General features: G+C 71.2%; 50 protein-coding genes (1 of these 50 only partly in view). 18 read left to right on the top strand and 32 right to left on the bottom strand.

Annotated elements, in window-relative coordinates:
- Nucleotides 1-46 carry the end of a DUF1876 domain-containing protein gene (locus ACTOWY_RS07570; RefSeq protein ID WP_441308891.1) on the top strand. Its footprint begins 218 nt before the window's first position, so 46 of the gene's 264 nt are visible here — the last part of the coding sequence; its start codon lies beyond the left edge, outside the window; its stop codon occupies nucleotides 44-46.
- A 7-nt stretch (nucleotides 47-53) separates the two neighbouring features.
- On the opposite strand, the gene ACTOWY_RS07565 is transcribed toward ACTOWY_RS07570, so the two are convergent.
- Complete coding sequence (locus ACTOWY_RS07565) at nucleotides 54-599, bottom strand: GNAT family N-acetyltransferase (RefSeq protein WP_441308890.1); 546 nt, start codon at nucleotides 597-599, stop codon at nucleotides 54-56.
- Nucleotides 600-644: 45 nt separating this feature from the next.
- Between ACTOWY_RS07565 and ACTOWY_RS07560 the strand changes: the two genes are divergently transcribed.
- Complete coding sequence (locus ACTOWY_RS07560) at nucleotides 645-1274, top strand: TetR/AcrR family transcriptional regulator (protein ID WP_441308889.1); 630 nt, start codon at nucleotides 645-647, stop codon at nucleotides 1272-1274.
- Here the strand turns inward: ACTOWY_RS07560 and ACTOWY_RS07555 are convergent.
- Genes ACTOWY_RS07555 through ACTOWY_RS07540 form a run of 4 tightly spaced genes read right to left on the bottom strand, consistent with a single transcriptional unit; the run spans nucleotide 1222 to nucleotide 2849 of the window.
- Nucleotides 1222-1458 carry a hypothetical protein gene (locus ACTOWY_RS07555; protein WP_441308888.1) on the bottom strand — a complete coding sequence of 79 codons (237 nt, stop codon included), beginning with the start codon at nucleotides 1456-1458 and terminating at the stop codon, nucleotides 1222-1224. The two genes, ACTOWY_RS07560 and ACTOWY_RS07555, sit on opposite strands and share 53 nt — an antisense overlap.
- Before the next feature lie 31 nt (nucleotides 1459-1489).
- Nucleotides 1490-1627, bottom strand: a complete 138-nt coding sequence (locus tag ACTOWY_RS07550) for a sigma factor-like helix-turn-helix DNA-binding protein (RefSeq protein ID WP_441309123.1) — start codon at nucleotides 1625-1627, stop codon at nucleotides 1490-1492.
- Nucleotides 1628-1639: 12 nt separating this feature from the next.
- On the bottom strand, nucleotides 1640-1861 hold the full coding sequence (locus tag ACTOWY_RS07545) for a hypothetical protein (protein WP_441308887.1): 222 nt from the start codon (nucleotides 1859-1861) through the stop codon (nucleotides 1640-1642).
- 46 nt (nucleotides 1862-1907) lie between these two features.
- Nucleotides 1908-2849, bottom strand: coding sequence for a helix-turn-helix transcriptional regulator (locus tag ACTOWY_RS07540; RefSeq protein ID WP_441308886.1), 942 nt, complete (start codon nucleotides 2847-2849; stop codon nucleotides 1908-1910).
- An 81-nt stretch (nucleotides 2850-2930) separates the two neighbouring features.
- Here ACTOWY_RS07540 and ACTOWY_RS07535 point away from each other — a divergent pair, with 81 nt between their 5' ends.
- Together ACTOWY_RS07535 and ACTOWY_RS07530 are read left to right on the top strand one after the other, a co-directional pair.
- Nucleotides 2931-3515 (top strand): dienelactone hydrolase family protein, encoded by a 585-nt coding sequence (locus ACTOWY_RS07535; protein WP_441308885.1) that lies wholly within the window; start codon nucleotides 2931-2933, stop codon nucleotides 3513-3515.
- 59 nt (nucleotides 3516-3574) lie between these two features.
- Nucleotides 3575-3991, top strand: coding sequence for a hypothetical protein (locus ACTOWY_RS07530; RefSeq protein ID WP_441308884.1), 417 nt, complete (start codon nucleotides 3575-3577; stop codon nucleotides 3989-3991).
- On the opposite strand, the gene ACTOWY_RS07525 is transcribed toward ACTOWY_RS07530, so the two are convergent.
- The 3 genes from ACTOWY_RS07525 to ACTOWY_RS07515 all read right to left on the bottom strand — a co-directional run bounded on the left by ACTOWY_RS07525 (nucleotide 3988) and on the right by ACTOWY_RS07515 (nucleotide 7550).
- Nucleotides 3988-5559 (bottom strand): alpha-amylase family glycosyl hydrolase, encoded by a 1572-nt coding sequence (locus tag ACTOWY_RS07525; protein ID WP_441308883.1) that lies wholly within the window; start codon nucleotides 5557-5559, stop codon nucleotides 3988-3990. The genes ACTOWY_RS07530 and ACTOWY_RS07525 overlap by 4 nt on opposite strands.
- Nucleotides 5556-6323, bottom strand: coding sequence for an SDR family NAD(P)-dependent oxidoreductase (locus ACTOWY_RS07520; RefSeq protein WP_441308882.1), 768 nt, complete (start codon nucleotides 6321-6323; stop codon nucleotides 5556-5558). Before ACTOWY_RS07520 ends, ACTOWY_RS07525 begins: the two co-directional genes overlap by 4 nt.
- Nucleotides 6324-6413: 90 nt before the next feature.
- Entirely contained in the window at nucleotides 6414-7550 is a 1137-nt protein-coding gene (locus tag ACTOWY_RS07515; protein WP_441308881.1) for a mandelate racemase/muconate lactonizing enzyme family protein, read from the bottom strand.
- Between the two features lie 59 nt (nucleotides 7551-7609).
- On the opposite strand from ACTOWY_RS07515, the gene ACTOWY_RS07510 reads away from it, so the two are divergent.
- Complete coding sequence (locus ACTOWY_RS07510) at nucleotides 7610-8257, top strand: GntR family transcriptional regulator (protein ID WP_441308880.1); 648 nt, start codon at nucleotides 7610-7612, stop codon at nucleotides 8255-8257.
- Here ACTOWY_RS07510 and ACTOWY_RS07505 read toward each other — a convergent pair.
- Entirely contained in the window at nucleotides 8254-8553 is a 300-nt protein-coding gene (locus ACTOWY_RS07505) for a putative quinol monooxygenase (protein ID WP_441308879.1), read from the bottom strand. The two genes, ACTOWY_RS07510 and ACTOWY_RS07505, sit on opposite strands and share 4 nt — an antisense overlap.
- Nucleotides 8554-8609: 56 nt before the next feature.
- Here ACTOWY_RS07505 and ACTOWY_RS07500 point away from each other — a divergent pair, with 56 nt between their 5' ends.
- Entirely contained in the window at nucleotides 8610-9230 is a 621-nt protein-coding gene (locus ACTOWY_RS07500; protein WP_441308878.1) for a class I SAM-dependent methyltransferase, read from the top strand.
- Nucleotides 9231-9362: 132 nt separating this feature from the next.
- Here the strand turns inward: ACTOWY_RS07500 and ACTOWY_RS07495 are convergent, their stop codons facing one another.
- The 9 genes from ACTOWY_RS07495 to ACTOWY_RS07455 form a co-directional block, all read right to left on the bottom strand.
- Nucleotides 9363-11123 carry a right-handed parallel beta-helix repeat-containing protein gene (locus ACTOWY_RS07495; RefSeq protein WP_441308877.1) on the bottom strand — a complete coding sequence of 587 codons (1761 nt, stop codon included), beginning with the start codon at nucleotides 11121-11123 and terminating at the stop codon, nucleotides 9363-9365.
- A 161-nt stretch (nucleotides 11124-11284) separates the two neighbouring features.
- The gene (locus ACTOWY_RS07490; RefSeq protein WP_441308876.1) at nucleotides 11285-12940 is read right to left on the bottom strand and encodes a methyltransferase; all 1656 of its coding nucleotides are present in this window, start codon (nucleotides 12938-12940) and stop codon (nucleotides 11285-11287) included.
- Nucleotides 12941-12956: 16 nt separating this feature from the next.
- Nucleotides 12957-14111 carry a 4-hydroxybenzoate 3-monooxygenase gene (locus ACTOWY_RS07485; protein ID WP_441309122.1) on the bottom strand — a complete coding sequence of 385 codons (1155 nt, stop codon included), beginning with the start codon at nucleotides 14109-14111 and terminating at the stop codon, nucleotides 12957-12959.
- Between the two features lie 185 nt (nucleotides 14112-14296).
- Nucleotides 14297-14767: a YbaK/EbsC family protein gene (locus tag ACTOWY_RS07480; RefSeq protein ID WP_247765444.1), complete on the bottom strand. Its 471-nt coding sequence runs from the start codon at nucleotides 14765-14767 to the stop codon at nucleotides 14297-14299.
- Nucleotides 14768-14883: 116 nt separating this feature from the next.
- Nucleotides 14884-18573 (bottom strand): S8 family serine peptidase, encoded by a 3690-nt coding sequence (locus tag ACTOWY_RS07475; protein ID WP_441308875.1) that lies wholly within the window; start codon nucleotides 18571-18573, stop codon nucleotides 14884-14886.
- Between the two features lie 245 nt (nucleotides 18574-18818).
- Nucleotides 18819-19355, bottom strand: a complete 537-nt coding sequence (locus tag ACTOWY_RS07470; protein WP_441308874.1) for a hypothetical protein — start codon at nucleotides 19353-19355, stop codon at nucleotides 18819-18821.
- A gap of 134 nt (nucleotides 19356-19489) precedes the next feature.
- Complete coding sequence (locus ACTOWY_RS07465; RefSeq protein ID WP_441308873.1) at nucleotides 19490-20308, bottom strand: class I SAM-dependent methyltransferase; 819 nt, start codon at nucleotides 20306-20308, stop codon at nucleotides 19490-19492.
- A gap of 11 nt (nucleotides 20309-20319) precedes the next feature.
- A complete protein-coding gene (locus ACTOWY_RS07460) occupies nucleotides 20320-20595 on the bottom strand; it encodes a 2Fe-2S iron-sulfur cluster-binding protein (RefSeq protein ID WP_441308872.1) in 276 nt (91 codons plus the stop codon).
- Nucleotides 20592-21896 carry a hypothetical protein gene (locus ACTOWY_RS07455; protein WP_441308871.1) on the bottom strand — a complete coding sequence of 435 codons (1305 nt, stop codon included), beginning with the start codon at nucleotides 21894-21896 and terminating at the stop codon, nucleotides 20592-20594. Before ACTOWY_RS07455 ends, ACTOWY_RS07460 begins: the two co-directional genes overlap by 4 nt.
- A gap of 218 nt (nucleotides 21897-22114) precedes the next feature.
- Between ACTOWY_RS07455 and ACTOWY_RS07450 the strand changes: the two genes are divergently transcribed.
- Together ACTOWY_RS07450 and ACTOWY_RS07445 are read left to right on the top strand one after the other, a co-directional pair.
- Nucleotides 22115-23524, top strand: a complete 1410-nt coding sequence (locus tag ACTOWY_RS07450; RefSeq protein ID WP_441308870.1) for a PepSY-associated TM helix domain-containing protein — start codon at nucleotides 22115-22117, stop codon at nucleotides 23522-23524.
- Nucleotides 23525-23574: 50 nt separating this feature from the next.
- Nucleotides 23575-23952, top strand: coding sequence for a helix-turn-helix domain-containing protein (locus ACTOWY_RS07445; protein WP_441308869.1), 378 nt, complete (start codon nucleotides 23575-23577; stop codon nucleotides 23950-23952).
- Here the strand turns inward: ACTOWY_RS07445 and murJ are convergent.
- Together murJ and ACTOWY_RS07435 are read right to left on the bottom strand one after the other, a co-directional pair.
- Nucleotides 23921-25570 (bottom strand): murein biosynthesis integral membrane protein MurJ, encoded by a 1650-nt coding sequence (murJ, locus tag ACTOWY_RS07440; protein ID WP_441308868.1) that lies wholly within the window; start codon nucleotides 25568-25570, stop codon nucleotides 23921-23923. The two genes, ACTOWY_RS07445 and murJ, sit on opposite strands and share 32 nt — an antisense overlap.
- Nucleotides 25571-25638: 68 nt before the next feature.
- Nucleotides 25639-29289: a CHAT domain-containing protein gene (locus ACTOWY_RS07435; RefSeq protein WP_441308867.1), complete on the bottom strand. Its 3651-nt coding sequence runs from the start codon at nucleotides 29287-29289 to the stop codon at nucleotides 25639-25641.
- A 187-nt stretch (nucleotides 29290-29476) separates the two neighbouring features.
- Between ACTOWY_RS07435 and ACTOWY_RS07430 the strand changes: the two genes are divergently transcribed.
- A complete protein-coding gene (locus ACTOWY_RS07430; protein ID WP_441308866.1) occupies nucleotides 29477-30316 on the top strand; it encodes an SGNH/GDSL hydrolase family protein in 840 nt (279 codons plus the stop codon).
- 7 nt (nucleotides 30317-30323) lie between these two features.
- Here the strand turns inward: ACTOWY_RS07430 and ACTOWY_RS07425 are convergent, their stop codons facing one another.
- Nucleotides 30324-31565, bottom strand: a complete 1242-nt coding sequence (locus ACTOWY_RS07425) for a PucR family transcriptional regulator (protein WP_441308865.1) — start codon at nucleotides 31563-31565, stop codon at nucleotides 30324-30326.
- A gap of 97 nt (nucleotides 31566-31662) precedes the next feature.
- Here ACTOWY_RS07425 and ACTOWY_RS07420 point away from each other — a divergent pair, with 97 nt between their 5' ends.
- Nucleotides 31663-33402, top strand: a complete 1740-nt coding sequence (locus ACTOWY_RS07420; protein WP_441308864.1) for an AMP-dependent synthetase/ligase — start codon at nucleotides 31663-31665, stop codon at nucleotides 33400-33402.
- On the opposite strand, the gene ACTOWY_RS07415 is transcribed toward ACTOWY_RS07420, so the two are convergent.
- Both ACTOWY_RS07415 and ACTOWY_RS07410 read right to left on the bottom strand, forming a co-directional pair.
- Nucleotides 33391-35598: an ABC transporter ATP-binding protein gene (locus ACTOWY_RS07415; protein WP_441308863.1), complete on the bottom strand. Its 2208-nt coding sequence runs from the start codon at nucleotides 35596-35598 to the stop codon at nucleotides 33391-33393. The two genes, ACTOWY_RS07420 and ACTOWY_RS07415, sit on opposite strands and share 12 nt — an antisense overlap.
- Before the next feature lie 123 nt (nucleotides 35599-35721).
- Nucleotides 35722-35991 carry a DUF5132 domain-containing protein gene (locus ACTOWY_RS07410; protein ID WP_441308862.1) on the bottom strand — a complete coding sequence of 90 codons (270 nt, stop codon included), beginning with the start codon at nucleotides 35989-35991 and terminating at the stop codon, nucleotides 35722-35724.
- Between the two features lie 299 nt (nucleotides 35992-36290).
- Between ACTOWY_RS07410 and ACTOWY_RS07405 the strand changes: the two genes are divergently transcribed.
- Genes ACTOWY_RS07405 through ACTOWY_RS07395 form a run of 3 tightly spaced genes read left to right on the top strand, consistent with a single transcriptional unit; the run spans nucleotide 36291 to nucleotide 39667 of the window.
- On the top strand, nucleotides 36291-37616 hold the full coding sequence (locus ACTOWY_RS07405; RefSeq protein WP_441308861.1) for an aspartate aminotransferase family protein: 1326 nt from the start codon (nucleotides 36291-36293) through the stop codon (nucleotides 37614-37616).
- Entirely contained in the window at nucleotides 37613-39022 is a 1410-nt protein-coding gene (locus ACTOWY_RS07400) for a class I adenylate-forming enzyme family protein (protein WP_441308860.1), read from the top strand. The genes ACTOWY_RS07405 and ACTOWY_RS07400 overlap by 4 nt, the downstream gene beginning before the upstream one ends.
- A 3-nt stretch (nucleotides 39023-39025) precedes the next feature.
- A complete protein-coding gene (locus ACTOWY_RS07395) occupies nucleotides 39026-39667 on the top strand; it encodes an alpha/beta fold hydrolase (protein ID WP_441308859.1) in 642 nt (213 codons plus the stop codon).
- Here ACTOWY_RS07395 and ACTOWY_RS07390 read toward each other — a convergent pair whose 3' ends face one another.
- The 7 genes from ACTOWY_RS07390 to ACTOWY_RS07360 are packed head-to-tail and all read right to left on the bottom strand — an operon-like array spanning nucleotide 39668 to nucleotide 48950.
- Nucleotides 39668-40594: a Gfo/Idh/MocA family protein gene (locus ACTOWY_RS07390; protein WP_441308858.1), complete on the bottom strand. Its 927-nt coding sequence runs from the start codon at nucleotides 40592-40594 to the stop codon at nucleotides 39668-39670.
- Nucleotides 40591-42324, bottom strand: a complete 1734-nt coding sequence (locus tag ACTOWY_RS07385) for a B12-binding domain-containing radical SAM protein (RefSeq protein WP_441308857.1) — start codon at nucleotides 42322-42324, stop codon at nucleotides 40591-40593. Before ACTOWY_RS07385 ends, ACTOWY_RS07390 begins: the two co-directional genes overlap by 4 nt.
- 27 nt (nucleotides 42325-42351) lie before the next feature.
- On the bottom strand, nucleotides 42352-44076 hold the full coding sequence (locus tag ACTOWY_RS07380) for a B12-binding domain-containing radical SAM protein (protein WP_441308856.1): 1725 nt from the start codon (nucleotides 44074-44076) through the stop codon (nucleotides 42352-42354).
- 18 nt (nucleotides 44077-44094) lie between these two features.
- Nucleotides 44095-45840 carry a beta-ketoacyl synthase N-terminal-like domain-containing protein gene (locus tag ACTOWY_RS07375; RefSeq protein WP_441308855.1) on the bottom strand — a complete coding sequence of 582 codons (1746 nt, stop codon included), beginning with the start codon at nucleotides 45838-45840 and terminating at the stop codon, nucleotides 44095-44097.
- Nucleotides 45837-46709 carry a glycosyltransferase family 2 protein gene (locus tag ACTOWY_RS07370; RefSeq protein WP_441308854.1) on the bottom strand — a complete coding sequence of 291 codons (873 nt, stop codon included), beginning with the start codon at nucleotides 46707-46709 and terminating at the stop codon, nucleotides 45837-45839. Before ACTOWY_RS07370 ends, ACTOWY_RS07375 begins: the two co-directional genes overlap by 4 nt.
- The gene (locus tag ACTOWY_RS07365; protein ID WP_247764803.1) at nucleotides 46706-46996 is read right to left on the bottom strand and encodes an acyl carrier protein; all 291 of its coding nucleotides are present in this window, start codon (nucleotides 46994-46996) and stop codon (nucleotides 46706-46708) included. The genes ACTOWY_RS07370 and ACTOWY_RS07365 overlap by 4 nt, the downstream gene beginning before the upstream one ends.
- A 25-nt stretch (nucleotides 46997-47021) precedes the next feature.
- Nucleotides 47022-48950, bottom strand: coding sequence for a KedN5 family methylcobalamin-dependent radical SAM C-methyltransferase (locus tag ACTOWY_RS07360; protein WP_441308853.1), 1929 nt, complete (start codon nucleotides 48948-48950; stop codon nucleotides 47022-47024).
- A gap of 139 nt (nucleotides 48951-49089) precedes the next feature.
- Here ACTOWY_RS07360 and ACTOWY_RS07355 point away from each other — a divergent pair, with 139 nt between their 5' ends.
- Genes ACTOWY_RS07355 through ACTOWY_RS07345 form a run of 3 tightly spaced genes read left to right on the top strand, consistent with a single transcriptional unit; the run spans nucleotide 49090 to nucleotide 51221 of the window.
- Nucleotides 49090-50049: a PIG-L deacetylase family protein gene (locus ACTOWY_RS07355; protein ID WP_441308852.1), complete on the top strand. Its 960-nt coding sequence runs from the start codon at nucleotides 49090-49092 to the stop codon at nucleotides 50047-50049.
- 16 nt (nucleotides 50050-50065) lie between these two features.
- Entirely contained in the window at nucleotides 50066-50692 is a 627-nt protein-coding gene (locus ACTOWY_RS07350; protein WP_441308851.1) for a winged helix-turn-helix domain-containing protein, read from the top strand.
- A 4-nt stretch (nucleotides 50693-50696) separates the two neighbouring features.
- On the top strand, nucleotides 50697-51221 hold the full coding sequence (locus ACTOWY_RS07345; RefSeq protein WP_441308850.1) for a hypothetical protein: 525 nt from the start codon (nucleotides 50697-50699) through the stop codon (nucleotides 51219-51221).
- Nucleotides 51222-51227: 6 nt separating this feature from the next.
- On the opposite strand, the gene ACTOWY_RS07340 is transcribed toward ACTOWY_RS07345, so the two are convergent.
- Together ACTOWY_RS07340 and ACTOWY_RS07335 are read right to left on the bottom strand one after the other, a co-directional pair.
- Nucleotides 51228-52292: a methyltransferase gene (locus tag ACTOWY_RS07340; protein WP_441308849.1), complete on the bottom strand. Its 1065-nt coding sequence runs from the start codon at nucleotides 52290-52292 to the stop codon at nucleotides 51228-51230.
- Nucleotides 52292-53422: a radical SAM protein gene (locus tag ACTOWY_RS07335; RefSeq protein ID WP_441308848.1), complete on the bottom strand. Its 1131-nt coding sequence runs from the start codon at nucleotides 53420-53422 to the stop codon at nucleotides 52292-52294. The genes ACTOWY_RS07340 and ACTOWY_RS07335 overlap by 1 nt, the downstream gene beginning before the upstream one ends.
- A 206-nt stretch (nucleotides 53423-53628) precedes the next feature.
- Here ACTOWY_RS07335 and ACTOWY_RS07330 point away from each other — a divergent pair, with 206 nt between their 5' ends.
- Nucleotides 53629-55332, top strand: coding sequence for a carbamoyltransferase family protein (locus tag ACTOWY_RS07330; RefSeq protein ID WP_441308847.1), 1704 nt, complete (start codon nucleotides 53629-53631; stop codon nucleotides 55330-55332).
- Nucleotides 55329-56477: a DegT/DnrJ/EryC1/StrS family aminotransferase gene (locus tag ACTOWY_RS07325; protein ID WP_441308846.1), complete on the top strand. Its 1149-nt coding sequence runs from the start codon at nucleotides 55329-55331 to the stop codon at nucleotides 56475-56477. The genes ACTOWY_RS07330 and ACTOWY_RS07325 overlap by 4 nt, the downstream gene beginning before the upstream one ends.
- The last annotated feature ends 169 nt before the right edge of the window (nucleotides 56478-56646 follow it).

Raw genomic sequence — 56646 nt, 5'->3', positions numbered from 1 at the left:
GCGGATCGAGGAACGCACCCACAGTCCCGCCCGGCTGAACGTGTAGGCGCGGGTCACGACTGCCGCCATTCGCTCGCCAGCAGCGACCACACCTCCACGTCGTGCCGGATTCCCTGGTGTGGGAATGCCTGGCGCAGCACGCCTTCCCTGGTGAATCCCAGGCGCTGGGCGGTGGCGATGCTGCGCGTGTTGTCCGGCACCGTCCGCCACTCCACCCTGGACATCCCGCGCACCCCGATCGCCCAGTCCAGCATGGCGCCGACCGCCTTGGTCACCAGCCCGTGCCCGACCGCATCCGGCGCCAGCCAGACGCCGACCTCACACATCCCGGTCCGGCTGTCCCACACCCGGAACAGGGTGCCGCCGACGAGTTTTCCGTCCAGCCAGATGCCCAGGATCCGGCCGTTGCCCTTGGCCTGTTCGTCGGCGTAGCGCTGCAGGAACATGGCGGCGGTCTCGGTGTCCACCACGGTCAGTGCCCAGGGCAGCCAGGGGGAGAGGTGGGCGCGGGCGTTGTGCACGTGGGTGGCGAACTCGTTGGCGTGCCAGGGTTCCAGGGCGGCGAGTTCGGCGTTGTCGGTCAGGGTGCGGGTCAGCATGGGTCCCCGTTTCGGTACAGAACGTTTGTTGTGTACCGTAGCAGCATGCCGGCCAGAGGTGACCACGAGGCGAGACGCGCGGAGGTGTCCGAGGCGGTGTGGCGGGTGCTGGCCGCGCAGGGTTTTGGTGGGCTGACCATGCGGGCGGTGGCGGCTGAGCTGGGCGCGTCCACCGGGTTGCTCACGCACTACTTCCGCAGCAAACGGGAACTGGTGCGGTACGCCCACGAGGTCGCGGAGCAGCGCACTTCCGCGCGGGCCCGGCAGGCTCCGGCGGCTCCCGGACTGGCCGCGTTGCGGGCGGCGCTGTGTGATGTGCTGCCGCTGACTCCGGAGATGGTGGCGATGAGCCGGGTGTGGATCAGTTTCTGGGATGCCGCACTGGGAGATGCGGAGCTTGGCGAGAGTCAGCGGGCCCGGTACCAGCGGTGGCGGGACCGGTTGTGCGGGCAGGTGCTGGCTGCGCGGGGGCTGGGTGAGATCCCCGGGGCCGCGGACCCCGAGGACATCGCCGCCACGGCCGCGAGTTTCACCCACGGATTGGTGGTGCAGGCGTTGTTCGACCCGGACCGGTTCCCGCCGGAGCGGCAATTGGCTCTGCTGGACGGGTTTCTGGACTCGATCAGGCCGGGGAGAGCAGGCAGCCCGGCAGTTGGCCGCGCACCAGGAGGGTGAGGGTCCAGGTGGGTTCGGTGCCGCCGCCGTGGAACGGCTTGCTCACGCCGATCCGGCCCAGCTCCTTGTTGAGCGCGTCGATCGCGCTGAACTCCTTGATGGTGATGGTGACCTTGCCGTCGTTGTCCTTGCTCACCGCGAAGGCGGGCGTGCCCTCACCCAGCACCGACACCCCGGTGATCACCAGACCAGCAGTCGTTCCTCGAACGTGCCCATCAGCCCGCACCCCTTGATGTCTTGGCGAGTCCGCGCAACCTGGCGCGGGCCCGGAGCAACCTGATCCGCAACGCGCCGGACGACACCTTCAGCGCCACCGCCGCCTCCTTGGGACTCAGGCCTGCGATGTCCACCAGCTCGATCGCTTCTCAGTCCACAGTGGACAGAGCAGCCAGGCCGTCGAGCAGGACCCGGCCCGCGCGTTCGGCGTCGATGCCCAGCAACCAGCCGCGGGCGGTGCCCCTGGCCGGGTCGAAGGTGCGGAAGGAGGTGATCGCCCGGTAGATCGTCTCGAACGCACTCGCCGGACCGGCCGCGACGGCCTGCCGCGTCTCCGGCGGCGGTTGTGGTTCGACCATGGTTTCGCTCACGTCCACTAGTTGCCGCCCAGCCGGAATCCCGTTACGCGGCCACGCCTCAGATCGCCGCGGACAGCCGCTCGGCGAGGTCGCGCACGGCCGCGCGCAGCTCGGGGCCGCCCTCGACCCGGAAGGCGAACGGCATGGCGGAGAGCCACTCGCCCGCCACCATCGCCGGATTGCTCGTGCTGCCCACGAGCAGGCAGTGGTCGCCGTCGAGTGGCTCCAGGCGTCCCATCGGCGGCGTGACGAATCGGGCCACCTCCGCATACGGCGCGGCGAAGACCACCTTGGTCTCGAACTCCCGGCCCGTGCCCAGCTGCGCTTCCAGCAGCGGCACGGGGTCGAGTTCGGGCGGCGGCTCGAACGTCTCCGCGCACTCCCGCACGGCGACGACCCGGTCGATCCGGTAGGTGCGCACGGCGTTGACCCGGTGGGAGTGGCACAGCAAGTACCAGAGGCCGTGGCGTACGACGACGGCCCACGGGTCCACCTCCTCCGCCCACTCCGCGCCGGCCCGGCTGCGGTAGCCCAGGCACACCCGACGCTGCCGCGCCACGGCGGTGACCAGCGCGATCGTCCGCTCCGGATCGGGACGGGGCAGGCTGGTGGGCACGGCGGAGGCGTGCTGCCGGATGGTCGCCGCCGGACGGCCGACGTGCTCCGGCAGCGCCCGGATCAGCTTGCCCAGCGCGGCCCCGACCGGACCGTCGTCCACCGGGTGGCTGCCGTCGAGCACGGCCATGACCAGGCCGAGCGCCTCGGTGGCGGTGAAGACCAGCGGCGGCAGGCGGATGCCGCGCCCGAGCCGGTAGCCGCCGTAGAGCCCGCGCGCCGACTCCACCGGGACCTCGGCGTCGCGCAGGATCGCGACGTAGCGCCGGGCGGCCCGTGGCGTCACCCCGAGCTGGTCGGCGAGCCGGTCGGCGGTGATTCCAGGGTGATCCTGGATCAGGGTCAACACCCGGAGCGCACGGGAGGCGGGACTGACTGCGGCCATGGACCCCAACCTAATGCGGAACGGATTCGTCCTGAACCATCGCTACGGTGCTGGGCAGTTGTCCGAGAAGTCAGGAGAGACGTGATTGCCGAGATCGTCCTGTTCCACCACACCCGGGGACTCACCGAGGGGATCCGCTGGTTCGCCGAGGGCTTCCGGGCCGCGGGGCACACCGTGCACACCCCAGACCTGTTCGACGGGATCCTCCCCGAGAGCATCGAGGCCGGTCTCGCGCTGATCCGGGAACTCGGCGACGAGCTGGACCGGCGGGCCGACCGAGCGGTCGGCGACCTGCCTGGCGCACTGGTCTACGGGGGCTTCTCCGCGGGGGAGTCGGTTGCCCAGCGCCTGGCGCAGACGCGGCCGGGTGCGCTGGGCGCCCTGCTCTACGAGTCCTGCATCCCGGTCACCGGCGAGTGGGCCTTCGGGTCCTGGCCCGAGGGCCTGCCGGTGCAGATCCATGGCGCCGAGGGAGACGAGTTTTTCGGCGAGGACCTGCCCGCTGCCCGTGAACTCGTCGAGATCGCCGGGCCGGAACTGGCCGAACTCTTCCTCTACCCCGGAAGTGCTCACCTGTTCACCGACAGCTCACTGCCCGGCTACGACGCCGAGGCCGCGACTCTTGTGCTGGAGCGCTCAACGGCATTTCTCGCCCGACTTGGCTGAACGACTCCCCGGCTCGGCTCCCCGTGGCAGGATGACGGCCATGACGATCCGAAAGGGCCATGCCGCGTAGGCGCCCGGTAACACTCCGCGCCCGCCTGCCACTGCACCCGCAGCCCGGCCGGAAGATCCCCCAGGTCTCCGGGGTTTCCGTGCGCACCATGAGTGCGATCCGCGAACTCGAACGTGATCACCTGCGGCCGGGTGCGATTGCCGAAGCACTCGCCGGCTGGTCCCGATTTGTGCACGGCACCAGGCAGACCCTGGCCACCTACGCGCCGGAGGACTGTCCCTGTCCTGGCTGCCAGTGGGACGATCCGGTCGAGCGCCGCAAGGCGCTGCGGCTGGCGTTGCGGGTGTTGCCGGTCAAGGCTGCACGCGAGTTGCGGGCGCTGGTCCGGCCGCTTGACCAGTGGTACCTGGACCGGTCGTACCCGGAGCCGGACACCAACCACATCCGATACTTGCTGGACGACTAGCGCCTGGTCAGAGCCACGATCAAGCCTGCGTGGGCGGGTACCTGGAACTCGGACCGGGTGCCGTCGGGTGCGGTGCCGGAGGTCGACAGCAGTGCGTTTCCGGGGCGGGGCAGGGTGATCGTGGCCGGGTCTGGGCCGAGGTTGAGGAGCACGGCCAGGGTGTGTGCCGGGGTGCCGCGCAGGTAGGCGAGGCAGTGCTCCGGCAGGCCGGCCAGGGCCTGGTAGTCGCCGCGGTGCAGGGCGGGGTTGGCGCGGCGCAGGGCGAGCAGGCGGCAGTAGAGGGTGAGGGTGGAGTGCGGGTCGGCGAGTTGGGACTCGACTGTGTTGGCCAGGTAGTGGGCGTTGGCGGGTAGCCAGGTGGTGTGCTCGGTGCTGGTCCAGGGCATGGGGCCGCGGACCTGGTCGCGGCCGAGCGGGTCCTGCCAGCGCTCGCGCGGAATGGGGAGGTCGGACAGGCCGAGTTCCTCGCCGTAGTACAGGGTCGGGGTGCCGCGCAGGGTGAGCAGGAGCAGGGCGGCGACGCGGGTGTGCTCCGGGCCGAGGCGGGTGGGCAGGCGGGGGCGGTCGTGGTTGGACAGGACGTAGTTGGGCCAGGCGTCCGGGGGCAGCGCGGCTTCCTGGGCGCCGATGGCGGCGCGCAATGCCTTGGCGTGCCAGCGGGTTTCGAGGAAGTCGAAGTTGAAGGTGAAGTGCACGCCGTTGAGTTGTGCGCCCAGGAAACGGGTTGCGGCGGTCCAGGGCATGGCCTCCACCTCGCCGATGGCGATGCGTTCCTGGCCGGTGCGGGCGGTGTACTCGTCGAGCAGGGCGCGGATTTCCGTTATATAGCCGTCCAGATCGGGGTGCAGGCGGTCGTGCAGGTGCCATTGGGTGTCGTAGTCGGGGTGTTGCAGGTCGGTGCCGTTGGGGGCGGGCAGTGGGCGGGGTGGGTTGTCGGTGAACGCGGGGTCCTTGGCGATGAGGTGCAGGACGTCGATGCGGAAGCCGTCCACGCCGCGATCAAGCCAGTGCCGCAACACCTTCAGCATCGCCGCGCGTAGTTCCGGGTTGCGCCAGTTGACATCCGGCTGGGTGCGGTGGAAGGAATGCAGGTAGTACTGACCGGTGGCCTGGTCGAACTCCCAGGTCGAGCCGCCCTGTTCGCTGGTCCAGTTGGACGGGGGTGTGCCGTCGGGGCGGGGGTCGGCCCAGACGTACCAGTCGCGCTTCGGATTGTCTTTGCCAGCACGGGATTCCTGGAACCAGGGGTGCTGGTCGGAGGTGTGGTTGGGCACGAAGTCGATGATCAGTTTGAGGCCACGGGCGTGTGCCGCGGTGATCAGCTCGGCGAAATCGGCGTCGGTGCCGAAGACCGGGTCGATGGCGGTGTGATCGCTGATGTCGTAGCCGAAGTCGATCTGCGGCGAAGGATAGACCGGGCACAGCCAGATCGCGTCCACGCCAAGGGTGTTCGCCAGGTAGTCGAGTTTGTCAACCAGGCCAAGCAGATCGCCGATGCCGTCGCCGTCGCTGTCGGCGAAGCTGCGCGGGTAGACCTGGTAGATCACCGCGTCCCGCCACCAGTTCACGCGCTCACCGCCGCCTTGGCCAGCACGCCGCCATCGCAGACCAGCTGCGAGCCGGTGACGTAACCGGAATCCCCGCCCAGCAACCAGATCACCGCCCTGGCCGGTTCGACCGGGTCCGCGAGACGGCCCAGCGGGACCTCCGCGCACAGCCGCTCGCGCAGCGCGCTGCGGCCGGATTCCGGGGTGGTGGCCCACATCAGCGGGGTTTCGGTGGGGCCGGGCACGATCGCGTTGACCCGGATCCCGTGCGCCGCGTAGTCGATGGCGAGTGCGCGCACCAAGGCGGACACCCCGCCCTTGCTCGCGGCGTAGGCGCTGGTGCCGCCGGTGCCGAAGGCCACCGAGGCGGCGGGGGAGGAGCACAGCACCAGCGAACCGCCGACGCCGTGGTCCAGCATCGACGCGATCACCGTGCAGGCGGCCAGGAACGTGCCGGTGAGGTTGACCTCCAGCACCCGGTTCCAGTGCGACAGCGGCAGTTCGTGCGCCGGGCCGCCCAGGTCGATGCCCGCCGCGGTCAGCAGACCGGTGGGCGGGGTGCCGAAGTGCCGCACCGCGGCAGCCACCGCCTGCCGCACCGAGGACTCATCGGTGACATCGCACTGGATGCCGATCGCGCTGGGCAGGTCGGCGGCGGCCGCTGCCGCGCCCGCGGCGTCCGCGTCGAGCACCGCGACCGGGATCCCGGCCTGGCCGAGCAGCCCGACCGCGGCCCGGCCGATGCCCGAGGCCCCGCCGGTGACCACCACCATCCGTTGTGCCACCTCGGTTTCCCTTCTTCCGGCGAGTTGGGCCAACTGGTACGCCGGGTTGGCTCAAGTGGGCGTGCCAGTTGGCCCAAGTGGTACGGGGGATCAGGGGACCAGTAGCGCGGCGGCGTTGGTGTACCGGGCCAGGCGGTCTGGATCCAGGGTGATGCCGAGGCCGGGGGAGTCCGGGATGGGCAGGGTGCCGTCCGGATCGAGCCGGGGCGGGGCGGTGGTGATCTCGTCGATGTAGGGCGCGCTGGTGCGGTACTCGACCAGGTCGGTGTCCGGCAGTGCCGAGGCCAGCTGCAGGTCGGCGGCCAGGCCGACCGCGGTGTTCCAGCCGTGCGGGATCAGCCGCACCCCGTGCGCCTCGGCCTGCCAGCCGATCCGGCGGCTCTCGCTCAGCCCGCCGACCTTGGTGCAGTCCGGCTGCACCAGGTCGAAACAGCCCTGCTGGAGGTAGGGCTGGAAGGACTGGCGGCGGGTGAGCACCTCGCCACCGGCGATGGGCACCGGCGAGCGCGCCCGCAGCACCGCGTAGTCGGCCACCGCGTCCGGGCGCAGCGGCTCCTCGAACCAGGCCACCGCGTACTCGGCGAGCATGCTCGCGGTGCGCAGCGCCCACTTCAGATCACCGCGCCAGAAGCCGTCGCTGCCCCCGGCGTCCACGGCCAGCAGCGCCTCCGGCCCGACCGCCGTCCGGGCGGCCCGCACGATCTCCTCATCCCGGGCCGCGTGCTCCCGGCCGAACGGTCCCCAGCCGATCTTGAAGGCGCGGAAGCCGTTGGCGCGCAAGGCGAGCAGCTCCTCGGTCAGCCGGGATGGCTGGTCCATCAGCACCGAGGCGTAGGGCCGCACCCGATCGCGGTACCGCCCGCCCAACAATCTACCGACCGGTTGGTAGGTGGACTGACCGAGCAGATCCCACAGCGCCAGGTCGATCCCGCTGATGGTGTGCGTGACCGCGCCGCCCCGGCCGAGCCAGAAGGTGTGCTGGTGCAGGCGTTCGGTCAGTCGCTCGGGCTCCAGCGCGGACTGCCCGCGGTAGAGCGGTTCCAGCAGTGCGAGCGCGGCGCGGACCAGGTCCTCGCTACTCGAACAGCTGCCGATGCCGACCGGGCCCGCATCGGTGTGCACCGCGATCAGGGTGTGCACCACGTCCTCGGGGGTCAGCTCCTCGGTCCACCCGCCCGGCGGGGTGCCGCCTCGTAACCCGGCGGCCCGGATCTCCCTGATCTGCATGTCGGCAAGCTACGACGATAATCGATAATCGTCAACCGATAGTGCGCTAGGGTGAGCCGGTGCGCCTGACCAACCACGGGACCCGCACCACGCGGACCTACATCGCCGAGACCCTGCGCGAGGCGATCATCACCGGCGAGCTGCCACCGGGGGAGAAGCTGCGCCAGGACCAGCTCGGCGCCGAGTTCGGCGTCAGCGCGGCCCCCGTGCGCGAGGCCCTGGCCCAGCTGGAGAGCGAGGGCCTGGTGGTGCACGCGCCCAACCGCGGCTCCTTCGTCGCCGAGATCACCGAACGCGAACTGCGCGAGGTCCTCGCCCCGCTGCGCCTGCACCTGGAGCGGTACGCACTGGACCGCGCGGTGGAATCCGGCCGGGACAAACTGTGCGACCAGCTCGCCGAGGTGGTCGCACAGATGGACGCCGCCGCCCGGCGGGCCGACCTGCGCGCGGTCACCGAGGCCGACGTGCGCTTCCACCGGACCCTGGTCGAGGCGGGCGGATCACCGCAGACCAGTCAGCTGTGGGGCAGCATCCAGTGGCGGCTACGGGTGCAGTTCCAGGGCCTGGGCGACCCGGCGCGGCGACTGCACCGGATCACCGAGGAACACGCGGTGCTGCTGGAGGTCATCCGCGCCGGGGACGCCGACGCCCGGTACGCCGCACTGGACGAGCACATCGTGCAGGCGGTGGCCACACTGCTGGGTTAGAGGCCAAGGCCACCGGCCACGGTCAGTTCCTGGCCGGTGAACTCACCGGTCAGCATCGGCATGGCCCGGCCGATCGCCGCCTTGGACTCGGGCAGTTCCAGCGAGGCGGCGTGGTGTTCCCGGGACTGCCAGACCTCGCTGACCCAGATGGTGTCCGCGTCGGTGGCGGAGACACCCACCACGTACAGCGCGCACCCCGCGGCGCGCAGACCGTCCACACCGGAGAGCAGGATCGCCACCACCTCGTCGCGGTGGCCGGGCTTGGTCTTCATCGAGGCGAGATAGCCGTAGCTCATGGGGGCAGCCTCGCACGCGGGCCTGACACTCCCCGGGTGAGCGGTATCGTGGCGCGATGCCCGACCCCCTGGGGAACAACGTGCGGCCGTACTGGAACACCAACGTCGCCCGGCACCCAGACATCCTGCGCGCCGTGCCCGAGGACTGCCGCGAAGCCCTGGACATCGGCTGCGGTGACGGCCTGCTCGCCCGGAAACTGACCGCGAAAGCCAAGCGTGTCACCGGAATCGACAGCTCAGCGGAGATGATCACCCTCGCCCGCGAACTCGCGGCCGGCCACCCGGACCTCGACTTCATCGAGGACGATTTCCGCACCGCCGACCTGCCCGCGGCGGGCTATGACTTCATCTGCTCGGTGGCCACCATCCACCACGTGGACCTGGCACCCGCCCTGCTCCGCCTGCGCGAACTGCTGCGACCCGGCGGCACCCTGGTCGTGGTCGCGCTGGCCCGCTCGGAGACCTTGGCGGAGCGGGCGTTCGCGGTCGCGTCGACGCCGATTGTGTGGAGCCTCAAGCGGTTGCGCCGCGCACACAGCCCCGAGGGAATGCCAGGGGCCGAGGCGCGGCTGAGCTACGGACAGGTGCGGGCCACGGCCAACCGCCTGCTGCCCGGCGTGCGCTACCGACGCCACGTCCTGCGCCGATACTCCCTGGTCTGGACCAAACCCGGATAGCACCCACTCGCACCGTGTTGGCCGTTGTCGTACGGTGTGTTGGCCGTTGTGGGCGGCGAGTTGGCCCAACTGGTACGCCGGTTTGGCCCAAGTGGGCGTACCAGTTGGCCCAAGTGGTACGACACCGGCGAGTTAGGCGGTGAGGGGGGCCATGGCCTTCCAGGTGCCGGGGGAGCCTGCGGTGATGCAGATCCAGCCGGGGGTGCCGCCTGCGGTGGGCTTGGCGTGCCAGCAGGTGTCGCCGGGCTGGAAGGGTGCGGTCATGCCGGCTGCCGCTGGGTCCTGGAGGCCGTACAGTTCGCGGCGGCCGCGGCCGTAGACCGGGGTGCTGGGGTTGAGGTGTGTGTTGTCGCTGAAGTCGGCGGTGCGCGAGTAGGCGAAGTCCAGGTGCAGGAGTTCGCCCTTGAACTCCCAGGGTTTGCTGGTCCGGTTGACCAGGCCGCGGATGAGCACGGCGGTGCCCGCGCTGCTGTGCAGGCACTTGCGCAGGGTGGCCGGTTCCGGGGCCGCGGCGTGCAGCAGGTCGGCATCGCTGTGCAGGACCGGCTGCGGGGTGACCGTGGTCGTCCTCACCGCGTTGACGTAGTAGGCCAGCCGGTCTGCGGCCGGGGCGCCGGTGGTGTTCCGCGCGCAGTCGGTGAACACGTTGCCCGCGGAGTGGGTGTCGCCGATCAGGTCGACGTACAGGCCGCTCCAATTGGTCTCGCGCACCGTGTTGTCCCGCACAGCGCCGCTGAAACCGTTGAGCAGCAAGCCGTAGGCGCCGGTGCCTGCGACGGTGTTGCCGATGATCGAGCCGTGCCAGGTGCGGTTGACCGCGATGCCGTACTCGCTCATCGTGCGCACCGAGTTGCCCGCGATGACCGGCTGCTGGAACCCGGCGGTGGCGACGTCCTTGGCGGTGTTGAGCACGATGCCGGACTCGGCGTCGTGCAGCACGTTGTCGGTGATCATCAGTGACGGCACGGTGACCTCGGCCGACTTGGCGATCTGCACGTTGACACAGTTGAGCGCCACGTTCCGGACGACGTTGCCGCCGATTTGCGCGCTGCCTGGCGCGGAGAGGTACATGCCGTGCTGGCCCGGGATGCCGTGGATGACGTTGCCGCTGATCACCAGGCCGGCGCCGTGGCCGGAGCCGATGCCGAAGCAGTGGCCGGAGATGGTGTTGCCGCGGATGACGATGTTCTCGTTGGGACTGCTGTTCCACTGGCCGATGGCGAAGTCGTTGTTGTTGTCACCGCGACGGATCGGGCCGGGGTCGCCGCCGATGCCGGTGATGGTGTTGTCCGCGAACAGGGCCCCACGCAGCGAGCCGGTCCAGCGGATGCCGCCGCCGGCGTGGTGGGCGATCCGGCAGCCGGACACGGTGACGTTCGTACAGCCGTCGAAGCGGACCGCGGCCACCCCGTTGTAGGACAGATTCCCATCTCCTGCAACGTGTTCGGTGCCGCGCCCGGTGAAACTCAGCTCGCGCACCGCCACACCGTCGGCGTTGCCGAACCGCAGGGTGGCCTTGCCCTTGCCACTGGCGTCGGTCTGGGTGAGCCGGGAGGCCCAGCCCGCGCCACGCACGAGGATGTTGTTGGCCTGGATGAGAATCTCGCCGTTGACCCGGAAATCGCCGGGCGGGAAGTACACGGTGCCGCCGGCGACGGCCGCCTTGATCGTCGCGGCGATACCGGCGGTGTCATCGGCGATTCCGTCGCCGCGGGCGCCGAAGTCCTTGACGTTGAAGACCAGTGCGGACTCCGGCGCTGCCGGTGCGGCGTGTGCGGTGGCCGCCGGGGCCACCACCGCGGCCGCGGCCCCGATACCGCCGATCCGCAGGAAGCGCTTGCGGTCGAACTTCTTCGCCGGGTCGTGCGCGTGGTCCATCGTGTTGTCCCCCATCGGTTCCGCCCTGCGGCGACGGCCTGGTCGGAGATCAACGTAGTGCGCGGCCTGCCGGAAAACAGGCCCCGGCGAGAGGTAGTGCGCTATCGGGCAGTTCCACCCGGACAGCACGACACGAATGGCGTAGGTGTCGTGCTGTCCGGGCGGAGGCGCTGTGCTCAGCCCGCCTTGCGGGCGCGCAGCAGGAAGCCGTCCAGCGGCAGCGGCGTGGTCCTGGTCAGCTCGAAACCCGCTGCGGCCAGTAGGGATCGGTAGTGCGACTCGGTGCGTTCGCGGCCGCCCACGTTGCACAGCATGTGGATGTCCCAGGGCACCGCGAGCGAATCGGTCGGCCCGGCCTCGGGCAACAGCCGTTCGATGATCATCAGCTCCGCGTGCTCGGGCATGGCCGCCGCACAGATGGCCAGGATCTCCTGGCAGCGGGCGTCATCCCAGTCGTGCAGCACCCGGGAGAGCAGGTAGACGTCACCGCCTGCGGGCACGGTCTTGGTGAAGTCGCCGGGCACCAGGGTGACCCGCTCGGCCACCGGCTCCAACGTCGGACCGGCGGTGACCAGGGCGCTGGGGAGGTCGAACAGGATGCCGTGGGCGGTGGGGTTGGCGGTCAGCACGCGGGCGAGCAGTTCGCCGTTGCCGCCGGCGATGTCGATCACGGTGCCCGCGGCGGTGAAGTCGACCTGGCGGGTGAGTTCGCCGAACATCGCGTTGCTGGCCGCCATGGACTGGTGGAACAGCCCGGCCAGTTCGGGATCGCCTGCCAGGTGGGTGAAGTGGTGCGCGCCGAAGACCTTGGCGAAGGACTCCTCGCCGGTGCGCACGGCCTCGGTCAGCGCGCCGAACGATCGGTAGAAAGGCCCGCCGTACATCCGGGCGAGGGAGTGCATCGACCCGTCGACTTCGGTGCGCAGCAGTTCGCCCAGCTCGGTCAGCGCGTAGCCGGTGGGCACCGTGCGCACCACGCCGAGGGTGGTCAGGTAGCGCAGCAGCCTGCCGAGGCTGTCCTGGTGCGTGCCGGTGGCCGTGGCCAGTGCGGGCACCGCGGCGGTACCGACCAGGTGGTCGGGCAGGCCGAGTTCGACCGCGGCGGCGATGGCCTGGGTGGCCCAGGCGCCGGTGAGCAGGCGCAGCAGGCCCAGACCGGGTGCGGATTCGCGCAGGTGCGCGGCCAGCAGCGGCTGGACATCGCCGGTGGAGATCAGTTCCAGGCGGCGGAAGGCCGGGTTCGGGTGCTGGGCGTCCCGGAAGTAGAGCACCGTGCAGTTCTCGTGCCGGTTGTAGCCGCCGCCGTCGGGCCGCAGGTGCGCGGCGACGATGCGCTGCACCCCGGCGAGCAGCACCGGATCGGCCGCAGGCACGGCCAGCGCGACGTGGTTCTCCCGGCCGTGGCGGCGTTCGTCGGTGGCCAGATGCGCCAGTTCCGGCGGGGTGGCCATGGCGAAGATCTCCAGCTCGCGCGGCTGTCCGGCGGCATCGGTGACCGGGGCGCGCAGGATGCCGACCTGGAGTTCGGCGGCGGGCACCCCGTAGCGGCGGCTGAGCCGGTCGCGGACCACCACGCTGGGGGTCATCGCACCCACGTCGAGGCCGTGGTGGGCCAGCTCCTCGCGCAGCCCGTCCAGGGTGGCGGGGAAGATCAGCACGGCGGCGTGCGCGAAGCGGGTCCGGCCGGCCAGCGCGGCGCGTTCGGCCGGCGGCAGCGTGGGCATCGCCGCGGCCAGCACCGACTCGGTGTCGTTGGCGCGCACCAGTTCCAGGGTTGTTCGCAGACGGGTGCGGTCTGCCCCGGCCAGAATGGGGGCGAGGGTCGAGGTCATGTGTGCTCCAGCGGTGTCAGATGCCGACGTAGTTCTCGGCGAAGAAGTCCTGGTGGGCGCGGGAATCCCGCAGGCTGTCGAGCCGGGCGCGGCACAGCGCGCGCTGGAAGTCCGCCGCCGGATCGGCGCCGAGCGGACCGTGCAACAAGTTGATCATCCAGTGCGAGAACTCCTGCGCCCGCCAGATCCGGGGCAGGCAGGTGCGGGAGTAGGCGGCCAGCGCGCGTTCGTCATCGCGAAGCAGCGCGTCGGCCAGGGCCCCGGCCAGCACCTCGGCGGCCATGATCGCCAGGTTGGCGCCCTTGGCCGCGGACGGGCTGATCAGGCTGGCCGCGTCCCCGGCCAGGAACAGCCGGGCGTGCTGAAGCGGATCCAGGACGTCGGAACGCAGCCGGACCGGTTGACGCTCGGTGATCGGACCCTGCCGCAGCGGGCCGAACTCCTCGGTCCGCATCCGGACGCCGAGTTCGGCCCAGATCCGCTCGTCCGGCCACGCCGCCGGGGTGTCCGTCGGCGGGATCTGCAGGTAGTAGCGGGTGACCTCGGGACTGCGCGCCATGTGACCGGCGAAACCGTTGTCGTGCAAGGCATAGGTGACCGCCGCCATGCTCTGCGGCGCCTGGGCCAGCACGGCCAGCCAGGTGATGCCGTGATCGCGGGTGTGCCGGGAGACCGAGGCCGCCGCCACGGCCTGCCGGGTCACGCCGTTGCCGCCGTCACAGCCCGCGAGGAACCGGCCGGCGACCTCCCCATCACCCTGGGCGTCGCGGTAACGGACAGTAGCCGTCTGCGGGTCGACCTCGGTGACCGTGGCGCCGAATCGGAGTTCGCCGCCACGGCTCAGGTATTCGCTGATCAGATCGGTTACCAGGTGCTGTTGCGGGTAAACGGTGTGCACCTCGCCGCGGCCCAGTTGGCCGTAACGGAGAGTAAATTCACCGTTCGCATCCCGAAACGCGCAAACGTCGTGCGATCGCCCATTCCGGAGCATTCCGGCGGCTAACCCGTGCTCGGTGAGCACCCGGGCGCTGTGTGCGCTGAGGAATCCGGCCCTGGCCCGGGTCCACACCTGGTCCCGGCTGGCCCTTTCCAGAATGAGCGTGTCAATTCCACTGGCACGTAACAGGTTGCCCAGCACGAGCCCGGATGGACCCGCGCCGACAATGACCACGGCCCGTTGCTTGGCCACGTTTCGCCGCTCCCTTATTCGCCGATGTGCGCGAGCAAGTTAGCAGGGCGGAATTGCGGATGATCATCGGGTATTGGCTGTTAAACGTGTCTCGCTGGATGATCATCCGAATGGGTTTAGATGATCACCGAAATAGGTGACGGCTTGAATGCGGCGTCGGCTGGAAGTCACTGCTTCCTGATATCGGCCGGGGTGCCGCCGGTCAGTTCCACCAGCTCGGCGAAAGTCGTGGCGAACAGGGTGTGCCGGGCGCCGCCGCCCGCCCACAGCTCCGGGTGACCGGCCAGGGTCACGTCGATCAGCGTGGGCAGCGGGGCCGGGTGCCCGATCGGCGCGACGCCGCCGACCGGCTGGCCGGTGGCCGCCAGCACCACCTCGGGATCGGCCCGCCTGAGCTTGGCCACGCCGAACTCGGCGGCGGCCTTGCGCAGGTCGACCCGGTGCGCGCCACTGCTGACAATGAGCACCGGGCCGTGGTCGCCGACGAACACCAGGCTGTTGGCCACCGCACCCACCGGACAGCCGACCAGCTCCGCGGCGGCCGCGGCGGTGGGCACGTCCTCGGGCAGGGTGACGATCTTGGCGGCGCGCGGCAATCCACTCAACGCGGTCTCGACCCGGCGCACGGCGTCCTGCATGGCGACCCCTTTCCGTTGTGCGCGCAGGCTAATGGGCGCGGGGTTGCCGGGGGAATCTGTTTTTCCGGTCCACAGTGGAACAGGGGCCGAGGTGACCGGCCCCTGTTCCACCCGGATCAGCCGATCTCGTACGCCTTGAGCACTGTCTGCTCGACTGCGTTGCCCTCGCCGTCGGATGCCCTGGCCCGCAAGGACACGAACCCGCTGGCCGGGTTGCGCACGGTTACCGACCAACCGGTCGGGACCGGTTCGACCTTGGCCTGCTGCCAGGTCGCGCCGTCGTCGACCGAGTAGTCCACGGTCAGGCTGGTGGCCTTGGCCGGGCCGTCCTGGCGGGGCACCGTGACCGGGATGACGAAGTCCTGGCTACCCGGCGCCAGGTTGTGGATGTTCACCGGCGGGGCGTAGCGGACGGTGAACAGGGGCAGCGCGCCGCTGCTGGGGCTGCGGAAGGTCCAGGCCGACTGGATCTTCGTGGACGTGCGCCACCACTGCGCGGTCCTGGTCACCTCGGCTTCCAGGCGGTACTCCCGGGCCTGGCCGCGCAGGAACACGCCTCGGCCCGGTTCGTGGTGCCGACCCAGTTCCTTGCCGTCGCCGTAGAGGGTCATCGAGCCCGTGTCATAACCCCACGCGGGCTGCACCACCCTGGGATGTCCGGCGGCGTCGGTGAACCAGGGCACGGTCACGTCGATCAGGTTGCCCGTGGCCCAGGCCCACGGGTGGTTCTCGCCGAGTTCGTTGCTGGTGGTGCCGGTGAATCCGGGGCCGGCGACCGCCTTGTTCCACTCCTGCCGGTAGGACTTGCCACCCTCCAGCCGCACCTTGGCCACCAGGTCGCCAGAGGCGTGGTAAACGCCGCTGACGTTGATCTCCCAGTCGCCGGGGGTGAAGTGCTCGACCCGTTCGCCGGAGCTGATCGCCTGGTTGTGCACGTTGACGCCGATCCGGCCGCCGAAGGCGGAGACGTAGGAGCCGACGATGGCCGGATCGTCCGCGCGGAAACCGTGGTAGGCCATGGTGACCGCGGCCAGGTCGGCGGTCTTGACCGGGTAGTCCAGCTTGGCCGGGACCTTGCCGGGGGAGGGGAAGGCCAGTTCGTAGCGGTACCTGCTGGCCGTGCGGGTGATCAGTGACATCGGGCCGCCGGTCTTGGCGTACTCGGCGACCCTGGCCACCGAGGCGCCGTAGACCTTGATCGAGGGCAGCACCACCGGGTTCTCATCGCTGTCGCGCTTCGCCCCGGCACGGAAGGGCGCTTCGTCGGTGGGGTAGAGCACCGTGGCCACGCCCCCGGCGGCCTTGACGTTGCGGATCCGTTGGTACACCTCGTCATAGCTGATCGCGCCGAACCCGAGGACCACGATCTTGCCCTTGGCGTCGACCTTGGCCAGCTCCTCGACCGTGCCGCCACCGGCGTGCACGCTGGGCAGCTTCAGGTTGATCGCCTCCCGGGTGGCCCCGCGCAACCAGCCCGCGTACAGCTCGCTCCGGCGCGGGCCCTTGGTGAACAGCTCGACGTCCGGCTCCTCCAGTCGCTGGTTGTTGGCGTAGGCGAAATCGGGCGAGCTGACCCCGGGCGGGGACCAGCTGTACAGCTCGCTGAACCGGGTGCTGAGCCCGTAGCCCCCGCCGAACATCTGCCCGGTTTTCTTGTCCCGGCTGAACATCTGCGAGACCCAGTAGCCGCCCCTGGCCGCTGGCTGGTCGGTGCTGATCCTGACCTGTTTGGCCTGCCTCGCGTCGAAGTTCAGCGTGGTGGCCTTGCCGATGCGCAGTTCCAGGTTGGCGAAGGTGGTGATGCTCGGCTCCGCGCCGGGGCGTGGGGTGTGCACCGAACCTTCCATCCGGTAGGTGCCCGGCGGGACCCGGGTGGTGCCGCTGAACGGGATTGGGTAGTACTGGCCATCGGCCAGGTTATTCAGCGAGAGCCTGCCCTGGTCCTCCGGCGTGGCGAGTTTGCCGTCCCGGCGCAGGATCCGGGCGTTGACGTCGTAGTGCTCGCCCTCCTCGTTCGCGCCGATCAGGGTGCGCAGGGTGGCGCCGCCGCCGGTGGCGGTGAGGGTGCCGGTGTAGTTGCCCGCCTTGGCCGCACGCGGGGTGAATCCGAGGGTGACGCCGGCCTGGCCGCCCGCGGGGACGGTCACCGTGTCCGCGGAGAGCTTGACTGGGCTGGCGGATCCGGGGACGCCGGTGAGGTCGAGTGTGAGGTTGAGCGTCACCGGGGTACTGCCGGTGTTGGTGTAGGTGACGGTGCGGTTTTCCGTTGCGGTGCCGGGCCATTTGAGGAACACGTTGTGCGCGCTCGGATTCGCGTGCACCGTGGCGGTGGCGGCCCTGCCCACGTCCAGTCGCCCGGCGCCCACCTCGAACACACCGTGCTCCGGCACCGGGTTCGCGGTGGCCACGAGCGCCGCCTTGAGCTGCTCGGCGGTCCAGTCCGGGTGCTGCTGGGCCAGGATCGCCGCGCCACCGGCCACGTGCGGGGTGGCCATGGAGGTGCCGGATGCCTTGGTGTAGCGGTCATTCACCGGCTCGCCGAGGCCGGTGCCGCTCGCCCGCGCGGCCACGATGTCACTGCCGGGGGCGGAGATTTCCGGCTTGACCGCGCCGTCCCCGTCCCGCGGGCCCATGCCGGAGAACGGCGAGCGGACGCCGGATTTGGTCAGGCTGCCCACGCTCAGCGCGAGGTCGGCGGTGGACGGACTGGCCACCCAGCCCGGGTAGCCTTGATTGCCCGCGGCCGCCACGAACAGCGTGTTGTGCTTGCGGGACAACGTGTTGACCGCCTGCGACATCGGGTCGGTGCCGTCGGTCGGGTCGCCGCCCAGGCTCAGGTTGATCATCTTGGCCTTGACCTCGGCCGCCGCCCAGGTCATCCCCGCGATGATGTCGGCGAAACTGCCCTGGCCGTAGTCGTTGAGCACCTTGCCCACGGCCAGGTCCGCCTCGGGCGCGACGCCCTGGTACTTGCCGCCCTCGGCCGCGCCGGAGCCGACCGCGGTGGCGGCCACGTGAGTGCCGTGCCCGTTGCCGTCCTTGACGTTGCCCTTGCCGCTGAAGTCCTTGCTGTGCTTGACCTTCCCGGCCACATCCGGGTGCCTGTCGTCGATCCCGGTGTCCAGCACCGCGACGGTCACCCCCTTGCCGGTGTGCCCGCCCCGCCACGCCACCGGCGCGCCGACCTGGCCGACACTGGTGTCCAGCGCGGCGGACACCTTGCCGTTGAGCCAGATCTTGCGCAGCCCACCGGCGAAGGAGGCCGGACCGGAGCGGGTGAGGTCGTGCCAGAACTCGGCCGCGCGCTCCTTCTGCTGCTCCACCGCCGCCAGGTTCACCTCCGGCAACTCCCGCCGCACGGTCACCCCGGCCAGCGCTGCCGCCCCGCGGGCCGCCGCCTCCGGGTACTCCACCAGCAACGGCAGCTGCTTGCTGCGCGCGTCGTCGAAGCCCTGCCGGATCAGCCCGGTGATGTTGAACAGCTCGCGGTCCAGGCGGCCCTCGGCCAGCGGCCGTTCCGCGCTCGATGGCACCAGGTAGGAGTCGGTGCGACCGTTACGAGTGACCGGGAACTGCCGGAACCCGATCGCCGCGCCCTCCCGCCCCGCCTCGATGGCGAGGTTCCAGGCCCCGTTGGCGCCCGGGCGCGCCTGGACCCGGTCGCCGGTGATCAGGGTGACCTGGTGCGTGCTGCCCGCGCCGGGTGCGGCGGCCGGTGCGGCGGCGGCCGGTGGCAGCGCCGCCAGGGTGGCGCTCGCGGTGGCCAGTGCCAGCAGTCCGGCCAGTAGCCGTGGTCTTCGGCTCATCAATGGAACCCCCTCAGTGCGAAACCGGGGCACACGAAGGCGGCCCCTGCCTGAGTTCTGTCCGGCACCCGGTGAGAGTTCCCCTCGATCACTCGTTCGGCCGAAGCAAGCCCCCACCCGCATCGTGTTGGCCGTTGTCGTACGGTGTGTTGGCCGTTGTGGACGGTGTGTTGGCCGATGGGTGTACCAGTTCGGCCAAGACTGTGTACGACAACGGCCAACACGCCGGCGAGGTACGGGGTGGTTCAGCCCACTGGGCGGCTGCTGATCCGGAATCCGCCGGAGAGGACCCGCTGTTCTGGCGCGGGCGCCAGGCACTTCGGCAGCTTGTCGGCGTCAACCGGGCCGGTGGTCCAGCCGCGGGCGGGTTCGCCGCCACCACCGCTGTGCAGACTGAAGCCGATCCGCTTGCCGCGCCAGTCGGCGATCTGCTCGTGGGTGTCCTTGACGATCACCGACACGGTCGCCGACCGGCCGCCCGCGGAGGCGCAGTCCACCTCGCCGAGCGCCCACAGGGTGATGTTCTCCTTGGCGAAGTAGTGCGAGAGCCGCACGGTGCCCCAGGCCCGTTCCGGCTCCGGCTGGCCCGGTACCCGCAGCGCGTGCGCGTCCAGCTTGATCCGCACGTCGTCGGCCTTGGTGAAGTACTCCAGCCGGGCGTTCCCGGTCACGCTGACCTCCCGCTTCGGCAGCTCCGGCGACGCGGCCTGCGCCGAACCCGCGGTGAGCGCGAGCGCCGTCACCGCGATCGAGACTCCCAGCACCCGTGTTGACCTGTGCACAACAACCTCCCCAGGCAGGTGGGCCGGTTCGCCCACACCAGGACGATCTCCGGCCCGGCCCGGGGTCGCCTCCCACCCGCGGGGGACCGGTGGCGCCGGGCGGGGGAGCCCGGCTCCACCGCGGGTGGGAGGGCTCAGCCGGGCAGCCGGGTCCAGGCGCCGGTCAGCTCGGGCAGGTACACCACCGACGGGGTGGCCCTGGCCTCGGCGGCCAGCCGGTCGTTGAGTGTGGCCGGATCGATCTCGCCTGGCGCCAGGATGCCGACCCGTTCGGCGAAGGGGAGCACGCTGATCAGGGTGTCCCCCAACAGGATCGCGGCCTGCTCGGCCGCCTCGGAGGTGGCCGGGGCGCGCACCGCGACCCGTGGATCGGGCAGCCCGGCCTGGCCGAACAGGCTGAACAACTGCTCGCCGATGTCCGGGACCCGGCCCATGGTGCGCAGGCTCTCGATGATCAGCCCGATGCTGCGGTTGAGCAGTGGCAGTGCGGGCGCGGACCGGGCGCGAGTGGTGTTGAAGTCCTGGAAGGACACGATCCCGCCCGGCCGCACCAGCGCCGCACTGGCCTTGATCGCGGCGACCGGATCGGGCACGTGCAACAGGATCAGCCGCCCGACCGCGGCGTCGAATCGTTGCGCCAGGCCAAGATCCGGCAGTTCGGCCTGCTGGAAGGCGACATTGGCCAGGCCCAGCGCACCCGCGCGCTCCCTGGCCGCCGCGAGCACGCCGGCGTCCGCGTCCACCCCGGTCACCGAGCCGGTGGGGCCGACGATCCGGGCCAGCTGGAAGGTCACATCGCCCGCGCCGCAACCGACATCGAGCACGTGCATGCCCTCGGCGATCCCGGCCGCGCGCAGCAGCTGGTCAGTGAATTCGGCGTAGAAGCGGGCCTGGGTCGCCAGGCGGCGGGTTTCCTCGGCGGAGTGCGCCAGGACATAGGTCTGCTCGCTCATGGTGGTGTCTCCTAGTCCGCGATCCGCAGTGAAACCGGGCCGTGCAGGGTGGTCTGGCAGGCCAGGCGGCAGTCGGCCGATTCGGCCAGGATGTCCAGCACCGCCTGCTCATCGGGTGCGATCGGACTCAGATTCCCCGCCCCGTCCAGGATCTGGACCAGGCAGGCGCCGCATTGCGCCGCGCGGCAACCGAAAACCACCGGAGTGTCCTGGCTGTCGCAGAGTTCCTGCATGCTCGTGCCGGGCCGCACGGCGAAGCGGGTCCCGGCGATCTCCACCGCGATCACGGCCGCACCCCGCGACTGGCCGCGGCGGCCGGGCTGTCCGGCGCCGCGGCGGCGGCGAGGTCACCGGCCGCGGTCGTGTCCACCACCAGCGCGGCCATCTCGTCCATGAACTGCTCGTAGTTCTTCTCCGCGCTGCCGAACACCCGGCCGGTGGTGGTGCCGCCCTTGATGGCCTGCCCGCCCAGGTGCCGGTGCATCTGGCGGAACAGCGCGAACAGGTCCACACAGGACCGGTATGCCTTGTCCAGCGCGGCATCCCCGGATTCACGCACCCAGGTCTTGAGCACCGGCTGATGGTCGTAGATCATCCGGAAGAACGCCTGCCAGTCCTCGGGCACGAAGCGCAGGTTGTTGGCGCGGGCGGCGATCACGTCCGGATGGCTGAAGTTGACGTGGAAGAGCGCGTCCAGCATGAGCAGGAACGGCAACTGGTACCCCGAGGCCACCCCGGTCACCTCGTCCTCGATCCAGCCGCAGGTGACCTGGATCCGCCGGAACTCGTCCGGATCGATCAGCGGGATCAGCCGCTTGGTGACCATGAAGACGTTGCGCAGCGCGGCCTGCACCCTGCGCAACGCCTCGGTGGCCCCGGCCCGGTCGTCGACCTTCGCGCACTCCAGCGCGTGACAACCCCAGCCGTAGATCGGCGCCCCGAACGCCTCCACCGCGAAGAACGCCCGGTAGAGGTCCAGTTCACTCTGGTTGCCGTGGTTGAGCCAGAACGCGGGCCGCATCCGGTCCAGTGCGGTGATGTCCTGGTAGGTCAACGCTTCGCCACCGGAGACGCCGTCGAGTTCCCAGGCCAGCATGGTCATCACGATCTGGTTGAACCGCGGGATCGTCCCGGCCGTGTTAGAGGTCGAGACCACTAGTTCGGCCAGCGGTGCGGGCATCGTGCTCGGGCCGCTGGCGGGCTCGTCCTCGGGACTGCCCTGCCGCCACAGGTGGTTGAGGTAGATCAACGGCACCAGGAGCAGTTCCGCTCGCGCCACGGGCAGTTCGGCCGCCTGGCGTAACAGGGTTGCCGCCGAAGGAAGGGCGGCGGCCTGCGTGCTGAGCCAGTCCCGGAAGGCGGTGGCGTCCCGCCGCTGGTACTCGGCCGCCGCCGCCCGGCACAGCTCCGGGATCGCCTGTAACGGGCCGGGGAAACGGAAATCCGGCGCCCGATCGGTCAGGAACCCGGTCTGGGTGCAGGCCAGGGTGCCCAGCGATCGCAACGGTCCCAACAGGTGGAAGTCCGCCGGTGGCTGGTCGCTGAAGGTCGACGCACGCCGGGTGCCCGGGACGTCGAACAACGGCACAGCGGTAGGTGTAGCCAACATGATCTCCCCCAGAGATTGTCAGAAGCTACCTGTACATCCGCGCTGCCGGGATCCTGCATGCCGGAGGTGACCGCCGTGGCGTTTGCGCCGAATGGGCGTCCGGCCGTGGCCGAATCGTTGCCTGAGAACGCGGTGGAACTGTTCGAGCCACCGGTCCGACTACTGGGGGAAGTCCCTTCCACCGCTAAGGAAGCCGGATGACCGCGAACCAGCTCACCGCGACGACCCCCGCGCCGCCCGCGAGTCAGTCGCGCACGCTGCGCCCCCTGTTGCTACGCCTGCACTTCTACGCCGGTGTCCTCATTGGACCTTTCCTCCTGATCGCCGCTTTCACCGGGTTGCTCTACGTGTTCACCCCGCAACTGGAACGCGTGGTGCACAGCCAGGAACTCTTCGTCACCCCCGCCGGAGCCGCACAATCCCTGTCCCAGCAGATCGCCGCCGCCAAAGCGGCCCTGCCCGAGGCGACCCTGGTCCGGGTCCGTCCCGGCACGACCGAGACGGACAGCACCCAGATCATCTTCAGCCGGGCAGGCCTGGCGCCCAGCCACTGGCTCACCGCCTACGTCGACCCCTACACCGCCCAGGTCCGCGGCACCCTGGAAACCTACGGCTCCAGCCAGTCCACCCCGATCCGCACCTGGGTGGACGAGTTGCACCGCAGCCTGCACCTGGGCGATGCCGGCCGCCTGTACAGCGAACTGGCCGCGAGCTGGCTCTGGCTGGTGGTGCTGGGCGGCCTGATCCTGTGGTGGCAACGCCAGCGCACCCGCCGCAGGCGCCTGCTGCTGGTGGACCGCAAGCTCCGCGGCCGCCGCGGCCTGCTGTCCTGGCACGCCGTCCTGGGCACCTGGATCGCGCTGCCGCTGCTGTTCCTGTCCGTCACCGGCCTGACCTGGTCCGAGTACGGCGGCGAGAGCATCGCCGATCTCCGCAAAGCCCTGTCCTGGCAAACCCCAACCCTGTCCGCCAGCCTGTCCGAACACTCCGCGCACGGCTCACACCAGCAACCCACCGGCACCCCCGGCCCGGACGCGGGTCCGGACCGGATCCTGGCCACCGCCCGCCAGTCCGGCCTGGACGGCCCGGTCGAGATCACCCTGCCCTCGGGGGCCGGAAAGGCATACCTGGTCAAGCAGATCAAGGGCAGCTGGCCGCAGAAACAAGACGCCATGGCCCTGGACCCCGCCACCGCCCAACCCCTGGAAACCCTGCGCTTCCAGGACTTCCCACTGGGCGCCAAACTCGCCCGCTGGGGCATCGACGGCCATATGGGCGTCCTGTTCGGCCTGCCGAATCAGCTCCTGCTCGCCGCGGTCTGCCTGAGCCTGATCGCGATGATCCTGTGGGGCTACCGGATGTGGTGGCACCGTCGGCCGACCAGAGATCGTTTCTCGCTGGGCAAGCCGTTTCCGCGCGGTGGCTGGCGGGCCGTGCATCCGGTGGCGCTGACGGCTTTGGCGGTGGGGGCGGTGCTGGTGATGTGGCAGCTGCCGGTGTTTGGGGTGTCGCTGCTGGGGTTCCTGGCGGTGGACCTGGTGCTGGCCTGGCGAGCCCGTCGACGGGGCGGGCTGGTTGTGCGGGGTGAGGAACTCATGCCGAAGTGATGTCGGGTGGTACTGGCCATGGGTCCGGCGTGGGTGACAGCGTCGGGTCCATGGCCAGGCCAGAACGTCCGATCCACGCTGCCGCCGGTCCGGTGCAACGGTTCGCGCTGGAACTGCGCGAACTCCGGCGACAGGCGGGCAACCCGCCGTACCGGCTGCTCGCCGAACGCGCCCGGTTCTCCCGGGCGGTGCTCGCCGACGCGGCCCGCGGTCACCGCAAGCCCACGCTCCCGGTGACCCTGGCCTACGCCAAAGCCTGCGGTGCGGACCCGGCGGTCTGGGCGACCCGGTGGCGACTGCTGACCGTGGAACTGGCCCAGGGGCCGGATCTGGGGGCGTCGGCCAACACCCTGGCCGAGCTGCGGCGCGGAGTGGACGCCTTCATCGTGGACTTCTTCACCCGGCGGCAGGTTTCCGCCCGCGAGTGAACCTGCCCAGTGCGGCGCGGACTTCATCCACCCGCAGCAGCACCATCGTCCCGGCCGCGCCCAGCAGGCCAAGGCCACCACCGGCGATCAGCCAGATCCACGCGCCCAGGGCGTGTTCCGGACCGCCTGGCACGAACGCGACCACCGCCAGTCGCACCAGCCAGCCAATGCCGGCTGCGCACCCGGTCGCGACCACGATCGCCCCGTAGTTCCGCAGGCCGCGCCTGCCCCGCCGAGGACCCAACCGTCGCCGCAGCAACAGCCCGCCCGCGACGGCGCCCACGACAAAGCTCACCGCGTTGGCGAAAGCCAGGCCATGGACGACCTCCCTGGCGGGGAGCAGGTCGGCGGCCAGCAGGCACAGCGGGATCTTGACCGCGACCATGAGCAGGTTGATCACCGTTGGGGTGCGGGCGTTGTTCATCGCGTAGCAGACGCGTGACTGGAGCATGGTCAGGGCGAAGGGCAGCAGCCCGAACGCCGAGGCGGTGATCGCGAACCCGAGCCGGTCCGCGTCCGCGCTGCCTTCGCCAACGCTGAACAGGGCCACCCCGATCGCCGGGCCGAGCACCGTGAGCAGACCGCTGACCGGACCCAGCATGGCCGCCGACAACCGGCTGCCCAGTGTCAGGTCGTCGGCGAGCGCCCGCCGATCGTTGCTCGCCGCCGCGTGGCTCATCCTGGGCAGCAACGCGGTCAGCAGGGACACACCGAGCACGCCGTAGGGCATCTGCACCAGCAGCCAGGCGTAGGTGTAGACGGAGATGCCACCGGCGGCCGTCGCGGTGGCCACCCGGCTGATCACCAGGTAGCCGAGCTGACTCAGCGCGACGTAGCCGAGCACCCACAGTGCCAGCCCGCCGAACTCGGTGAGCCTGCGATCCCAGCCCCAGCGCCAGCGCAGCCGGAAACCACTGCGCCGCGACGACGGGAGCAGCATCCCGGCCTGCACGAGGATGCCGAGGGTGGTGCCGAGTCCGAGGACGAGCAGCTTCGGGTTGGTCAGCTGCACCGGATTGGTGGCGATCTGGCCGGGCAGTAGGTAGTAGAGGCCGATGGTCGCGATCAGCACCAGGTTGTTCAGCACCGGGGCCCACGCGGGCGGCCCGAACACACCACGGGTGTTGAGCACGGCGCTGAACATGGCGAACAGGCCGTAGCACACGATCTGTGGCAACAACAGGTAGGCGAACGCGGTGACCAGCGCCGGATTGGCGGTGCCGCCGGTGTTGCCCACGAACGGCGCGGTCAGCACCGGGGCGAGGCACACGGCCAGCACCGTGATGACGGTCAGCATGGTGATCCCGACCGTCATCAGGCGCTGGACGTATGCCTCGCCGCCATCGGCGTCCTGGGCCCTGGCGCGGACCAGCACCGGCACCACGACACTGGTGAGCACGCCGCCGAGCAACAACTCGTAGACGATGTTGGGCAGGGTGTTGGCCACCGTGTAGGAGTCGTTGACCGCGTTCGCGCTCAGCCCGACCACCCAGGCCAGCGACAGTTTGGCGAGGAAGCCGGTGACCCGGCTGATCAGCGTCGCCACCGCCATGGAACCGGTTGCCTTGGCCAGGGATGGCGTGGTCCGGGTTGAGTTCATCGCCGCCTCCGCGGTCATGCTGACTCCGCGAATGCTCGTACCGGCCGGGGTTGTCCACCACCTCCCGCGGACAACCCCGGACAACGTCAGCCGGACTCGTCAGGCCCGATCCCGTTACCCAGTACCAGATACCGCTCAGCGAACTCCGCGATCTCGGTCAGCAAAGCCTCCCGGTCCGCAGCCACCGGCAGCAACCCGGCGAAAACCTGCCCGAACCGCACCCCCGGCACCACCGCCACCCTGGCCACCAGCTCGTCGAAGTCCTGGGGCAGCACCGCGCCCGCCGGGCGGGGGACCAGTCTGCACAGGTTTTCCAGCGCGTCGCGGGCGGAGTCGTGGCCGGTGGTGTGCCAGAGCAGGGTGGCGGCGAGCAGGTGGGCGATGGCGGTGGCGGGTTTGCGGTTGGCCGCGCTCAGGTGGCCGGCCAGGTTGTGGTGGCAGACGGCGATGCTGTGCACTTCGGCGCGCTGGTAGACGTAGCGTAGCGCGAGTTGTTCCAGGTCGATGGCGCGTTCTGGTCTGCGGCGGGTGCGTTCCAGCTGGGCGCGGGCGCTGAAGACGCGGCCGAGCTGGGTGAGGTCGCCGAAGTCCTGGAAGACCTGCTGGCAGTGCCGGAGCAGGCGTTCGGCTTCCTTGCGGCGGCCCAGCCGGGCCAGCAGGGTGGCCTCGTTGAAGCGGGTGCTGGCCTGTTCGTGCCTGCCCGCGCCGCGTTGCCCTTCGCTGTGCTGGATGCGGCGGTTGAACGCCAGCGCGGCCGCCCAGTCCTCCTGACCGCGGGCGGCCCGGCAGGCGGCGTCCAGGACCAGTTCGAGCACCTGCCAGGGCGGGGCGCCGTTGGGTTCGGGTTCGAGGGTGTCCAGGTGGGCCAGCAGGGTGGTGGCGCGGTCCAGGGCCTCCTCGGAACGGCCCAGCAGAGCCAGGTTCTGCAGCAGGGAGGCTTCGCGGCCTGCTTCGGCCCAGGAGCCGGCGGGGGCGCCGGGCAGGCGGGACTGGGCCAGTTCGACCGCGTCGGTCAGGCGGCCGTGGTCGCGGGCCAGGTCGGCGAGCTGACCGGCGATGGCCGTGGCCATCTCGGACCGGCCCTGGGCGTCGGCCTGGACCAGCACCGCGCGCAGCCGGGTTTCCGCCCCGGCCGGGTCGATGGCGGTCAGTGTGATCGCGTGCACGGCCTCGCACAGCAACCGGTCTCGCGGGTCGAGTTCCTGGGCCAGGCACAGGTCCAGGTGGCCGAGCAATCGCAACGCGGTGCCCGGCGAACGGTCCCGGCCCAGCACGTGGTGCAGGATCTTGGCCACCTCGCCCCAGCGGGCCAGCCGGAGGAGGTACGGCACCGCGGCCAGGGCGGCGTGCACGACCTCGGTGGTCGAGGTGCCCTGGGTCTCCCGCTCCATCCGGTCCCGGCAGATCGCCTGCCACAGCGCGCCGATCAGATCGTCCAATGTGGACCGTTGCGCGGGTGGCACCTCGGACCGGATGGCCTCGGCGACGCCGGGATGCAGGGTGTAGCGGATGATCCGCCGGTCCGGTTCCGGGTGCACCAGGGCCGCATCGCGCAGCAGGGCAAGGGGTTCGGCCAGCGGCACGGCCTCGCCGGGTTCCCACAGCCGGGGCCAGAGCGCGGCCACGATCCCGGACTGCCGGTCGTCCTCTTCCAGGCAGGCCAGCAACTCCGCCAGTCGCCGGGCCGGTTCGGGCAGGTCGGCCAGGGTGCCGGTGGTCCAGGAAGTGAGGGCGCGCAGGAACTGGCCTGGGTCCAGGTCGGTGGATCCGGTGGCGAAGAAGGAATCCAGGGGTTCACCGCGGACCGTGGCCGCGGCGTGCGCGATGTCCAGGCGGTCGCGCAGCCGGTCCGGATCGGCCGCAGCGGCATCGGCCAGTTCCAGCAGACCGGGGTGGCCCTGCACCACGTTGATCACCTCGCGGACCAGTGCCCGCTGCCCGGAATCCCCGTCCAGCAACGCTTTCAGGTTGGGCAGCTCCCTGGCCAGCAACGCCGATTCGGCCAGCGACAGCGCGTGCACCGGCAGCACGGCCACCCGCTCGGCGCCCAGTCCGGCCGGGGTGACCCGGCTGGTCAGCACCACCCGGGACGCGCCGCGGTGTCCGGTGAGCACGTCCACCAGGTCCGTCCACTGTGGATCGCGCCAGGAGCCGTTGCGGGACAACAGGGTTTCCAGGTTGTCCAGGACCAGCAGCACGACCTCCTCGCGCAGCAGCGCGGCCAGCCGGGGCAGGAACTGCTGGAAGGTCGCGGCACTGCCCAGCGCCTCGGTCATCCGGAACCGGGGGAGTTGCGCTTCCAGGGCGTCCGCGAGCAGGCCCAGGGCCTCGCCCGGTGCGGTTTCCCGCTCCGGCGCCCGCCACCAGGCCAGGCCGCCGAACCCGTTCTCGTGCTGGTAGGCCAGTTCCACCGCGGCCGTGCTCTTGCCTGCCCCGGCCATGCCCAGCAACAGCACCCCGGTCCGGTCGCTACGCGGGGCGAGCGCGGTGCTGGCGTCGATCAGTAGCTGGGTGCGCCCGACGAAACGCGTTGGCTCATCAGGGAATCCGGGCATCCGCTGCCGGTAGGGATCCAGCTCCGGTTCCCGGTCCGGCGGGTTCAGCCGCAAGCCGATCCCGCCGGAGCCGAACAACGCCGGGGTGCCCACGGACAACGCGGGCCGGTCCGCGCAGACCCGGCCAGCGGCCACCGGCACCGCCAGGCCCACCGCCCGGTCCACCGGCAGGCCACCGAGTAGCCGCCGGTACAGCTCGCCGGTCAGGGTGATCGCGAACTCGTCCGAGACCGGGTACCGCATGCCCACCGCGGTCACCCCGAACGCCTCCACCAGCCCCACCGCCGGTCCGACCGTGGCCACGCCGTCGCCGGAGCGCCGGGAGAACCGCTCGGCCTGTTCGGCCAATCCCAGGCGATGCAAGGTTTCCGCCGCGGTCGCCGCGCCGGAGTGACAGGTGCCCAGCACCGCCAGTTTGAGCCGCCGCCGCGCCGGTCGCAGCAGCTCCACCAGATCCGCGGTGTGCACTGGATCGGCGGTGCCGTCGGCATGCTCCAGCAGCACCAGGCCGTGCTCGCCGTGCCCGGCCACGTGCAGCACGTCCCAGCCCGGCGACTCCTCGGCGAAGCCACGCAATCGTTCCCGGGTGACCCCGTACTGCACCACCCGGATGTGCACCGCTTTGCCGGTCTGCCTGGCCAGCAACCGCACCAAGTGGGCCAGTTCGTGGCGTTCCCGGCGCAGCGCGAGCACGGAGGTCCGCGAGGGCATGGAGAACAGGGCCAGGATCCGCAACTCGGCGCCGACCGGTTCCTTGCGCACCTGGCGTTCGCCCGGCCACCGGTAGACCAGCCGCACGCCGCGCCGGGCCAGGGACTCGCCGTCGACGTGGGCCAGTTCCAGGGGCCGGTCCAGCAGGAACGCGGCCCGCGCCGGCAGGTCCACCAGCACGGTGTCCAGATCGCTGTCCAGGATGGCGTGCCCGATGGCCTGGCCGAGCACCGCGACGCCCAGCCACTCGCCCAGCCAGTCGAGGATCTCCGCCTCGGCGGCCACCCGGTCATCGGGCGCGGCGTTGCGCCGTAGGTAGCCGTCGAGGTCGTCGAACGCCTCATGCTCCGCGCTCGCGGGATCGAGGTCCACCTCGTGGTCGGCGACCAGGTGGCCATCGGCGTCGGAGAGCAGCCAGCGCCAGCGGAGGTGGCTGGAGAGGTCGGCGGCGCGCAGGACCCAGGTAGTCACTCCGGGGGTGTCTGTCCTGGGGGCCGGAGCGTTTCGGGTGCGCAGGTCTCAGTTCGGCACACGCTCGACGGTTTTGTGTCCGATCACAACGACGGCCCGCCAACTCTGGAAAAGTCCCCAGCGTGGCAGCCCGGTGTGACCCGCATCATGTGATGTGTTTGTTTCTCCCGGAACCATGGAGGTCTCGATGCGGATGCGTGCGCGAGCGGCGGCGGCCCTGACGATGACGGCGGCCGCGCTGCTGTCCGGACCGAGCGCGCAGGCGGATGCACTGGAGTACGTGGCGATGGGGGACTCGGCCGCGGCCGGACCGCTGATCCCGCACCAGAACATCAACCTGGCCTGCCTGCGCTCGGACCGGAACTACCCGGCGGTGGCGGCCAAGGCCCTGGGCGCGAGCCTGCGCGATGTGACCTGTTCCGGGGCCACCACTGCCGATTTCGCGGGTCGCAGGCTCGGCTTCATCGCCCCGCAGTTCGACACGCTCAAGCCGAGTACCGACCTGGTCTCGGTCACCATCGGCGCCAACGACTCCGGCCTGTTCCAACAGGCCCTGAGCTGCATCAACCTGCTCCCGGAGCCGGTCGGCCTGTCCTGCGCGGACCGGCTGACCGCGGGCGGGCGGGACCAGCTGGCCGCCGCGGTGGACGCCTGGGCGCCGAAGTTCGGCGCGGCACTGGACGAGATCCGCGCCCGCTCGCCGAAGGCCAGGATCGTGGTCACCGGGTACGGCACCTACATCCGGCCGCAGGGCTGCCACCCGGTCCAGCCGGTGTGGGCGCGGGATGGCCGCTACCTGCAGAGCGTGATGGACCGGATCAGCGCGGTCGCCCGCGGCCAGGCGCAGCAGCGCGGCGCGCGGTTCGTGGACTTCGCCGCGGTCACCCTCGGGCACGACATCTGCGCCGCGCCCGCGCAGCGTTACCTGGAGGGCCTGATCCCGACCAGCCCGGCGGCGCCGCTGCACCCCAACGCGCAGGGCATGGCCGCCTTCGGCAAGGCGATCGTGGCGGCGGCCCGCGGCTGAGCGGCGGTCATCGGCGGGTAGCGGCCCGCGCCGCCAGCGCGGCCTTGAGCAGCCCGATGTCCTTGGTACTGGTGGCATCCAGCCCGGTCAGCTCGGCGATCTTGCGCAGCCGGTAGTCCACCGTGTTCGGGTGCACGTGCAGTTCGGACGCGGCCGCCCGCCGGCCGCCCACGCGCAGGAACACCGCCAGGGTCTGGACCAGTTCTTCGTTGCCGGACAAGGGTTCCAGCACTGCGGCGAGCTGGTCCAGGGCGGGGCTCGGCCGGGACAACTGGTACTCCAGCAGCACATCCCGCAACCGGTGCACCCCGGGCGGTCGGCCGAAGCGCTGGGCCACGACTAGGACCTCCCCGGCGACCGCGGCGGCCTCGGCCACCCCGGCCGGTTCGGCGGCCACCGCGCCGACGGTGATCTCCGCGCCCGCGGCCCGGCTCAGTCCGGTCACCACCCGGTCCAGCCAGGCCCAGTCCCGCTCGGTCAGCTCGGCCACGGGCGCTGGGCCGGGCAGCAACGCGGTGCCACCCTCCGCGGTCAGCGTGGAGAGCACCGGACCGCGGATCTGCCGGTCCAGCTCGGCCCGCACCCGGCGCAGCTTGCGGCGGCCGGCGATCAGCGGATCCACCCCGTCCCCGGTCTCGTCCGGGTGCGCCCCGACCGCGAGCGCCAGCACCAGGTAACACGGCGGCAGCCGCAACCCGGCCTGACCGGCGGCGACCTCGGCCGGGATGCCGCTGAGCAGCGAGGACAGCAGGGTGTGCCGGGCGGAGTGATCGTCGTCGAACATGGTCTGCCGGGCGTCCAGATACCCCGCGCCGACCGCGGGCGCGACCACTTCCAGGTAGCGCAGCGCGAGATCGTTGACGGTCATCACGTCCTCGATCTCCTCCGGCCGGGCGTCCGGGCGCAGCGAGTCCCACATGACCTGGACCCCGATGTGGTAGGCGGTCAGCACCACGTCGATGGGCAGCCCCTCCTCGGCCCGGCGGGCCGCCGACTCGCGCAGGAACCCCAGGTCGGCGCGGGTGGGCAGGGTCCGGGTGCGCAGGATGTCGATGAAGGAGCGCAGGGTCGTCTCGATGACCTGGTTGATGTCCCCGGCGAGTGCCTCGGCGGGCAGCTGACGGTAGGCGGGCACCCGCCGGGTGATCTCTACCAGCACCCGCTCGACCAGCGCGGGCAGCTGCCGGGTGAAGCGCTCGTGCAGTGGCCGGCCGCCGACCACCAGCTCCCGCGGATTGTCATCCGTCACAACGAGTGGCCTCGTTTTCTGGGTTCCAGCCCATGTTGCCGGTCATGGTTCGTGATCCATCATGACATTCCGGCGATACCGAGTCGAGGAGCAGTGCATGCGCGAGTCCACGGCCGCCCCGCGATATCCGGTACCGGCCCGTGGCGGGGTGGTGGAACTGGTTTACGCCAACGCGGACACCGATCCGGACCGGGAAGCCTTCCGCCGCAAGGTCGGCGGCCGCTGGCAACCGGTCAGCGCGGGGAAGTTCGCCGCCCAGGTGACCGCGGTGGCCAGGGGACTGCTGGCCGCGGGCATCGGGCCGGAGGACCGGGTGGGGCTGTTGTCGGCGACCCGGTACGAGTGGACGTTGCTGGACTTCGCGCTGTGGGCGGTCGGCGCGGTGCCGGTGCCGATCTACGTGACCTCCTCGGCGGAGCAGATCCAGTGGATCCTGGCCGACTCCGGCGCGGCCGCGGTGCTGGTGGAGACCGCCGAGCACGAGGCAGTGGTGCACGCGCTGCGCCCACAACTTCCCGAACTCGGCTGCCTGTGGCGGATCGAACCGGATGAGGACACCGCGGGCGCGGTGGCCGAACTGGTCGCGGCGGGGGAGCGGGCCGGAACCGACGGGGTGCTGCGCCGGCGGCACGCGGTGGACGCGGCCGATGTCGCCACCATCATCTACACCTCCGGCACCACCGGCCGCCCCAAGGGCTGTGTGCTCACCCACGCCAACTGCCTGGCCGAGGCGGGCAACGCCGTCGAGCTGCTGCGCCCGATGTTCGAGGGCACCGCCGAGGACGGCGCGTCCACCCTGCTGTTCCTGCCGCTGGCGCACGTCTTCGGCCGGATGGTGCAGCTCGGCGCGGTGCTCGCGCGGGCCACCCTGGGCCACACCAGCGATATCAGGACCCTGCTCGCCGACCTGGCCGAGTTCCGCCCGACCTTCGTGCTGTCGGTGCCGTACGTGCTGGTGGCCACCGCAATCGCCCACTCCCAGGCGGAAAACCCAAGCCTGGTGCGGAAAATCCGGCATGCGCTGTTCGATCGGCTGGTCTACCGCAGGCTGCGTGCGGCTTTTGGCGGCCGCTGCCGGTACGCGATCTCCGGCGGCGCCCCGCTGGGCGCCCGGCTGACCCACTTCTACCGCGGCATCGGCCTGACCGTCTTCGAGGGCTACGGCCTCACCGAGACCAGCGCCGCCGCCACGCTCAACTCCCTGGACGCCTACCGCCCCGGCACCGTCGGCCGCCCGGTGCCCAGCACCTCGATCCGGATCGCCGCCGACGGCGAGGTGCTGATCAAGGGCGAACTGGTCTTCCCCGGCTACTGGAACGACGAATCGGCCACCACCAAGGCTTTCACCGAGGACGGCTGGTTCGCCACCGGCGACCTTGGCGAGCTGGACGAGGACGGTTTCCTGCGGATCACCGGCCGCAGGAAGGAGATCCTGGTGACCAGTGGCGGCAAGAACGTCGCATCCGCGGTGATCGAGGACCGGATCACCGCGCACCCGCTGATCGCGCACGCGGTGGTCGTCGGCGACGCGCGGAAGTACATCGCCGCCCTGATCACCATCGACCCGGAACACTTCCCGCGGTGGAAAACCGGTGCGGGCAAACCGGACCACGCCACCGTGGCCGAGCTGGCCGAGGATCCCGAGCTGCGGGCGGAGATCCAGGCCGCGATCGACCGGGGCAATGAGGCGGTGTCCACGGCGGAGTCTGTGCGGCGGTTCCGGATCCTGCCCGGCGAGTTCACCCCGGAGACGGGTCACCTGACGCCGTCGCTGAAGTTGCGGCGAGCCGTGATCATGACTGACTTCGCGCCCGAGGTGTCCGCGCTATACGCCTGACGAACGCGGCGGGCCCGGCCACGGTGAACTCGGTGACGTGTCGGCCTCGCCCACCTGCAGGCGCCACAGGGAGGCGTAGAGGCCGTCGCGGGTGAGGAGTTCGTCGTGGGTGCCCTCTTCGGCCACCACGCCGCCGCGGTCCAGCACCAGGATGTGGTCGGCTTGCCGGATCGTGGACAGCCGGTGCGCGATGACCAGCAGGGTGCGGTCGCGGGCGAACTCGTGCAGGGCGCGCTGGATGGCGGCCTCGGTCTCGTTGTCGACGGCGGAGGTGGCCTCGTCGAGGATGAGGATCGGGGCGTCCTTGAGCATGGCGCGGGCCAGGGACAGGCGCTGCCGCTGGCCGGTGGACAGGGTGGCGCCGCGTTCGCCGATCGTGGTGGCGTACTGCTCGGGCAGGGTGTGGATGAACGGGGCGGCCTCGGCCGCTTCGGCGGCGCGGTGCACGGCGGCGGGCGGAGCGGTGAAGGTGCCGTAGGCGATGTTGTCGGTGATGGTGCCGTCGAAGAGGAAGGCGTCCTGGGCGACAAAGCCGATGGCCTGGCGCAGATCGCGCAGGCGCAGGGTGCTGATGTCCTTGCCGTCCAACAGGATCGTGCCCGCGTCCGGGTGCTGGAAGCGGAGCAGGAGTTTGGCGATGGTGGTCTTGCCCGAGCCCGTGGTGCCCACGATCGCGGTGACCCGGTGCGGCGCCACCCGCAGCGACAGATTCCGCAGCACCGGCGGTCGGTCCGGGTAGGCGAAGGTGATGTCCCGTAACAGGATCTCGCCGCGGACAGCGGTGACCGGCAGGGGCAGGCCGCTGCCGTTGGGCTCGGTGGGCAGGCCGCGCAGCCGCAGGATGTTGTCCAGTGCGGCCACCGAGCGCTGGTACCGGTCCACCGAGTCGCCCAGGGTGCGCAGCTTCCACAGCACCTGTAGCGGCAGGCTGATCAGGGTGCTGAAGACCTCGAAGCGCAACGGCCCGGCCAGCACCGCCCGTCCGCCCAGCAACAGGATCCCGGCCAGGGACACGGTGGCGCAGCCGCGGACGGTCTCGGCGTAGGCGGCGACCTCCCGGTCCGAGCGTTCGTCACCGCGCCGGTACTCCTCGCTGAGCGCGGCGATCCGGCGGATCTCGTAGTCCTCGGCGCAGAAGCTCTTCACCGTCGCGTCGGCCTCGATGGCGTTGACCACCTGGCTGTTCAGCCGGGCCGAGCGTTCGCCCGCGGCCACGAAGTGCGGGGCCACCTCCTCCTGGTAATGCAGGGAGAGCCCGGCGATGACCGGCACCGGCAGGAAGGCGATCCAGGCGACGCCGGGGGCGAAGATCAGGAAGGCGGGCACGGTGATCAGGAAGCTGGTCACCAGCTGGGTCATCTCGTGCGCGGAGGTGGCCAGGAAACGGCCCAGCGCCTCGATGTCCTCGGTGAGCACCTTCGCGATCCGGCTGCCGCGCTCCCGCGTGACGTGCTCGGTGGACAGGCGCTGCACGTGCGGATGCAGTTCGGTGCGCCAGTCGTGGCGCACCCGGTGGGCCAGGTTGCGCCACAACAGGCCGGAGCTGAAGGAGAGCACCGCCACCGCGACGCAGACCAGCGCGGCGAGCCCGGCCAGCAGCCACAGCTGGGCGGTGGCGGTGACCAGCCCGATGCGCACCAGCAGCAGGCTCTGGCCGCGGATGAGCACCACCGCGACCCAGCCGATGAACACCGCCAGCATCAGGTCCATCACCTGGCCCAGCGCGGAGAGCACCGTGGCCAGGTAGAACCGGCCCCGGTGCCTGCCCACGATGCGCAGCAACGGGCGGCGCACCCCGGCGGAGGCGCCGCGGGCCCGCTTGGCCCGAACCCACGCGCGCCGGATGATCACCGCGGTGGCCAGCAGCACCAGGCCAAGGCCCACCAGTGGCGAGGGCCGCAGCACCAGGCCGAGCACGGCGGCGCCACAGGCGATGGCCAGCGCGCGGGCCAGCCGCCCACGCCGGCGCGGACGCACCGGCGTCTCTGTGGCGGGCCGGGTGGGGGCGTGCAGCAGTGCGACCGCGCGCGTGACCACCGCGCGCACCCGGTGGCCGACCGTCTCGGCGGTCACGTCGGGATCGTGCCGGAGCAGGAGCCTGCCGGTCACCGGATTGGCGCGAATTACCTGAATTCCGGGGGTGGCGTCCAGGCTGCGCGCCACATACTCGGCCAGCCGTGGCCGTCCCAGCAACACGTCGATCTCCCAGCGCTGACGCCCGGGAACGACTGACCGTGGTTGTGCCACCGCGGTTTCCATGAACAACAGCCACCGGTTCCCTAGCGTGCCACGCCTATGACTGATCCACGCCCATTCGCGTCAATTGGGCGATACGGACGTGCCAGGGGACTGTTTCCTGGCCTTCGGCTTGACCGGTTCGGGCTCGGTAAGGTCGACGGTCGCCTCGGCGGTGAGGTCGGAGATACCCTCAGCCGCTTTCGCCGCGGCCTTCCGCACCTCCATGACCAACCCCACCGAGGCGCGGACCACGCCACGGACCAGTGGTTTCGCCACTTTGGCCGCGAGCGGCGCGGTGACCAGCCCGATCAGGAATGGGGCGATGGCAGGCAATGGCATGGCCAGGTCCATCCGTTCTTCTGGGTTTCCGAAATGCGCTGACTCCGAATTCCGACGCTAGTGCCCGCTGTTGATCGAGTCAACACCCGTAGTGGGTGGCGCTGATCATGACGTCTCTGATTAAGTGCATTCGGCGCACCCAGGATTTCGCCGGTTCGGACTAGTCGATCCGATTCCGAACGTGGTTCGGCTGCGCACAGTGGCGCTTTTGCGGCGCTGCTCGCGAAGACACACTCAGCCGATTGTCATGAACTGGCAGGCTTGCTCTACTTGATTGCACTGCGGGTGTCTCACGAATACGGAGGACGGCAGTGTCCCTCTCACCGGTCAAGCGGCAGAGCAATGCCGATGCCCTGGCGAAGATCAGGACCGTCATCGCGGGCGGGGTCAGCAGTGGTATGCGGATCGATGCCATCCCACAGCCTCTGGTGGTGCGCCGGACTCAGGGTTGCCGGGTCTGGGATGTGGAGGACAACGAGATCATCGACCTCAACATGGGCTACGGCTCGCACCTGTTCGGCTACGCCGACACCGAGGTGCTGGCCGAGGTCGGCGAACAGTTCGCCCTCGGCCACCTCACCGGCCTGCCGCACGAGCTGGACGCCGAGGCCGGTGCGCTGATCGCCGAGCTGGTGCCGGGCATCGAGCAGGTGCGCTTCGCCAACTCCGGCACCGAGGCCGTCACCTCGGCGCTGCGCCTGGCCAGGGTGAGCACCGGCCGCGCTCTGGTGGTGACCTTCGAGGGCCACTACCACGGCTGGAGCGAGACCGTGCTGCGCGCGGGCAAGGCCGTGGGACACTTGCGGGAGGGCTCGCCGGAACAGGTGCGGCCGGGCGCCCCCGGCATGATCCCGGAGGCCCTGGCGCACACCGCGCAGCTGCCGTGGAACGACCATGAAGCGGTGCGGGACCTCTTTGCCCGCGCCGGCCGGGACATCGCCGCGGTGCTGCTGGAACCGGTGCTGGTCAACGCGAACGTCATCCCGCCCGCACCCGGTTTCCTGGAGCTGCTGCGGGAGCTGACCACAGCCGCGGGCGCACTGCTGGTCTTCGACGAGGTGATCACCGGCTTCCGGGTGGCCAGGGGTGGCGCGCAGGAGCGCTACGGCGTCGAACCCGACCTGACCGTGCTGTCCAAGGTGCTCGGCGGCGGGTTCCCGGTCTCGGCCTTCGGCGGCAGACGGGCGGCGATGCGGTTGCTGGCGGCCAACCAGGCGCACCACGCCGGGGTCTTCGCGGGCAACCACGCCGCGATCCGCGCGGTCATCGCGCAGCTGGGCAAGATCCGCCGCAGCCCAGGGGTCTACGCCGAGCTGGAACACCTGGGCGCCTACGCCGAGGAAGGCGTTCGCGCCCTGACCGAGGCCGAGGGCCGCCGGGTCCGGGTGGCCAGGGTCGGCTCGCTGGTGTCGGTGGCCCTGCTGCGGCAACCCGTGCCGCCGGAGGCCGGCCTGCGGGAGCTGGCCGCCGCGATCGACTTCGACGCCCACCGGCGCTGGCAGATCGCCGCGCAGCGGGAGGGCGTCTACTTCCACCCCAACCCGATGGAACCCTGGTTCCTCAGCACCGCGCACACCAGGGACGTGCTCGACAAGGTCCTCGCCACACTCGGCCGGGCGCTGGCCGGGGCCAGGTGAGCGCCCGCGCCGAGCTGCTCGGCACCCTCCGGGCCCAGGCCGCCCGGCTGGGCGAGCGGCCACTGCTGGTGGCCGGGGAGCGCGGCGTCAGCGGCACCGAGTTCCTGGCGCTGCTGGCCGGGAAGGTCCGCCGCTACCAGGGTGCGGGCATCGGCGTGGGCGCGGTGGCCGGCATCCAGGCGTGGCCACCGGCGGAGTTCCTCAGCGACCTGTTCGCCGTGATCGACACCGGCGCGGTCGCCGTGCCGCTGCCGCGCAGGCTCACCGCGTGGGGCCTGGAACGCGCCGAGGCGCTGCTGCCGCTCACCCATCTGCTGGTGGCGCCCGGCACCGGCTTCGGGCTCGGACCGGTCCTCGCGCCCGCCGGTGGCCGGGTGCTGAGCCTGAACACCGCCCGCTCCGGCGAGGGGCCACGGCAGGCGGCCACCGCGCAGCTCACCTCCGGCACCACCGGCCGCCCCCGGGCCGCGCTGCGCACCGCCGCGGCCCTGCTCGCCGAGGCCGCCGCCTACCGGGACACCCTGGAGCTGGGTGCCGGTCAGGTGCTGGGCTGCTCGGTGCCCCTGCACCACGCCTACGGGTTCGGCCTGTGCGTGCTGGCCGCGCCGCTGGCCGGGGTGTGCGTGCACTACCTGTCCGCCGACCGGCCCCGGGTGCTGCTGCGGGAGCTGGCCGGGCGGGGCATCACCCTGTTCCCCGGGGTGCCGCCGATGCTGCGGGTGCTCGCGAGCGCGGCCACCACCGTGGTGGGCACCGATTTCCTCACCGCGGGCATGCCACTGGACGCCCGCACCGCGGACCTGGTGACCGGCCGGCTCGGCGCCCGGCTGGGCCAGGTGTACGGCACCACCGAGACCGGCCCGATCTGCGTGCGCCCGCCCGGCGCGAGCCCGGCCACCGGCGCGGTCGGCCCGCCGCTGCCCGGGGTGGAGGTGCTGCTGGCCGAGCCGCCGGTGGACGTGCTGACCGCGGGCGGGCTCACCGGCGCCGGCCTGGTCACGATGCGCTCGCCCGGCCTGATGTCCGGCTACGCGCACGACACCGCGCCCTTGACCGGGCACTTCACCACCGGCGATCTGGCACGCTGGTCCGGCGGGGAGCTGGTGCTGGCCGGCCGGGTGTCCACCTGCCTCAACGTGGCCGGGATCAAGGTCAGCCCGGAGGAGATCGAGGCGGTGCTGCTGGCCTACCCCGCCGTGTCGGCCTGCCTGGTGTCCGGAATGGACGATCCACTACTGGGCCAGCGCATCACCGCGCTGGTCACCCCGGCCACCGTGGACCTCGCCTCGCTGGCCGCGTTCTGCCGGGAGCGCCTGGAACCGGCGCTGCTGCCGCACCGCATCACCGCGGTGGACTCGCTGGCCACCACCGAGACCGGCAAAGTCCTGCGGGACCAGCCGGTTTAGGCCGTGTACCCGGTGCTGCTGGTGCACGCCCTCGGTGACACCGGCGCTGGCTGGCGGCAGCTGAGCAGCGTGCTGGCCGCGCCGGGCCGCCAGGTGCTCACCCCGGATCTGCGCGGGCACGGCGGCACCGCGGCCGGGTACACCGCCGCGCTGGTGTGCGCGGACCTGATCGCGCTGCTGGACCGGCATGGGCTGGCCCAGGTGGACGTGGTGGGCCATTCCCTTGGCGGGCACGTCGCCACGCTGCTCGCCCAGCGGCAGCCAGACCGGGTGCGCCGCCTGGTGCTGGAGGATCCGCCACCGCCGCCGAGGGATGACCGGGACGCCGCCGCGATCCGGGCCAGGGCCCAGCCGCTGACCGCGTTCCTGCGGCACCGGCGGGGCCGGGTGGATCCCAGGGCGGTGCGGGCCTTCATCGAGGAACTCCGCGAGCCGGACCCGGACTGGTGGCGGCGGCTGGCCACGATCACCGCGCGCACCCTGGTGATCAGCGGCGGCCTGGACAGCCCGGTGCCGCCCGCGCTGCTGGCCAGGGTCGCCGCCGCGATCCCGGACGCCCGGCTGCTGGCCGCCTCGGCCGGGCATCACGTGCACCAGTGCCGCCCGGAGTTCTTCGGCGCGGTGGTCTCGGCGTTCCTGGCCTGATCACACCCCGGCGAGCCGGTAGGCGGTGATCACGATCTCCTGCAGGGCCAGTGCCTCCCCCGCGGTGACGACCGTGCCGGGGCCGGACCCGGTGACCGTGTTGAAGAAGGCGGTCAGCGCGGCCAGTTCGGGTCGTTGCCCGCTCACCTGGACCGTGCCGTCGGCCAGTCGCAGCTCACCCCGCCGGAAGTCCAGCACGTGCGCGCCCGCCGGGGTGTGCGCGGTCAGTGTCATCGCCACCGTGCGCGCCGCCCGGTCCAGCAGCAGCACCGCGGGCACCCCGTCGAAGGTCAGCCGCAGCTCGGCCCGTTCCTCCACCGCCCCGCCGCTGAGCGAACACCCGTCCACCTTCGGCGGCCCGAACACGGTGACCAGCACATCCAGGGCGTGCGTGCCCAGGTCCAGCAGCACGCCACCCCCGGCCAGCCCCCGATCCCGGTGCCACGGTGTGCAGGCGCGCCACAGGCGGTCGCCGGGCGTGCTCATGGTGAACTCGATCCCGGTGACCACGGTGTCACGCACGGCCGCGGTGAAGGCGGGCAGCAGGTCGTGGAAGCGGTAGGGCAGGTTGACCCCGAACAGCGGGTCCCCGTTGGTGCGCGCGGCCAGCAGCCGGGCCTGGTCGATCCGGGCGGCCAGGGGTTTCTCGCACAGCACCGCTACCCCGGCGGTCAGCGCGGCCAGCGCGGGCGCCAGGTGGTCATTGTTGGGTGTGCACACGGTGAGCACGTCCGGCCGGGTGCGCTCCAGCAGCTCCCGCACCGAGTCGCCGACCCACACCCCGGACTCCGCCGGGAACAGCCCCGCGGTGCGTTCGGGGTCGCGGTCGCACGCGCCGACCAGCTCCAGATCGGGGCGGGAGGCCAGGAACGGCAGGTGGTAGCGCTGGCACACCCGGCCACAGCCGATGATCGCGACCCGGATCATCGACTGGCGGCCGGGGCAGGCGACTGGCAGGCCCGCTCGATCCGCACGGCGAAGTCGGGGAAGGCCGCGCCGAGGTGGCAGCGGTCGTACTCCTCGACCAGCCCACGCAGCGCGGCATCCAGCCGCTCGGCCAGGTCGGCGCCGCCCAGGTCGGCCAGCAGCAGCCCGGTGTTGAGGAAGGCCACCAGCAACCGGTCCAGGCTCTGGTCCCAGCGGCGCAACCGGCTCAGCAACGGCCGCACATCCGCGCCAGGGCCGCCGCGCCGGGCCCGGACGGTGTCGGCGATGCGCTGGGCCAGGAAGGGGACCTCGTTCTCCTTGCGGTCGTTGATCTCGGAGCTGACCGCGCTCCACGCCGACCACAGGTCCTCCACCCGTTCGTCGGCTACCCGGTACTCCCGCCGCGCCTGCCGCAGTACCTCCCAGGCCACCCCGTCCACCCCGGGGATGTCGGGTTCGCCGTAGGTGCTGACCTTGTCGTAGATCTCGGTGCCGCGCAACGCGATCGCCCGGTTGATCAGGAAGAACGGGTTCTCGCACTCGTGCACCCTGGCGGCCACGATGAACTCCAGGTTCTGCCACAGCTCGTCCACCGTGGTGCCGGGTTCGATCATGATCCAGCCGGGTTCGAGTTCGATGCGTTCCTGTTTGAACATCCGGGCGGCGTCGAAGTTGTAGTCCACGGTGGTGCCTTTGCGGAAGCGTTTCATCATGCCCGGCGAGCCGGACTCCATGCCCAGCAACGCCAGCTCCATGCCCGCCCGGCGCAGCGTGCGCAGCGCCTCCCGGTCGATCAGGCCGGTGTCCACCCGGAACTCGCAGTGGAAGTTGACTTTCAGGTTGCGCCGCAGCACTTCCTCGGCGAACCCGACGGCGTGCTGGTAGCCCTCGCTGAAGGCGCCGCCGAAGTTGTCGTCGTTGAACCAGACGAACCGGGTGCCGAATTCCCGTTGCAGGAACTCGATCTCATCCACCGCGTCCACGATGGGCCGCACCCGCCACGGGCCGCCTTCCACCCCGGGTTGCCTTGGCGCGTAACAGAAGGTGCACTTGGCGTGGCAGCCGCGACTGGTGTAGGTGGAGGCGCGCGGGGTGGGGATGCCGGTGGCCCGGTGGTGCAGCAGGAGGTCCCGGGCGGGCCAGGGTTCGGTGGCCAGATCAGGTAGTTTCGGCGGGCCGCTGGTGCTGACCCGGCCGTCCCGCCAGAAGTACAGGCCGGGCACCTGCTGCCAATCTCGTCCGGCGGCCAGGCAGTCCATCAGCCCTTCCGCGGTCAGCTCGCCCTCGCCGTAGGCCACGCAGTCGGCCTCCGGCACGCGTTCGGCGATGAGTTTGGCGTTATAGGTACAGAAGGCGCCGCCGATCGCGACGAACACCGCCGGGTCAGCCTCGCGCACGCAGCGCAGCAGGCGGACGGCGTCCACGATGTGCAGGTCGTACATGATGCTGATGCCCACGAACATCGGGCGTTCCCTGCGTACCAGCGCGGTGATCGCCTCGTCGCTGGGGTTGCGGCCGTGCAGGTTCAGCGCGGTCACCGAGTAGCCGCGGTGCCGCAGGTGCCCGGCGATGCAGGCCACGCCCAGGTTTTCCCGGACCCGCTTGTAGAACAGGCGCATCGCGGGGTCCAGGCGCAGGTACTCCTCATCGTTGATCAGCACGTTCTGGTTGTTCAGGCTGGCGGCGCCGGTGGAGATCTCCCGCGGCGTCAGCAGGACCACGTCGGACATGCTCGCTCCTTGGATGTCAGGGCCGGGTCAGCCGGTCAGCGCGCGGGTGCCGCAGCGGCGTTCGGTGTCGGCGGCGAACTCGGCGAAGGGCAGGCCGAGGTGGCGCCGGTCGTAGCAGGCCACCAGTTCCCGTAGCTGCGCGTCGGCGCGCTTGGCCAGTTCGTCCTCGCCGTCCTCGGCCAGCAGCAGCCCGGTGTTGAGGAAGGCCAGCATCAGCTGCGGCAGCTCCTCGACCCACCGGCGCAGCAGCCCGAGCAGCGGGCGCAGCCCCTGCTCACCCCGGGCGCGGCGCTGCCTGGTGGCATCCACGATGCGCTGGGCCAGGAACGGCAGGCGTTCCTTGCGGTCGCTGACCTCGGCGCTGACCTCGCTCCACACCGCCCACAGTTCCTCCAGGCGCGGGTCGGCCAGCCGGTACTCCCGCCGAGCCTGCCGCAGCACCTCCCTGGCCACCCCGTCCACCCCGGTCAGCTCCGGCGGCAGCGGATCGGCGACCTTGTCGTACATCTCGGTGCCCCGCAAGGCGATGGCCCGGCTGAAGAAGGAGAACGGGTTCTCACTGACCGCGATGTCGGCGGCGATGATGAACTCCAGGTTCTGCCACAGCTCGTCCACCGTGGTGCCGGGTTCGATCATGATCCAGCCGGGTTCGAGTTCGATGCGTTCCTGTTTGAACATCCGGGCGGCGTCGAAGTTGTAGTCCACCGTGGTGCCCTTGCGGAAGCGTTTCATCATGCCGGGCGCGCCGGTTTCCAGGCCCAGCAAGGCCGAGGTCATCCCGGCCCGGCGCAGCGTGCGCAGGGCCTCGCGGTCGATCAGGCCGGTGTCCACCCGGAACTCGCAGTGGAAGGAGATGCGGATGTCGCGGCGCAGCAGTTCCTCGGCGAAGCCGATGGCGTGGTGGTAGCCCTCGGTGAAGGCGCCGCCGAAGTTGTCGTCGTTGAACCACAGGAACCGGGTGTCAAATTCCCGTTGCAGGAACTCGATCTCATCCACCACGTCCTCCGGTGGCCGCACCCGCCAGGCGTTGCCGGAGACCCCGGGAGCCCTTGGCACGTAACAGAAGGTGCACTTGGCGTGGCAGCCGCGGCTGGTGTAGGTGGAGGCGACCGGGGTGCGGATCCCGGCCGCGCGGTGCCTGCGCAGCATGTCCCTGGCCGGCCAGGGCTCCTCGGTGAGCACGGGCAGTTTCGGCGGCCCACTGGCCCGTACCCGGCCGTCCCGCCAGAAGTACAGGCCGGGCACCTGCTGCCAATCTCGTCCGGCGGCCAGGCAGTCCATCAGCCCTTCCACCGTCAGCTCGCCTTCGCCGAAGGCCACGCAGTCGGCCTCGGGGATGAGTTCGGCGATCAGCTGGGCGTTGTAGGTGCAGAAGGCGCCGCCGATGGCCACGAACACCGCCGGGTCGGCCGCGCGCACACACCTCAGCAGGCGGACGGCGTCCACGATGTGCAGGTCGTACATGATGCTGATGCCCACGAACACCGGGCGTTCCCGGCGGATCAGGTCGGTGATCATGTCATCGCTGGGGTTGCGGCCGTGCAGGTTCAGCGCGGTCACCGAGTAGCCGCGGTGCCGCAGGTGCCCGGCGATGCAGGCCACGCCCAAGTTTTCCCGGACCTTCTCGTAGAACAGGCGCATTGCGGGATCCAGGCGCAGGTACTCCTCGTCGTTGATCAGCACGTTCTGGTTGTTGACACTGGAGAATCCGGTCAGGATCTCCCGTGGTGTCAGCAGGACCGCGTCCGCCATGCTCGCTCCCTTCCCGGTTCAGGCCACGCCATGACTGTCCTCTGTGGACATCGGGGGCGCGGTGAGGACCATGGCTGCGCTGCTGCCGCCGTAGCCGAAGTTGCTGACCAGCACCGAGTGCACCGGCCGCCGCTCGGACCGCTGGAGCACCCGGACCCGGTGCGCGGCCAGCGCGTGGGTCAGTCCGGGGGTGCCGGGCACGGTGTTCTCCCGGATGGCGCTGATCGCGACGGCCAGCGCCGGGAACGCCGAGGCGTGCAGCAGGTGCCCGGCGGCGCCCTTGTGCGAGCTGAGCGGGATCCCGTCCCAGCCGAGCTGTTCCCCGACGGTCTCCAGCGCGAGCAGTTCGGCCGCATCGCCCTGCTGGGTGCCGGGCGCGTGCCCGTGCACGTAGTCCACGGTGGCCAGGCCCGCCATGGCGAGCGCGGCCCGCATGCACTGGGCGCCGACCTCGGCGTGCAGCCGCCGCCTGCCCGCGCCGCCGACCCGGCAGGCGATCCCGCCGAGTACCGCCGCCGGGGTGTGGCCCCTGGCCGCGGCGTGCTCGGCGGTCTCCAGCACCGCGACCCCGGCGCCCTCGCCGATGGTGAGCCCGGCGCGGTCCAGGTCGTAGGGCCGGGCGGGCCTGCTGCTGGAGGTGCGCACGGCCTCCATGGCGGCGCAGTCGTAGCGGTTGAGCGAGGACACCCCGGTGACCACGGCGATCTCGGCGAGCCCGCAGCGCAGCCACTCCCTGGCCATGGCCAGGCTGAAGGTTCCCGAGGCGCAGGCGTGCGCGAGCACCGCCGCGGTCCCGCCCGGCCCGACCACCCCGTCCCCGCACCAGCCGGGTTCCAGCGCGATCTCCCGCACCTGCTCGGGCGCCCCGGCCCCGGCCAGGTCCGGCACCACCCCCACGGCGGTCAGCAGCGCCCGCTCGGGCACCCGGGACAGCCCGGCCCCGGCCAGGGCCTCCCGCAACGCCAGGTCCAGCAGCACCCGCCGCCGGGGCACCCCGGGGGGCGCGGACACGGTGGTCTGCCCGACCACCTTGCTGCGCAACCGCGCCGGGTCGAACCGGGTCAGCGGGACCAGCGCGCGCTCACCGGTGACCAGCCCACGCCAGAACCGGCCCACACCGGCGCCGTATCCGGTGACGAGGCCGAGCCCGGAGACCACCACGGCGGATCCGCTGCCACGCGCGGCGCCCCCGGTGACCGGCCCGCGGAGCAGGCGGAGCAGCACGCTGCCGGGTGCGGGGTCCTCGGCAGGCGGTTCGGGCACCGGGCTGCCGCCGGGACTGACCAGGGTGGCCACCACGAGGTAGGCCCCGTGCCGGGGGTCGTGGGTGATCTCGCAGACCACCATGGCCCGGTGCCAGCCGGTGGCCACGGCGGCACGGGCCCAGCGCAGGGCCTGGCAGGTGGCGGTGCGCTGGTTGATCAGCACGTAGGTCGGCCCGTCCCAGGCGCTGTGCTCGGCGAACTCCTGGACCAGGTGCGCGGGTTCCGGCGAGATCGCCTCGGTGGGCCGGAGCTTGCGGCCTTCGTGCTCGGCCTCCTCACAGCGGTTGACGAAGGCCGCGGTGGCCCGTGCGCCGTAGTCCGGAGCCGCCAGCACCACCGGCAGACCGGCCAGCAGCGCCCGGGGGAGGGGATCGAGGAGGGCGCCGAGAACGGCGGAGACCACGCCCGGCACGGTGTCCGCGGTGAGGCCACCCGGTGTGCTCAGCAGGGCCGGGGCGGTGGAGCCCTGGACGAGGGGGCCGAATCCCGCCGCGCTCACCGGACCGCCTCCCGGGTCAGCGCCGAGGCCAGTTCGCCGGGCCCGATCCGCCCGGACAGGAACTCGGCCACCCTGGCCAGCGGTGGCCGTCCGTGCCGCGCTGCTGCCAGGGCCCAGAACCGGGACAGGTCCTCGCCGGTGCTGTGCCGGGCCAGCGGCAGGTGGTACGCCCTGGCGGGCAGCAGCCGGAAGTCCGCGCCGATCTCGGCCAGGCGCAGGCCCAGTTCCAGGTCCTCCCCGCCCCACAGCTCGCCGAAGTCCTCGTCGAAGCCACCGGCCCGGGTGAGCAGCTCCCGGGACATGCTCGTGCTGGTCCCCACGCACGCCAGCCATCGCAGCGCGGGGTGCCCGGCCACCGTGCGGGCCACGCCCTCGATGAACGAGCGCCTCGGCCCGAGCCTGCGGGCGAGCTGGTCCAGGGCGGGCAGGTCGCGCAGGCCGAGGGCCCGGCCGCCGGCGCCGGGCAGCACCTCGGCCGGGTGCGGCGGGTCGGGGGAGAACCGGAAGGCGGTCAGATCGATGATCCGGCCGTGCGCCACCGTGTTGTGCTCGTGCGCGTACTGGTGTGCGGCCAGCAGATCCGGGCCGGCCAGGGTGTCATCGTCGAGGAAGAGCAGCAGCGCGCCCCTGGCCAGGCGGGCGCCGGTGTTGCGGGCCGCGGCCACACCCCGGCCGCCGCTGTGGGTCACCCGGATCGGGGGCGGGTCGGGCAGGGCGGCCAGGACCTGCTCGACCGCGCCGGGACGGGGCGAGTCATCGACCAGGATCACCTCGTAGTCCGCGCGGCGCAGGTTCTGCTGTGCCAGGGCGGCCAGGGTCAGCAGCAGGCGGGTGGTGCGGTCGCGGGTGGGGACGATGACACTGATCATCGGCCCGGGGGAGCGGGGGAGGGCTCGCCGGTCTTCTGCGCGAGGATGTACTCGGCCAGGCCGTCGATGTTGAACAGGGTCTCCTCGGTGAGGTCCTCGTCCTCGAAGACCACGTCGAAGCGTTCCTCCAGCACCAGCAGGTATTCCAGGGCGTCCAGCGAGCTGAACCCGTAGCGGTCCACCAGGCTCACCTCGGCCAGCTCGTCCTCGGTCACCGCGGGCCGCGGCGCCCGCATCATGCGCGCGGCCAGCTCGTGCAGCTCCCGGATGAGTTCGGCCCGATCCATTCGTCCTCCTCGATGCGGTGGCGGGTCACCCCGTGGCCGGGTGGAACCGTTGCGCCAGTTGCCCTTCGGTCATCCCCCGGTAGGCGTCCATGCGGTAGAAGTGCTGGGGGTCGGCGCCGAAGCCGGTGGGGTAGTAGAAGTCGGTGGTGCACGGCACGGGCTCGGCTCGCTCCCCCCGGCGCAGCGCGGCCACCAGTGCGGGCACGTCGCAGCCGAAGTCCTGCCCGGCCCGGACGAACCAGTCCTGGCCGTGGCGGCGCACCACCGGCAGGTCCTCGGCCGGGCCGCCGTCGGGGCCGCAGCGGATCGGCTGGCACAGCAGGTCGAACCGGAACACTTCCTCCACTGTGGACAGTGCGTGCCCCGGCAGCAGCGGGCGCACTGCAGTCCGCCACCAGGCGCGCAGCACCTCCTGGGTCAGCAGCGGCCACACCGCCGCGTCCACCAGATCACCGCGGGTACCGGCCGCCGCCTCCCGCAGCCGGGCCACGTCCGGGTCCCCGGCCGTCTCCACCCAGTCGGCGAAACCCAGCACCACCCGGGACTGCGGGACACCGGCCAGTTCCCGCAGCGCGGTCCACACCCCGTGCAGCAGCCTGCCCCTGGCCAGCACCCGGTTCCAGCACAGGAACCGGCCCATCCGCTCGTTGTCGGCCAGGGTCATGGTGTCGTGGGCCAGCACGTACTCGAAGTCGTCCTGCTCACCGCGCACGGTCACCAGCCCGTGCTGCTCCCGCTTGTCGTGGTATTCGGTGTTGGGCAGCACCATCAGCTGGTGCACCGCGACGAACGGGGTGTGCCGCGCGGCCCGGTCGTACCCCGCAAGGAAGGAGTCGACGGTCTCGCCGGGGGCGCCCCAGATGAGTTCCAGGTAGACGTTCATCTCCCGTTCGGTGAGCCAGCCGACCAGGTCCTCCCACTCGTTGAGCCGCATGTTGCGCCGCCGCATCCGGGACAGGGTGACCTCGTCCATCGTCTGCAGCGCGAGGATGAACGAGTTCTGCATCCCGGCCTCGCGCAGCTTCGCCATGATGCGGAAGAACCCGGCGGACTTGTTCTTGGCCCAGGAGGTCTCCAGGCTCTGCGGGTAGCCGTACCGGGCGCGCACCGCCAGGAGGTCGTCCAGGAAGTCCTCGTCGGCGGGCAGCATGCCGAAGTTGGAGTCGCACAGCACCAGCGCGGGCGCGCGGGCCCTGCCCAGCAGCTCCAGTTCGGCCCGCAGCCGGTCCCGGGAGAAGGAGCGCATCTTCTGGCCGGTCGCGCCGCCCCAGTAGCAGAACGAGCACTTGTACGGACAGCCGCGGTTGGTCTCCAGCAGCGCGTAGCCGTAGGGGAATTCGCCGCGCGCGTCGGTCAGCGAGATGGCGCCGGAGAGGATCGGCGAGGGCAGCGAGTCCAGGTCGTCGATACGAGGCCGTTCCGGGGTGGTGACCAGCTCGCCGCTGTCTTCGCGAAAGGAGATGCCGCGCACGCCGTGCAGCTCCCCTGGGGTGCCGCCGTCGAGGTAGGCGTGCAGCAACTCGGGGAACACCGGCTCGCCTTCACCGTTGACCACGACATCGACCTGGGGGAACAGCCGGAACACCCGCTCGGCCTGGTGCGCGACATGGTTTCCGCCGAAGATGGCCCAGCCACGGGGGTTGAGCTGTTTGAACGTCTCGGCGAGCGCGCCGAACGCGCGATGGTTCCAGCCGAGCACGGAAAAGCACAGGATGTCCGGGAAACCGTCCTGGAAAAGATCTCTGGCCATCCGGTTCGAGCCCACGTCACCGGCATAGTTGCGAATGACGATGTCCATTCGCGCGTGAATGCGGGTATCCGCGTCCGCGCAGGCTTTGAGGTATCCCATTGCCAACGGCATCGAGGCATGCGCACTTGTCCAGACACCTTGCTGGACAAGTGTCACCCGGGTCTTCACGCACGCTCCTCGCCCGCATTCGGCACGACTCGGCATTCCCGCCAATGTAGCGCACAGCCGGGCATATCACTACTCTCGCGAAATGTCGCTGGGTAACTTGAGACGCCCTTGAGCCAATCGAATTACCTTTGCTTTGTGGGTCGTTGTGCCTGGCCGCGGCGGCTACGCTAAGCGAATGACGGAACTGCCGGATGTGTGGCGGCCCATCGCGCTGCCCCATACGGAGGCCACCGCCACCGGAATACGATTCCTGGGCCGTCCGGTCGAACCACCGGTAGCCGGTCCGGACCTGCTGGCCCGGTGCGATGGCACCCGGGCACTGCGGGAGTTCCCCCCGGCGGAGCGGGACCGGCTGCGGCACAGCCACCGCGCCGGGCTGCTCGTGCTGGCCCCGCCGCCCCGGCCCCACGCGGGCGAGGCGCCGGTCGTGGTCTCCCCGCACCCGGATGACGCCGTGCTCGCGCTGGGCGGCCTGCTGGCCACGCGCGGCGGCCGGGTGCTCGATGTGTTCAGCGTGGAGACCTGGACCAGCACCCCCTACTACGCGGCCCGCCCCGAGCTGACCACCCGGCTGCTGGCGGCCGAGGAACTCGTGGCCTGCCGGGTGCTGGGCGCCGAGCCCGAACTGCTGGGCTTCCTCGACGCCGCCGACCGCCCGGAGCACGCGGCCGGCTTCCTGGCGCCGGACCCGGCGGCCGGGCACACCGGGGAACCGGAGCTGTTCGCGGCGCTGACCGCCCGGCTGGCCAAGGAACTCACCGGATGCGCCGAGGTGCACGTGCCGCTGGCGGTGGGCGGGCATGTCGATCACGTGCTCTGCCGCGAGGCCGTGCTGGCCCTGGCCGCCAGGGGCGCGTTGCCGGGCAGCCGCTTGGTCTTCTACGAGGACCAGCCGTACTCGCTGTTCACCTCGGCCGAGGAGCTGAGCGCGGCACTGACACCACGGTTGCGCGCGGCCGGGCTGGACCGGCTCCGGCCGCGGCTGCTGCCGATGGACACCATGGCCGGGCAGGCCAAACAGGAGGCGCTCAAGGCCTACCGCATCCAGGTGCGCGCGGGCATCCGGCGCCGGGTGGCCCGGTACGAGCGGGCACTGGCCGGGCCGGACGTGGCCGCCGAACGGGTCTGGAGCTGAGCAGGGAGGAACCGGGATGTACGTGCTGGCCGGAACACTGGCCGCGGCGGATCTCGCCGTGGTCACCGAGGCGTGTGCCGAACTCGGCCTCGCGGTGCACCAGGCCGATCCCGAGGCGGCCGGGGCCCGCGTCGCGGACGTGATGCTGTGCGCCCTGCACCGCACCGCGGGCGAGGCGGTCGAGCCCTCCCCGGCCGAGGTGCGGCGGCGTGGCGGCTATCCGATCGCGGTGCTGGAGTCCGTCTCGGCCACCGGCGTGCTCGGGGCGCTCACCGACGGCTACGCGTTCGCGCTGGCCACGCCGTTACGACGGCCCCGGGTGGTGGCGACCCTTGGCTACCTCAAGTCGGTGGCCCCACCCGAGCCCGCACAGCGGCTGACCCTCTCACCAGGACTGCTGTGCTCGCCGTCCCGGCAGGCGCCGGTGAGTGCGGCCGAGGCGGGGCTGCTGCGGACGCTGGCTGGCAAACCCGGGCAGATCGTCTCGCGCACGGAACTGAACGTGGCCACCGGCGGCGAGGACGTGAACGTGGTGGTGTCGGTGCTGCGGCAGAAACTGGCCGACATCGACTCCGGCGCGAAGATCCTCAAGGTGCCGCACCTGGGCTTCCGGCTGGTCGGCACGGTCGAGGACGCGCGGTAGCCGGATGCGCGTCCTGGTGATCACCGGCGCCCCCGGGGTGGGCAAGACGCACGTGGCCCAGCGGATGGTCTCCTGCTACCGGGTGCCGGTCGCGGTGGTGGACTGCGATCCGTTCGTGCACCCGTGGGAGTCCGGCGAACCGCTGCACCGGTTGATGGCGGCCGAACTGGGTGCCCGCGTCCCCGTCTACCAGGAGTGGGGCGCGCGGGTGATCGTGGTGCACGGGGTGATCCTGGCCGGTGGACGCACCTACGAGCCGGTGCTGGAGGTGCTGCGCGCACTGGGCACCACACCCGTGGTGTACGGGCTGCGGGCCGGGCCGGCGGTGCTCGCCGAGCGCATCCGGCAGGACCAGTCCGCCCCGCATCTGGTCGCCGGGCGGCTCGCGCTGACGCACCTGGACGAGGACGTGCCCGCGGTGCCGGGGATCCGCCTCATCGAGACCGCGCACCGGGACGAGCAGGCCGTGGTCACCGAGATCGCCAGGCAGGAACTGGCCGAGCTGGGACCAGGCTGGCTGGTGGGCTGAGCGGGATCAGCGGTACCGGCCCACCGTCAGCCCGCCGTCGCCGGGCCGCAACGAGAGCACGCACGGGTGATAGTGGGTGGCCCCGATGCTCGCCACGTACTCCCGGTGTTCCCGGCCGAGTTCCCCGGCCAGGTTGAGCTGCTCGTCGCGTTCGGCGAAGGCGGGCCAGCGCGGCGGCGTCGGCGGCTTGAGCAGCATCCGGCAGGACAGGCCGAGCCCGGCCAGCTCATCGGCCAGCTGGGCCGCGTAGAACGGGCCGCGCTCATCGCCGAAGGAGGCGAACTGCACCAGCGCCTCACCCCGCTCGGTCAGCAGTTCCGGGAGCTGGCGCACGATCGCCCGCACGAAGTCCAGCCCGTCCGGTCCGCCCTCCCCGGCGAGCCAGCCCAGCGCACCCCGGCGCATCGGCAGGAACGGCGGGTTGGAGATCACCAGGTCGAACCGCTCTCCCAGGTCCAGGGCCTCCATATCGGCCTGCCGCACGGTGACCCGGTCGGCCAGACCGTTGAGGGCGGCGTTGAAGGTGGTCGCGGCCAGGCACTCCGGGTTGATGTCCACCGCGAGCGCCCGCGCGCCGTTGCGGGCCGCCGTCATCGCCAGCGCGCCCGTGCCACAGCCCAGGTCCAGCGCGGTCCGGGCGGCACGCCGGGCAGCCACCAGACGGCAGAGCGTGCTGGTGTCGGTGCCCACCCACGGCGCGTACGAGCCGGTCTCCCGGCCGGCCGCGCGCCAGGCCGCCAGCACCGTCAGGCCCTCCAGTCGCACCAGCGCGTACTCGGCGCAGAGCATCCCCGACCCGCCGGAGACGATCTTGGTTCGGTCCAGCAGCGCCAGCAGTGGCGCGGGCAGCGCCGCCGCGGGCACCTGCTGTCCCAGTACGAACAGGGCGGCCAGCGCCTGCTCCTCCGGCAGCTCGGCCACCGCGCGCAGGTACTCCGGGTTGCGCCAGGGTGCGAGGTCGCCGAAGCGGGCGCCCGCCATGACCAGCAGGTCGTGCTGGGGCAACCGGGTCAGCCTGGCCGTGTCCGCCCGCTCGTAGTCGGCAGGGACCAGTCCGTCCACCGAGATCATCACGCGCTCCCGAACACTGGTGCGAACGTCGATTTCAGCTCCCGCAGCCGGGCCAGGGCCCTCGGGCCCGCATACGGCGCGCAGCGGGTGATCTCCTCGTCGGAGATGTGGTCCAGCAGGTACAGGTTGACCACGTCGATCGGCCCGGTGCAGCTTCGGCAGTACGGGAACCTCGGCCGCGGCTGCATGAACATCTCGTAGTGCTGGTGCCTGCCGAACTGCTCGTGGATGAGCTGCGGCTCGCTGGTCACGTTGCCCATCGGCTTGAGCCAGGCGTAGGGACAGCAGGACACATCGCCCTGCCCGAACAGCTGGACCATGGTCGCGGTGGCGTAACAGCGCAGCGTGCGCACGCCGGTGCGCAGCTGATTGCCGATGTGTTCGACGAAGGCCCGCGGTGGCAGCACCGGCGCCAGCTCGTCGTAGCGGGCCAGCAGTTCGGCGAAGTGCTCGCCCAGCGGCGGGGCCAGGTTGTCCTTGGCCTCCCCGCGCACCGGGAAGAAGTACAGCATCGCGCCCTGGCCGTACCGCTTCAGCAGGAACTCGGCGAAGGCGGCCTGACCGGTCACGTTGACGTTGCTGAGCACCGACTGCACCTCGACCGGGATGCCGCGTTCGACCGCGCCGTCCAGGCCACGCATGATCACCTCGAACAGCCGGTGCTGCTTGGGCGGCAGCCGGTGGGAGTTCATCTCCAGGGTGTGCCCGTCCAGGGACAGGCAGAGCTGGCAGTTGCCCAGCGCGGCCAGCGCGTCCAGCCGGGCGTCGGTGAGGAAGACCCCGTTGGTGATTACCTGGACAACCTCGTACTTCTTACTGCATTCGGCTACGAATTCGGTGGAGCCTTTCAGCCAGAAGAACTCACCGCCGGAGAGCCGCATGATCGGGCTGTCCACCTGCTGGTGATAGGCGTCCAGGATCCGGTGCCAGTCCGCCCGCCGGTCCGTGGTGAGCCGGAACTTGGCGTCCGGCACGTTCATCAGCAGGTTGAAGTCCTCGGTCAGGCAGTACGAACACCGCATCTGGCAGAGCTGCTCCTCGATGACCATGTCGTTCATGAGCAGCCGCAGCCGATTGTGCTCGTCCCGGTTCGCGAACATCGCCGCGCGATAGTCGTTCTTGAGTGCCACGCCGTACCCCATGATTCGCCGAGGCATTCCGGTCGGTTCGGTTTTCCGAGCGTAGGAGGGTCGCCGAGCGAAGGTCAATACGCCATACGGTACCGAGGGAAAGCACACTGTAGAACTCGGCGATCAATTCCTGGACCGGGCCGGAAGTGGTCGGTAAACTCGCGAATCTCGACTGTCCCCATTTTCCTGCGGGTAAGGACACGCGTATGCTCGCGCTCGGTCTCGGTGGTTCCAATCACGACTTCTCCGCCGCTCTGGTGCACGAGGGCGAGATCAGCGTCGGCATCGAGGAGGAGCGGCTGGCCCGCCGCAAGTACGCGGTCGGCGTCAACTCGCTGACCAACCGGGGCTGGCGGTACTGCCTGGACACCCACGGCGCCCGCCTGGCCGAGGTCGACTTCATCGTCGCCGACGACACCCTGCTGCCCACCTGCTATTTCCAGTTCCGCGGCCGCACCCACCTGATCCGGCACCACCTCGCGCATGCCGCCAGCGCCTTCTACCCCTCCCCGTTCGCGGAGGCGGCGATCCTGGTGGCCGACGGCGCGGGCAGCATGATCGACGGGCACGGCGTGGAGACGCTGACCCTGGGCGTGGGGCGCGGGGTGGACATCGAGGAGCTGTCCAAGGTCTATGGCACCGAGTGGACCACCGACGGCAGGCACGCCGATCGCGTCTACCAGGCCGGGGACAGCAACCACTCCCTCGGTTTCCTGTACAAGGCGGTCAGCCGCGCGATCGGCTTCACCCTCTACGAGGAAGGCCCCTGGTACCTCACCGAGGATGGCAAGACCATGGGACTGGCCCCCTACGGCGGCGACCGCTACCTGGCGCGGTTCCGGCAGCACCTGGACCTGCTGCCGGAAGGCCGTTTCGCCTTGCGTCTCAAGGGTTCCGGCGGCCTGCTGGAGTTCCTGGAACACGCGCTGGACGGCCTGGAGGGACCGGAGCGTTTCGCCAGGGGCGCGGACCTGGCGTGGGCGGCGCAGGAAACCCTGGAGACGGCGCTGCTGCACGCGGCGCGCTGGCTACAGCGGGAGACCGGACTGACCCGGCTGGCCCTGGCCGGCGGGGTGGCGCTGAACTCGGTCGCCAACGGGAAACTGTTGCGGCACACGCCCTTCACCGAGGTCTTCGCCCAGCCCGCCGCCGGGGACAACGGCTGCGCGATCGGCTGCGCCTACTACGGCTACCACCAGCTCGGCGAACGCCCCCGGCCCCGCGGCACCGGCCAGGGCCCCCGCCCACAGACCCACACCTACCTCGGCCGCACCTACACCGAGGAGGAACTGACGGCCGCGCTGGCGGCGGCGGGACTGCCCTACCGCCGGGTCGAGCGCCCGGCCCGGCTGGCCGCGGCGCTGTTGCCCCGCGGCGCGCTGCTCGGCTGGTTCACCGGAGGCTCGGAGTTCGGCCCGCGGGCGCTGGGACACCGCAGCATCCTGGCCGACCCCCGGCGACCCGAGATGAAGGACATCCTCAACAGCAAGGTCAAGCACCGGGAATCCTTCCGCCCCTTCGCCCCGGCCGTGCTGGCCGAGCGCTGCGCGGACTACTTCGACCTGGCTACCGAGTCACCGTTCATGCTGATCGTGGCGCCGGTCCGGGAGCACCGCAGGGCCGAGGTGCCCGCGATCACCCACGTCGACGGCACCGCCCGCGTGCAGACGGTGACCCGGGAGGCCAACGGGTCCTTCTACGACCTGGTGGCGCGCTTCGGCGAGCTGACCGGGGTGCCGGTGGTGCTCAACACTTCCTTCAACGACCGGGGCGAGCCGATCGTGGAGACCCCGGCGCAGGCACTGGCCTTCTTCGGACCGAGCAAACTGGACTACCTGTTCCTGGAGGACTACCTGGTGGCGCACAGCGAACCGGAACTGGACACCGCGCTGGACGGGACCACCGGATGACGCGGTACGAGCCGTGGCGCGGCTTGGCGCTGTGGGGCGCGGAGGAGGAGGCGGCGGCGCTGGAAGTGCTGCGCTCCCGGTCACTGTTCCGCTACTACGGCCCGGATCTGTTGCACCGCACGGATGCATTCGAACGGGAGCTGGCGGAGCTGCTGGCGGTGCCCTACACCGTCGGCGTCTCCTCGGGCACCGCCGCGCTGGCCTGCGCGCTGATCGGCCTGGGCATCCCGGAGGGCGCCGAGGTGATCATGCCCGTGGTCACCTTCATCGCCTGCGCCAACGCGGTGGTCTGGGCCCGCGGCGTACCGGTCTTCGCCGAGGTCGACGACACCCTCACCCTGGACCCGGCGGCGCTGGCGGAGAAGATCACCGAGCGCACCTGGGGTGTGCTGCCGGTGCACCTCAACAACGCCGCCGCCGACCTGGACCCCATCCTCGCGGTGGCCCGGCGGCACGATCTGGTCGTGCTGGAGGACGCCGCACAGGCCGCCGGGGTCCGCTACCGGGGCCGCCGGACCGGGGCCATCGGTGACGCGGGCGCGTTCAGCTTCCAGCTGGAGAAGAACATCACCGCGGGCGAGGGCGGCGCGGTCAGCGTGCGGGATCCGTTGGCGCATCAGCGGATCGTGCGCTACCAGGACCAGGGCGGTCAGTTCACCACCGCCAGGGGCGAGGCCCGCGGGCAGGCGCCGGATCCGTTCCTGGGCGTGAACCTGCGCATGACGGAGCTGACCGCGGCCCTGCTCCGGGTGCAACTGGGCCGCCTGGATCCGATGCTGACGCACCTGCGCGCGGTGGCCACCGAGGTCCGCACCGCACTGCCGGACCTGCACTGGCGGCGACTGCCCGACGAGGAGGGTTCCGGCGGCGAGCTGACCTTCTTCCTCGGCTCCCGGCTGGAGGCCCGCGACCGGGTGGCCGCGCTGACCGCGGACGGCATTCCCGCGCACACCCTCTACCAAGGGCAACCGGTGTACGGCAACCCCGCGATCCGGGCCGGACGCACTCCCTGGGGCACGCGGTGGGGTACCCCCGCCCGCTGCCGCAACAGTGAGAGTCTGCTGGGCCGCTCGGTGACGATCAGCCTGGGCGCCACCATGACCGTGGCCGATGTGCGCGCGGTGATCACCGCCCTGCGCGGCTGAACCGGTCCGGCACCCCGGAGACCGGGGCGCCGGACACCCGTCCTAAGCGGGTTGCCAGAAGTTGTGTCCGTAACTCGCGGGAGTTGACCTTCCCTCGAACGTGAAGAGCCCCGTCGGGTTGGATTGAGTTACCACACACAACCGACCCGACGAGGCCTCCTTCAGTATG

Source organism: Crossiella sp. CA198 (assembly GCF_052078295.1).
Classification (GTDB): Bacteria; Actinomycetota; Actinomycetes; order Mycobacteriales; family Pseudonocardiaceae; genus Crossiella.
This window is presented reverse-complemented; position numbering and strand designations above follow the sequence as displayed.

Bases quoted from the DNA above. Each gene is read 5' to 3' on its own strand.
- ACTOWY_RS07565 (WP_441308890.1), bottom strand. From the start codon at position 599: ATGCTGACCCGCACCCTGACCGACAACGCCGAACTCGCCGCCCTGGAA.
- ACTOWY_RS07560 (WP_441308889.1), top strand. From the start codon at position 645: ATGCCGGCCAGAGGTGACCACGAGGCGAGACGCGCGGAGGTGTCCGAG.
- ACTOWY_RS07540 (WP_441308886.1), bottom strand. From the start codon at position 2,849: ATGGCCGCAGTCAGTCCCGCCTCCCGTGCGCTCCGGGTGTTGACCCTG.
- ACTOWY_RS07530 (WP_441308884.1), top strand. From the start codon at position 3,575: ATGCCGCGTAGGCGCCCGGTAACACTCCGCGCCCGCCTGCCACTGCAC.
- ACTOWY_RS07515 (WP_441308881.1), bottom strand. From the start codon at position 7,550: ATGCAGATCAGGGAGATCCGGGCCGCCGGGTTACGAGGCGGCACCCCG.
- ACTOWY_RS07505 (WP_441308879.1), bottom strand. From the start codon at position 8,553: ATGAGCTACGGCTATCTCGCCTCGATGAAGACCAAGCCCGGCCACCGC.
- ACTOWY_RS07500 (WP_441308878.1), top strand. From the start codon at position 8,610: ATGCCCGACCCCCTGGGGAACAACGTGCGGCCGTACTGGAACACCAAC.
- ACTOWY_RS07495 (WP_441308877.1), bottom strand. From the start codon at position 11,123: ATGGGGGACAACACGATGGACCACGCGCACGACCCGGCGAAGAAGTTC.
- ACTOWY_RS07490 (WP_441308876.1), bottom strand. From the start codon at position 12,940: ATGACCTCGACCCTCGCCCCCATTCTGGCCGGGGCAGACCGCACCCGT.
- ACTOWY_RS07480 (WP_247765444.1), bottom strand. From the start codon at position 14,767: ATGCAGGACGCCGTGCGCCGGGTCGAGACCGCGTTGAGTGGATTGCCG.
- ACTOWY_RS07475 (WP_441308875.1), bottom strand. From the start codon at position 18,573: ATGAGCCGAAGACCACGGCTACTGGCCGGACTGCTGGCACTGGCCACC.
- ACTOWY_RS07465 (WP_441308873.1), bottom strand. From the start codon at position 20,308: ATGAGCGAGCAGACCTATGTCCTGGCGCACTCCGCCGAGGAAACCCGC.
- ACTOWY_RS07450 (WP_441308870.1), top strand. From the start codon at position 22,115: ATGACCGCGAACCAGCTCACCGCGACGACCCCCGCGCCGCCCGCGAGT.
- ACTOWY_RS07445 (WP_441308869.1), top strand. From the start codon at position 23,575: ATGGCCAGGCCAGAACGTCCGATCCACGCTGCCGCCGGTCCGGTGCAA.
- murJ (WP_441308868.1), bottom strand. From the start codon at position 25,570: ATGACCGCGGAGGCGGCGATGAACTCAACCCGGACCACGCCATCCCTG.
- ACTOWY_RS07430 (WP_441308866.1), top strand. From the start codon at position 29,477: ATGCGGATGCGTGCGCGAGCGGCGGCGGCCCTGACGATGACGGCGGCC.
- ACTOWY_RS07420 (WP_441308864.1), top strand. From the start codon at position 31,663: ATGCGCGAGTCCACGGCCGCCCCGCGATATCCGGTACCGGCCCGTGGC.
- ACTOWY_RS07410 (WP_441308862.1), bottom strand. From the start codon at position 35,991: ATGGACCTGGCCATGCCATTGCCTGCCATCGCCCCATTCCTGATCGGG.
- ACTOWY_RS07390 (WP_441308858.1), bottom strand. From the start codon at position 40,594: ATGATCCGGGTCGCGATCATCGGCTGTGGCCGGGTGTGCCAGCGCTAC.
- ACTOWY_RS07385 (WP_441308857.1), bottom strand. From the start codon at position 42,324: ATGTCCGACGTGGTCCTGCTGACGCCGCGGGAGATCTCCACCGGCGCC.
- ACTOWY_RS07380 (WP_441308856.1), bottom strand. From the start codon at position 44,076: ATGGCGGACGCGGTCCTGCTGACACCACGGGAGATCCTGACCGGATTC.
- ACTOWY_RS07370 (WP_441308854.1), bottom strand. From the start codon at position 46,709: ATGATCAGTGTCATCGTCCCCACCCGCGACCGCACCACCCGCCTGCTG.
- ACTOWY_RS07365 (WP_247764803.1), bottom strand. From the start codon at position 46,996: ATGGATCGGGCCGAACTCATCCGGGAGCTGCACGAGCTGGCCGCGCGC.
- ACTOWY_RS07360 (WP_441308853.1), bottom strand. From the start codon at position 48,950: ATGCCGAGTCGTGCCGAATGCGGGCGAGGAGCGTGCGTGAAGACCCGG.
- ACTOWY_RS07355 (WP_441308852.1), top strand. From the start codon at position 49,090: ATGACGGAACTGCCGGATGTGTGGCGGCCCATCGCGCTGCCCCATACG.
- ACTOWY_RS07350 (WP_441308851.1), top strand. From the start codon at position 50,066: ATGTACGTGCTGGCCGGAACACTGGCCGCGGCGGATCTCGCCGTGGTC.
- ACTOWY_RS07345 (WP_441308850.1), top strand. From the start codon at position 50,697: ATGCGCGTCCTGGTGATCACCGGCGCCCCCGGGGTGGGCAAGACGCAC.
- ACTOWY_RS07340 (WP_441308849.1), bottom strand. From the start codon at position 52,292: ATGATCTCGGTGGACGGACTGGTCCCTGCCGACTACGAGCGGGCGGAC.
- ACTOWY_RS07330 (WP_441308847.1), top strand. From the start codon at position 53,629: ATGCTCGCGCTCGGTCTCGGTGGTTCCAATCACGACTTCTCCGCCGCT.
- ACTOWY_RS07325 (WP_441308846.1), top strand. From the start codon at position 55,329: ATGACGCGGTACGAGCCGTGGCGCGGCTTGGCGCTGTGGGGCGCGGAG.